This window comes from Pannonibacter carbonis (genome assembly GCF_003012935.1).
Taxonomy (GTDB): domain Bacteria; phylum Pseudomonadota; class Alphaproteobacteria; order Rhizobiales; family Stappiaceae; genus Pannonibacter; species Pannonibacter carbonis.
This window is the reverse complement of record NZ_PUDR01000017.1, coordinates 1-56,300: the sequence shown is the minus strand read 5'-3', so window position 1 is coordinate 56,300 and position 56,300 is coordinate 1. Positions and strand designations below refer to the sequence as shown.

The following is a 56,300-nucleotide window of genomic DNA, read 5'->3' as shown; positions in this document are numbered from 1 at the left end:
CAACGCCGACATCCAGGCCGGCATCAAGATCGTCCTGCGCGCTCTCGAAGCCCCGATCCGTCAGATCGTCGAGAACGCTGGCGTTGAAGGCTCGATCGTCGTCGGCAAGATCCAGGAAAACAGCGATGTCTCCTACGGCTTCGACGCTCAGTCCGAGACCTATGTCAACATGATCGAAGCCGGCATCATCGACCCGACCAAGGTCGTGCGTACCGCGCTGCAGGATGCTGCTTCTGTCGCAGGCCTCTTGATCACCACCGGCGCCATGGTTGCCGAGCTGCCCAAGAAAGACGCTCCGGCCATGCCGGGCGGCGGCATGGGCGGCATGGGCGGCATGGACTTCTAAGAAGTCCATAAAGCCGACCATCAGCTTAAGTCCTGTGCCCGCCAAGCGGGCACGGGGTGCGGCATGGACTTCTAAGAAGTCCATAAAGCCGACCATCAGCTTGAATCCTGTGCCCGCCATGCGGGCACGGGGTGCGGCATGGACTTCGAGCAAGTCCATAAAGCCGACCATAAGCTTTGGTTACGGAAAGGGCGGCCCTCGGGCCGCCCTTTTTGTTTGGTCTGTCCCGTTCAGTGCTTGTCATCCGGCTCGGCGTGGTGGGCGCGGATGCGGCGGACGGTCCACCAGATGGCGAGGACCACCAGGGGCACGGCGCCACCTGCCACGAGACCTGGATCCGGCATGGGCAGGCCAGCTTCCTTCAGGCCCTTTGCAAGGTAACCGACCAGGCCGACGACGTAGTAGCTGACGGCGGCAACCGACAGGCCTTCGACGGTCTGCTGCAGCCGCAACTGCATCCTTGCGCGCCGGTTCATGGAATCGAGCAGATCCCGGTTCTGGCGCTCCATGTCGACATCAATGCGGGTGCGCAAGAGGGTCGTGGCGCGGGCGAGCTTGCGCGACAGGTTGATTTGCCGCTCCTCCACCGACTGGATCGTGCGCATCGCGGGGGCAAGACGACGGGCGAGGAAGGCGGAGGTGGCCAGCAAACCGGCAACCGGCGCCTCGTCGATTGTGCCAAGCCGGGCCTGAACGATATCATGGTAGGCGCGGCTCGCTCCGAAACGATAGGCACTGGAGGCAGCGCCGGCCTCAAGTGCGGCGGCAAGATCCGACAGGCGCTGCAGCAAATCCCGGTTGCCTTCAAGGTCGGTCGCCCCGGCCATGCGATTGGTCAGGGCGACGAGTTCCTCCTCGATCCGGCGTACATCCGGCGACAGGCTGATCGCCATTGGCAGGCCGAGCAGTGCCAGCGTGCGATAGGTCTCCACCTCGATCAGCCGCTGCGCCAGCGCCCCGGTCTGGCTGTCGCCCATGCCGCGATTTATGAGCAGGATGCGGGTGAGGCCGTCGCCGTCCTGACGGAAATCCGTGACCGCAACCGCCTGGCCTTCTTCGGATTGCAGCGCTGTGAGGCTGGCGGCATCGAACCAGCGTGCGAGCGAAGACGGATCGACGGGATCTGAACCAAGTGTCCCGGCCTCGATCACATCCAGCCGGGCGGCCGCAAGCATGGGGCCGGGCGCACGAAAGCTGGCACCGAAGGGATGTCCGGCCGGAACAGGGCCGAAGGGCTGTTCACCGATGGGAGCCGCATCAAACGTGTAGGTGATGAACTCGGCATGCTGTTCCCAGCGCAGCGTGCCGCCGGCAATCGGCAGCACATGCGAGCGGTCGCTTTCCCCCGGTCTGCTCGCTCCGTGGCTAGCACACAGCTCGGCAAACCACAGCCGGTCCTCGCGCGCTGCCGCTGCGTCGACTGTGAAGGCATAATGCAGCATCAGCCGTGGTGAGCTGACGGGCCGGAACGGCCTTGCATGCATTTCCCCCAGCACCGCCGCCCTGAGCGGATGCCGCTCGAAGGCGGGCAGCCGCGTGCCGCCGGTTGCGTCCCAGATTTCGCTCATGTTGCCAGGCCCCCTCGCTTGGTTCCCCAAGGTGACGCAGCGCCCCCCTGCCTGTCATGCAGGAAATCACGATGTTCTGCATCCGCGACACCACGCCCCAGCTGCGGAAGGCTCTGAACGCCTGTGTCGGAACAATACCTCTTGCAATTGGACAAAATTTTTGACCAATTAAGCGGAGGGAGAGCCGCGCATGTTCACGAAGATCAATCATGTCCGAACCGCCGACGCGGTGGTGGATCAGATCGAGGGTCTGATTCTTGCCGGCATCCTGCGCCCGGGGGATCGCCTGCCGGCGGAACGCGAGCTTGGTGGGCTTGTCGATGTCTCCCGCCCGATCCTGCGCGATGCGCTGAAGACGCTCGAGGCCCGGGGCCTGATCGTCAGCCGCCAGGGCGGCGGCACCTTTGTCGCCGATCTCATCGGCACGGTGTTCTCCGAGCCCGTTGTCGCGCTGATTGCCCGCCATCCGGCTGCCATCGAGGACTATCTCGACTTCCGCCGCGACATTGAAGGCCTCGCCGCCGCCCGCGCCGCCGAGCGGGCAACCGAGGCCGACAAGGATATTCTCGCCCGCATCGTCGAGGCCATGGCCGAGGCCTATGCCGCCGGGGACAGCGTCACCGAAGCCCGGCTCGACGTGGAGTTCCACCAGGCCATCGGCGAGGCGGCGCACAACATCGTTCTGCTGCACACGCTGCGTGCCTGCTATCGTCTCCTGGAAACCGGCGTCTATTTCAGCCAGCAGAAGCTGTTTGGCCACCCCGGCGCGCGCGAAGCGCTGCTGGCCCAGCACCGCAGCATCCTTGCCGGCATCCTGGCCGGCGACGCTGTCAGCGCCCGCGCGGCCGCCGAAGCGCATATCGAGTTCGTGCGCCATGCGCTGGCGGAGGCCGGGCGGGACAGCGCCCGTGCCGCCGTCTCCAGCCTGCGCCTGACCCAGCGAATTGAAAGCCTGCCCAAGCCGCGACGGACGCGTGCAAGGACACAGGCCGACCGAAACAGGATGCCGGAGACCCGGTCGTGAGTCCGGGCCTGTCATTCATGAGATACACTATCTGACTGGCAACGGTCATTGCGGGGAGGACAGAGACACATGCCCATCATCACCGAGATCGAAGACCTCAAGCGGCTGTACAAGCGCCGCGTGCCAAAGATGTTCTACGACTACGCGGAAACCGGCAGCTGGACCGAGCAGACGTTCCGCGAGAACTCGTCCGACTTCGACGAGATCCGCCTGCGCCAGCGCGTCGCCGTCGACATGGCCGGCCGCTCCACCGCGTCCAAAATGGTCGGCCAGGACTGCACCATGCCGGTGGCGCTTGCCCCGGTTGGCCTGTGCGGCATGCAGTCGGCAGACGGCGAGATCAAGGCGGCGCGCGCTGCAGAAAAATTCGGCGTGCCCTTCACCCTGTCGACCATGTCGATCTGCTCGATCGAGGATGTGGCCAGTCACACCAGCAAGCCTTTCTGGTTCCAGGTCTATACGCTGAAGGACGATGACTTCATGAAGCGCCTCTTTGCCCGGGCAAAGGACGCGAAGTGCTCCGCACTGGTCATCACGGTTGACCTGCAGGTGCTGGGCCAGCGGCACAAGGACCTGAAGAACGGCCTCAGCGCCCCTCCGAAGCTGACCCCGGCCTCGATCCTCAACCTTGCCACCAAGGTGCCATGGGGCCTTGAAATGCTGCAGACCAAGCGGCGCTTCTTCGGCAACATCGTCGGCCATGCCAAGGGCGTCACCGACCCGTCGTCGCTCGGCAGCTGGACGGCGGAATCCTTCGACCCCTCGCTCGACTGGAACCGCATCCGCGAATTCCGCAGCTGGTGGGACGGCCCGGTCATCCTCAAGGGCATTCTTGACGCCGAAGACGCTAGGCGCGCGCTCGATGTCGGGGCCGATGCCATCGTCGTGTCGAACCACGGCGGCCGCCAGCTCGACGGCGCGCTGAGTTCCATCCGCATGCTGCCGCAGATCATGGATGCCGTCGGCGACAAGATCGAGGTGCATCTGGACAGCGGCATCCGCTCGGGCCAGGACGTGCTGAAGGCGCTGGCCCTCGGCGCCAAGGGCACGATGATCGGCCGCGCCTTTGTCTATGGCCTGGGTGCCATGGGCGAGGCCGGCGTCACCCGGGCGCTGGAAGTGATCCACAAGGAGCTGGACGTCACGATGGCGCTGTGCGGCGAACGCAACGTCGCCGACCTCGGCCGCCACAACGTCCTCCTGCCGGAAAACTTTGCCACGCGTTGGAGCTGAGGAGGCTGGCAGCCAGCTTTTTTCGACCTCTCAGTTCCCCTCCCCCTCGTGGGGAGGGGGTAGGGGTGGGGGGCTCTGGAGAACGTCAGGTTCAGGAATGTCTGGAGTGCCCCGGTTAAGTCCCGTGAGATTTCCCGTGTTTTAAGGCTGCCCCCCCCACCCCCAACCCCTCCCCACAAGGGGGAGGGGAGCAGAGAGGCCACAGAACCTTCGTCGTTCCTGCGCAGGCAGGAGCCCAGTACCCCCGGTCTCTGTGCTGACATGGGGCAGCAGTGCTCACGCACCAGCGCAAGCATCAAAACCCGCTCGCTACAACCGGCCGCCTCGATTACTAGGCTCCTGCCTTCGCAGGAGCGACGAAGGAAAAGGTGTCGGGAACGGGTGCCAAACTACACACCCCTCGTCGTTCCTGCGCAGGCAGGAGCCCAGTACCCCCGGTCTCTGTGCTGACATCGTGCGGCAGTGCCCACGCACCAGCGCAAGCATCGAAACCCGCTCGCTACAACCGGCCGCCTCGATTACTGGGCTCCTGCCTGCGCAGGAGCGACGAAGGATAAGGTGCAGGAGCGACGAAGAAGGAACGCACATACCCTCTTCAGAACAGCGAGCCCTGGTTGCCTTGCGGTCCCGGCTCGGCCTTGGGCCTCACAGCTCTTGCCTTGCGCGGGCTGGCGGTGGCTTCGGGTGCCCTGTCACCGCCATCGCTGACAATGGCGCTGAGGCGGCCGGCGGCCACCTCGATGCTGAGCTCGGAGCCGGCCGGCGCATCCACCGGATCGCGCAAGGGCTGGCCATCGGGTCCGCGCACCAGCGCATAGCCGCGCGCCAAGACATCCTTGTAGGACAGGGACTTCAGCAGCTTTTCCTGGGCTTCCAGCCGCTGCCGGCGATCCTGGTTGGCCTGGGCGGCAGCGCGGGTCAACCGCGAGAAGAGATTGTCCAGCCGCTCGGCGCCAAGCCGGATCTGCCGGGTCAGAGGCTGGGGCGACAGGCGGCTGGCAGTCGCGGTCAGTTTCTGCTTCTGAGCCTGAACGGCAACACTCAGCGCCCGGCTCTGGCGTTCCCCGAGGCCGGTCAGCCTGTCGCGCGCCTGCAGCGTGCGGCGCGACAGGGTTGTCGGCGTGAGCAGCGTCTCGGCCCGCACCAGCCGCGTGCGCAGCGCCCGTGTGTTGACCGTCAGGGCCCGTTCGAGATTGCCGCTGACAAAGTCAAACCTCTGCCGTGGCAAGGCCAGAAGATCGCGCGGCACAGGAAGGGCTGCCGCAGCCGCGCGCAATTCGGTGCGGCGAGCGCCAACCAGCCGCACAAGGCCGGAGTTGAGCCGGCGCGACAGGTCATCGACGGCCGCCATCAGCTCCGCCTTCACCGGCACGGCCAGTTCGGCAGCACCCGTCGGCGTCGGCGCGCGCAGGTCGGCGGCCAGATCGATCAAGGTCCAGTCGGTTTCATGGCCAACGGCCGAGATCAGTGGAATGGCGCTCTCGGCAGCCGCCCGCACCACCTGTTCATCGTTGAAGCCCCACAGATCCTCCAGGCTGCCACCACCGCGCGCCACGATGATGAGATCCGGGCGCGGGATCGCTCCACCGTCCATGAGGGCGTTGAAGCCGCGAATACCATTGGCAACTTCCGCACCGCTCGTCTCGCCCTGCACGCGCACGGGCCAGACCAGCACATGCAGCGGGAACCGGTCGGCAAGGCGGTGCAGGATGTCGCGGATCACGGCACCGGTCGGCGAGGTGACGACGCCGATCACGCGCGGCAGCGCCGGCAGCGGCCGTTTGCGTTCGGCGGCAAACAGCCCTTCAGCGGCCAGCTTGCGCTTGCGCTCTTCCAGGAGGGCCATCAGCGCCCCGGCGCCTGCCGGCTCCAGCGCATCGATGACCATCTGGTATTTCGACTGGCCGGGGAAGGTCGTCACCTTGCCTGTGGCAATCACCTCAAGCCCTTGCTCGGGCTGGATCTTCAGCTTGGAAACCGCGCCCTTCCAGATGACGGCGGCCAGCACCGACCGGTCATCCTTGAGGTCAAGATAGATATGCCCAGAGCCCGGCCGCGAAATCCGCCCCAGCTCGCCCCGCACCCGCACATAGCCAAAGGACTCCTCAAGCGTCCGCTTGATGGAAAACGAGATGTCAGAGACCGAGTATTCGGCAACATTCGAGGGGGCAGTCGGTTCGGCCACGCGTGCGATTCCGGTTCCTGGAAAACCGCGCCAAGGTGACCCGCTCGGCCCCGCCGGTCAAGCCTGGTCCACGTTCCCTACAAGACAGATAGAGGTGCCCCCACAGGCGGCAAGTGAGGTTGCGCGTCCGTCAGAGGGAGCAAAGAGTTGCCCGATCAGCGGCGCAGGATGCAGTCGTCGGTTGGGGAGGGGGTGCAGTTCATCTTGATCTGCGCGCCTTCCATCTCGAGCGTTTCGCGGCGCTGGATGTCGCGGGTGTCGGCCGGCTTGTTGAGCGGCGCGTTGGCGGCCGGCGTCGAATAGGCCACCGGCGGTTCGACGAGATAGCGCCGGACCGGCTGGCCATCTGGGCCGAACAGCTTCGAGGTGTCGATCTGGCCGGCGCCTTCGTGCTGCTGCTTCATTTCGGCAGGGGTCATCAGCTTGCCGCTGGTCAGCTCTTCGTCGCGCTTTTCCGCTGCGATGTCGCGCGGCTTGGACGAACCAAGCTGGATGCCGCGCATCTGCTCCGGCGTCAGAAGGTCGGTGCCGTTGCCCTTGGCATAGAGTGCCTTGAGATCCTGCAGTTCCTGGTTCTGCGGCTTCGGCCAGTTGGCGGCCTGCTCGGGGGTCGCCGTCTCCGGCTTCGGCAGTTCCGTGAGCTTTGCCGGCATGGCGAGCGGCGCGCGGGGCTTGTAGTCGATCGGCTGCTGCTTGGGATCAACCGCACCAAGGCCTTCCATGATCTTGCGCACGGCGGCCTGGTCGACGCCTTCCTCATGGCCGTTCGGGTCGGTCACGCAGCCGGCAAGGGCGATGGCCAGAGCCGCAACGGCAAGGCTGGCGCGACGCGCGGACTTGCTGCCAAGCCGTGAAACACTCTCAATATACATCAAGCGCACGTCGCCATATCCCGTGTTGCTGAAAGGCCAGAAGGCCGCCGGGCGGTCACACCCCAGTCAATCCGTCTTAAAGCCGGATTTTGAGGCATTATTTGGACCGCTAGCAAACCCGTCATACAGGAGACCGACGACGCCGGCAACGATGGCCGCATCGGCCACGTTGAAGACGTACCAGGAAAAGTCTCCCCAATGGAGATGCAGGAAGTCATAGACCGCGCCATAGGCGAAGCGGTCGACGGCGTTGCCGAGCGCCCCGCCAATGAGGAGGCCGAAGGAAATCGCGCCGACCCGCGTCGCCCCGCGGACCGACCAGGCCCACAGGCCAATCGCCGCAACCAGCGTGAAGATTGCCAGCGCCCAGCGGCCGATGTCGGTCTCCTGCTGCATCAGGCCGTAGGAAATCCCACGGTTCCACACCGTTACCAGCTGCAGGAATGGCAAGAGGTCAATCGGCTCGCGGTTCGGCAGGTCATAGACGAACAGCAGCCACAGCTTGCTGGCCTGGTCGAGAACGAAGATCAGGCCGGCGAGCCAGGCGATCGAACGGCTGGCCGGCCCCCAAAGCCACTTCTCACGGAAACCCTGCCCCGCAGTTTCCTGCGGGGGAAGGGGGGATCCATTGACCTTCGGGGGTGCCGGTTCAGACATTGCTTGTTTCCTTGCGGACGCAGGCCTCAGGCCCGGCCGTTGGCCGCGTCCCACTCGCGCAGGGCTGCCGCATCGCGCAGGGTCACGTCCGGATAAGTGGCATCGCTGCCGACCTCCGGCAGGATCTTCCAGGACCTTGCGCATTTCTGCCCTTCGGCCAGCCCCGGCACGACGGCGACGCCCTTGACGTCGTCCAGCGTGAAGGCGCCAGCGGGCGCGGCCGCATCGCTCAAGCTCAGCTGGCTGGTGATCGAGATATCGGCCATGTCGATGCCGGCGAGCGCCGCCATCAGCTCCGCGTCGGTCACATGCACCACCGGATGGGCTTCCAGCGACGAACCGATGCGCTTTTCACGGCGCTCGATTTCCAGCGCGCCGGTGATGACGCGGCGAACCTCGCGCACCTTGTCCCACTTGGCGGCCAGCGCCTCGTCACGCCAGTCGGCCGGCAGTCCCGGGAACTGCTGCAGATGCACCGAGCTGTCCGCGCCCGGATGCCGCGCGATCCAGCTTTCCTCCATGGTGAAGGGCAGCATCGGCGCCATCCACACGACCAGGCAGGTGAACAGTTCCTCGATGACCTGCAACGAGGCCTTGCGGCGCACGGACGAGGCCGGATCGCAGTAGAGCGTGTCCTTGCGGATGTCGAAGTAGAAGGCAGACAGGTCCACCGTCATGAAGGTGAAGAGGTGGTGGAACACCTTCTTGTAGTCGAAGGCGGCGTAGCCCTCGCGCACCAGGGTGTCGAGGTCGGCCAGCCGGTGCAGCATCAGCCGCTCCAACTCGGGCATGTCGGCAAGCGCCACCTTCTCGCCGGTGGCGTGGGCGAGCGAGCCCAGCATCCAGCGCAGGGTGTTGCGCAGCTTGCGATAGCTGTCGACGGAGGTCTTCAGGATTTCCGGTCCGATGCGCTGGTCTTCGGCATAGTCGCCGGAGGCCACCCACAGGCGCAGGATGTCGGCACCATATTGCTTGATGACGTCCTGCGGGAACACCTGGTTGCCCAGCGACTTCGACATCTTGCGGCCGTCCTCGGCCATGGTGAAGCCGTGGGTCAGGACCGCGTCATAGGGCGCATGGCCGCGCGTGCCGCAGCTTTCCAGCAGCGAGGAGTGGAACCAGCCGCGATGCTGGTCCGAGCCTTCCAGATAGAGCACGTAGTCGTTGCCGCCATCGACCTTGCGCTTGGGGCTGAGGTCGGCGCGCTTTTCCAGGCAGAAGGCGTGCGTCGAGCCGCTGTCGAACCAGACGTCGAGGATGTCGTCGATCTTGATCCAGTCACCGGCGGTGTAGCTGTCGCCGAGGAAGCGCTCCTTTGCGCCTTCGGCGAACCACACGTCGGCGCCTTCCGCGCGGAAGGCCTCGGCAATGCGGGCGTTGACCGCCGGGTCCTTCAGGACCTCGGCCGTGTCCTTGTGGATGAACACGGTGATCGGCACGCCCCAGGCCCGCTGGCGCGACAGCACCCAGTCCGGACGGCCGGCGATCATCGAGCGCAGGCGGTTCTGGCCGGTGGCCGGCACGAAGCGGGTGTTTGCAATCGCCATTAGGGCTCGGTTGCGCAGTGTGTCCGGCGTCCGAATTGCATTTCCGCCTTCAAGGGCGAATTCAATCTGGTCAGAAGACAGCTGTTTGTCCATGTAGACGAACCACTGCGGCGTGTTGCGGAAGATCACCGGCTTCTTCGAGCGCCAGGAATGCGGATACTGGTGCTTGAGACGGGCAAGCCCGATCAGCGCGCCGGCTTCCTTCAGCTTCTCGATGTTGGCCTTGTTGGCCGTGCCCTTCTCGCCCTTGTGGGTGATGACCTGGTGGCCGTCAAAGCCCGGCGCATCCTTGGTGTAGAAGCCGTCGTCGGCCACGGTGAAGGGGATCGCCCAACGCTTCAAAGCTGCATCGTATTCTGTAGTGCTGCCGCTCGCTTGGTCGATGATGGCAGCGTCTTCCAGATCGCGCTTTGCATATTCGTTCCAGATCTCGAAGTCGTCCGTTCCGTGGCTCGGCGCGGTGTGGACAAAGCCGGTGCCGGTGTCGTCGGTGACATGGTCGCCGTTGAGCAGCGGCACGTCGAACTGGTAGCCGCCCAGATCCAGGTCGCGGTAGGGATGGGCGCAGGTCAGCGCGCCGAGTTCCTCGGCGGTGACGGTGCGCCGCTTCACGAAATCGGTGATGCGGGCGTTCTTGAACACCTCCTCCGCCAGCTTGTCGGCGAGGATGAGCTTGTCGCCCTTTTTCACCCAGTTGTCGTCGGCCAGACCGTCCTGCGTCACCTCATAGAGGCCGTAGGAGATGGCGGAGGAATAGGAGATCGCGCGGTTGCCCGGGATGGTCCAGGGGGTGGTGGTCCAGATGACCACGGCCGCATCGAGCAGTTCTTCGGCGGCGGCCTCGTCCTGGCCGCCGGCTTCGACAACCGGGAACTTCACCCAGATCATGTCGGACTGATAGTCCTGATACTCGATCTCGGCCTCGGCCAGCGCCGTGTTCTCGACCACGGACCACATCACCGGCTTCGAGCCGCGATAGAGCTGGCCGGACATGGCGAACTTCATCAGCTCCTCGGCGATGACCGCCTCGGCGTCATAGTTCATGGTCAGGTACGGATTGTCCCAGTCGCCCTCGATGCCGAGGCGGCGGAACTCGTCGCGCTGGATCGCCACCCACTTCTCGGCATAGGCGCGGCATTCCTGGCGGAACGCGATCATGGCGACCGAATTCTTCAGGTCCGGCTTCTGCTTGCCCTTGGAGCGATAGTTCTCTTCCTCGATCTTCCACTCGATCGGCAGGCCGTGGCAGTCCCAGCCGGGAACGTAGTTGCTGTCGAAGCCCATCATCTGCATCGAGCGCGTGACGATGTCCTTCAGCGTCTTGTTCAGCGCATGGCCGATGTGGATGTTGCCGTTGGCATAGGGCGGGCCGTCATGCAGCAGGAACTTCGGCCGGCCGTCAGCTGCCTCACGCAGGCGCTTGTAGAGGTCCATCCCCTGCCAGCGGCTGATCAGCTCCGGTTCCTTCTGCGGCAGGCCGGCGCGCATCGGAAAATCGGTGACGGGCAGATAGAGGGTCTCGGAATAGTCGCGGGATGTGGTTTCGCTCATGACGGCAATCCGCAGAAAAGGGGCGCGCACCGCGCCCGTATCGCAAGGAGAAACCCGGCCGGCCAAGTGGCGTCAGCCGGGTAATTTCACGGCAGGTCTCCCGGTCCCTCGGCGCCGCAAGATGCGTCAGCCGAAGGCCGGGCAGCTAATTCGTGAGACACCGGGCCGCACGAAGCGGCCGGTCAGCGCAGGAAAACTCATGCTGGCTCTACTACCAGTCCGGCTGGCCTGAATAAAGCGGCAATTGCGCTCACGGCGCCGCCCGGAGCCGTTCGCGGTGGGCGATGTAGAGGCCGCTGGCGACGATGAGGGCGATGCCGCCCCAGGTCGGCAGATCGGGAAAATCGCGGAAGACGAGATAGCCGAGCAGCGTGGCACTGACGATCTCGAGATAGTTGAACGGGGCCAGCACGGACGCGGGCGCCAGCGCGAAGGCCCGCACGATGAACCCGTGGCTGATGAAGGAGATGAGGCCGATCGAGACCATCATCAGAAGATCAAGGTTATCCGGGATCACCAGTTCGAAACCGCCGATGCCAGTCGTGGCGGCGACCAGAAGCACCACGCCGAGGGTGCCGCCACCGCCGAGCGCTGTCGTGAACTGCATCGACAGCAGGCTGTCTTCGCCGGCCAGTTTGCGGGTGATGATGAGGTAGAACGCGAACAGCGTTGCCGTGACCAGCGGCAGCAGGGCCGAGGCGCCGAAGGCGGCAAAGCTCGGCCGCACGATCAGCATGGCGCCCAGAAGGCCCACGGCAACGGCGGCCCAGCGGCGGAGCCCCACCGTTTCCTTGAGGATCACCGCAGACAGGGCAGTCAGGATCATCGGCTCGACGAAGAAAATGGCGATGGCATCGGCCACCGGCATCACCTTCAAGGCCGTGAAGAAGGCGAGTGTCGCGCCGGACAGAAGAGCCCCGCGCAGGAGATTGACGCCCCAGCGCTGGGGCCGCAGCGTGGAAAGGCTGCGGGTCCAGACCAGGGCGATGATCATCGTGATCAGGGCCTGGAAGAAGAACCGGGCAAAGGAGACCTCAAGCGCCGGGATGTGACCGGCCAGCACCTTGGCCAGGACATCCATCACCGGCACGACGCCCATGCCGGCGATCATGAACAGGATGCCCTGAAAGACCTCCTTCGGCTTGTCTGGACGTGGTTCCTGCGCGCTCACAACGGCACGCTGCCAAGTGCCAGATCAAGCGGGGAAAGGGGCTGCATGGCCGCGAGCGCGGCCCGCGCCTCGGCGCTATCCCGGTCCATCTGCGCGATCAGGGCATCCAGCGACGTGAATTTCTCTTCCGGCCGCAGGTAGGAGACAAAGCTCACCCGCAGTTGCTTGCCATAGAGATCGCCCGAGAAATCGAACAGGAAGACTTCCAGAAGCGGCGCGCCATTGTCGAAGGTGGGACGGCGACCGTAACTGGCGACGCCATCAACGGGTTTGCCATCGACCAGCACTCGCACCGCATAGATGCCGTGGCGAAGGGTGCATTCATCGGCAAGGCGCAGGTTGGCGGTGGGGTAGCCCAGCACGCGGCCACGCTTCTCGCCATGGCGGACCTCGGCCTCGACGAACCAGCGGTAGCCGAGCAGGCCGTTGGCGAGTGAAATGTCACCTTCCGCCAGCGCCTCCCGGATGCGCGAAGAGGAGATCACCTCGCGGCCCTCATCCACTTCCGCCGCGACGATGGTGACGCCGAAACCATGCTCGGAACCGGATGCTTTCAGGAAATCCGGCGTGCCGGCGCGGCCACGGCCAAAGTGGAAGTCGTGTCCTGTCACGGCATGCTGGATGGCGAGCGAATCGATCAGGATCTTGCGGACAAAGTCCGCTGCTTCAAGGCCAGCGAATTCCCGCGAGAAGGGCAGGACCAGCACCCCGTCGAGCCCGAAAGCCTCCAGCACTTCGGCTCTTGCCGGCTGCGGCGTCAGGCGGAAGACGGGCTTGTCCGGATTGAACACCGTGCGCGGATGCGGCTCGAAGGTCATGGCATAGACCGGCGCATCGGCGGCATGGGCGATGTCGATGGCATTCTGCAGCACAACCCGGTGCCCCCGGTGCACCCCGTCGAAATTGCCGATCGCGACCACGCCGCCTTTCAGATGCTGCGGAAACCGGTCGAGGTCTTCGGCATGGGTGAAAGGCAGACGGATATCAGACATGGGCGATGCAAACCTGGCGGGAGCGGATCAGCCTGATTTCGCCACGACTGGCAGCGACATATGACATCAGGCAGCGCGCGGACCCTGCCGGTTTCACGCCTAAAGGTCAAGCACAGGGACGCCAGGCCGCAGTCAGATGCGCAGCGCCTCGTCGTCGCGCGACGGCACCTTGACCATCGCCTCGCCTTCCAGCACGACCGTGTCGCCTACGCTGCAGACGCAGCTCAGTTTCGCCCGGTTGCCGCGCTCCAGCAGCTCGGTGACCGTGACGGTCACGGTGACGTCGTCGCCGATGCGCACGGGTGCCTTGAAGTTGAGCGTCTGTGACAGATAGATCGCGCCGGGTCCGGGAAGGCGCGTTCCCAGCACGGCAGAGATCAGGCTGGCGGTGTAGAGACCATGGGCAATCCGGGTGCGAAACGGCGTGCGTGCCGCAAAATGTTCCGACAGATGGATCGGGTTTCGATCCCCCGAAACCTCGGCAAATCCCACAACATCCGAGGAGCTGACATGTTTGGTCAATGTCTCCGACAAGCCTACCGCAAGGTCTTCGTAACACAGTCGTCGTAATTCGAGCATGTTGGTATGTCCTGTGTCCGGCAAGCCTGTCTGGCAGTATCCGGAACCTAGGCGGGAGATGCGTGCGCTTCAATACGGCTTTCGGCCAAGAAAAAAGCCGCGCGTCATTAACGCTCTTTTCAGGGCCACCGTTTAATTTGACCAGAGTATGGGGAGGCGAGGACACAGGAACGTGTCTCTCTCCTGGTTGGTCAGATCGCGTCAAAGAAGACCTCATGCGGGGTCGCGTATTGACAGTATGGAGTAGACGATGGCCCTTGATCTTCAGATGCCGGTCCTCGTGGTCGATGATTACAAGACTATGATCCGGATTATTCGGAACCTGCTCAAGCAGCTCGGTTTCGAAGATATCGACGATGCTGCGGACGGCACCGAGGCGCTGGAGAAGATGAAGCAGCGCAAGTACGGTCTGGTTATCTCGGACTGGAACATGGAGCCGATGACCGGCTACGAACTGCTCAAGCAGGTTCGTGCCGATGCAAGCCTCTCCAAGACCCCGTTCATCATGGTTACGGCAGAGTCCAAGACCGAGAACGTGATCGCGGCGAAGAAGGCTGGCGTCAACAACTACATCGTGAAGCCGTTCAACGCCCAGACCTTGAAGGGCAAGATCGAAGCGGTTTTCGCGGACTGACGAGTGTTTGCACCCAGGCGGGACGCAATCACGCGCCCGCCCGAGTGCCATATCCGGATTTCGAAGTACACGCAGGCGCCTGCAAGCCGGATGGCACATAACCGGCAGGGCGTCGCACGCGACCTCGTCCAAGGCAGATGGGCTAGGATTTCGGTCTCCGGCATAAACAGGAGGGCTGAACAAATGGCCACAATGACACGTGAGAACGTGGTGCGCGTCATCGAGTTTCTCGAGCAGAACCGTGATCGCGGCGGTGACGTCGGACTTTCTGATGTCATGCAATTGGCGGAAGTGATGACCGGATCGCTGCATGAGTTTCTGCATGCGGTTCAGCCGGCTGTGACCGGCGAGTTGAAGGCCATCGCGATCGAGATCACGCGCATGAAGGAAGAGATCGTCTCCCTTCGCGCCAATGACATGAAGTCGCAGCGGATCCCGGAAGCCGGGCGTGAACTGGATGCCATCGTCGAATCGACCGAATCAGCGACGCACACGATCATGACCGCTGCCGAGGAGATCATGGGGGCCGACACGTCGGATGCGGCCGCCTATCAGGATCTGGTCAACACCAAGATGATCGAGATCTTCGAAGCCTGCGCCTTCCAGGATATCACCGGCCAGCGTATCTCGAAGGTTGTGTCGACGCTGAACTATATCGATCAGCGCGTGACCAATTTCGTCGAGAAGCTGCGCATCATCGAGAACATGGAACCCGAGCTCGAGGAGACCGACGAGGAGCGCCGCAAGCGCGAGCTGATCCTCCACGGTCCGCAGATGGCTGGCGAAGGCGTGTCGCAGTCCGACATCGACGCCATGCTCGGCGACAGTCAGGACGACATCGACAAGCTGTTCGCCTGAGAGTTACCATCATCCGACAAAAAAGCCGGTGCAGTTGCTGCACCGGCCTTTTTGTGTCTGGCGATCGCGGGATCTGTTGTCAGCCAAGGCACCGAAACCTCGTCGCTCCTGCGCAGGCAGGAGCCCAGTAACCGAGGCGGCTGGAATCTTCCAGGCGGAGTATACCCAATCAACTCAGATCGTTACTAGGCTCCTGCCTGCGCAGGAGCGACGACGGGATGCGCTTTGCCGCCGTCGTCCTTACCAGACGAGGCGCGGCAGGGCGGCGCGGGCGGAGAGGCCTTCTTCCGCAAGGCGGCGGCGGATGAGGGCCTCGTCGGGAGCGTCGCTGGCCCCGAAGTCGGCGGCGTGAATGCCGCCCGTCACGAACAGCACGTCGATGCCCTGCGAGTCCGCGCCGCGAATGTCGGTGGGCAGGCCGTCGCCGATGGCCAGCACCCGGTCGCGGGAGTAAGCCGCGCCCTGGATCTCAGCCATGCGCGCAAGGGCCGCGTCATAGATCGGCTTGTGCGGCTTGCCGAGGAGATGCACGGTCCCGCCGAGGTCCTCATACAGCCGGGCCAGCGCGCCGGCGCACCAGATCAGCTTCTCGCCGCGTTCCACGACGATGTCCGGGTTTGCGCAGACCATCGGCAGGCCACGGGCAACAAGCCGGGTGAGCTGGTCACGGTAGTCGTCCGGCGTTTCGACCTCGTCGTCGAAGAGGCCGGTGCAGCTGATGAGGCCAGCGTCTTCCTCGCTCGACAGGACAACGCCCAGCCCGTCATAGATCGGCACATCCCGGTCGGCACCGATATGCAGCACCTTGCCGCCCGGCTTGGCTGCGATCATGGCGCGGGTGACATCACCGGAAGTGACGATGTCGTCATAGGCATCGCGCGGCACGCCATAGTTGGCCAGCTGCTCATGGATCTGTTCGGCCGGGCGCGGTGCGTTGGTGATGAGGATGACGCAGCCGCCGGTTTCTGCGCGGTAGCGCGACAAAGCCTCATGCGCGGCATCGAAGGCCTTCAGGCCGTTGTGCAGGACGCCCCACACATCGCTGAGCACCCCGCTGTAATCCGGCGCAAGCGTGCTGAGGCCTGGGACGAGGAGCGGGGCAATGGCGTTCATCGGGATCTCTCGGGCTGATCTGATATGATGGCGGGGAATCGGCTCTTGTCCGATCCGGATGCGGCGGACCATATACGAAGCCGGCGTCCGGCGGAACCGGGCACAAACCGGCAGCTGCCGCGTCCCTGGGAGGGCGCGGCCTGCAAGCGGAGATTTGGAACGGACATGGCAGTCAGGCAGCTCGGCGAGGCGGTGATCAACCGCATTGCCGCCGGCGAGGTGATCGAACGCCCGGCCAGCGTGATCAAGGAACTGGTCGAGAACGCCGTGGATGCCGGTGCGCGCAACATCGAGATCGTCACGGCGGCCGGCGGCAAGACGCTGATCCGCGTCTCCGATGACGGCGCGGGCATGACCGCGGCCGATCTGGCACTGGCGGTGCGCCGGCACTGCACGTCGAAACTGTCGGACGAAAACCTCTTCGACATTCGCACGCTGGGATTTCGCGGCGAGGCGCTGCCCTCGATTGGCTCCGTCGCCAGGCTGACGATTACCACAAGGCATCGGGACGAAGCCCACGCCTGGCGGATCGAGGTGGCTGGCGGCATCGAGAGCCCGCTGGAGCCAGCTGCCCGCAGTCTCGGCACCCAGGTCGAGGTGCGGGATCTGTTTTTTGCCACGCCCGCCCGGCTGAAATTCCTCAAGACCGACCGCGCCGAGGCAGCGGCGATCACCGAAGTCGTGCGCCGCATTGCGCTGGCCTATCCCGAAGTGGGCTTCAGCCTCGGCGGCTCTGACCGGCAGTCGATCATCTGGCCGGCCGCACGCGGTGAAGACCCGCGCATGGCCCGGCTGGCGCAGGTGGTTGGCGATGACTTCGTCGAGAATGCCATGCGCATCGATGCGGTGCGCGAAGGAGTTCGGTTGACCGGGTTCGCGGGCCTGCCGACCTATCACCGTGGTACGGCGCAGCAGCAGTTCTTCTATGTCAACGGCCGGCCGGTGAAGGACAAGCTGCTCCTGTCCGGCCTGCGCGGCGCCTATGCCGATGTGCTGGCCCGCGACCGGCATCCGGTTGTCGTGCTCTATGTCGATCTCGATCCGGCCTTTGTTGACGTCAACGTGCACCCGGCCAAGGCCGATGTGCGCTTCCGCGACGGGCAGCTGGTGCGCGGATTGCTGGTTGGGGCCATCAAGCATGCGCTGGTCCAGGCCGGGCATCGCTCCTCGACGTCGAATGCAGCCAGCGCCCTCGATGTGCTGCGGGCTGGCGGCGCTGGCGCAGCGGCGGCAAGCGGGCAGGGCTGGTCGCGCGCGCATGGTCCGGTGCAGGACAGGCAGGCCTCGCCCTATCGCCCCTTGCACGAGACGTCCGGTTTTGCGGAAGCCGGCCAGCCGAGGCTCGAAACAGGCGCTGATGCGGGCGGCATGGCGGCCGCTCTGGCCGGCCTGCCGCTGGCCGATCTCGCCCGGCCGTCGGCCGATGCGCGGGCGCATGGTGCGGCCATTTCCGAGGATTTGATGGCGCGTCCTCTCGGGGCTGCCAGGGCACAGGTGCACGAAACCTATATCGTGTCGCAGACGCTGGATGGTGTCGTCATCGTCGACCAGCACGCCGCGCATGAGCGCCTTGTCTATGAACGCCTCAAGGAGGCGCTGGCGCGCCGCGACGTACCGCGCCAGATGCTGCTGATCCCGGAAGTGGTGGAGCTGCCCGAGGAAGATGTCGGCCGTCTGGCCGATCACGCCGAAGCCCTGGAAGGAGCAGGTCTCGTGCTCGAGCCATTCGGCCCCGGTGCAGTGGCCGTGCGCGAGACGCCAGCGCTGCTGAAGGGGCTTGATATCCGCGCGCTGGTCCGGGATCTCGCCGACGAGCTAGCCGAATGGGACAGCGCAACCGGGCTGAAGGAGCGACTGGACCACGTTGCCGCGACCATGGCCTGCCACGGCTCCATTCGCGCCGGACGCCGGTTGCGTGTCGAGGAGATGGATGCCCTTTTGCGCGACATGGAAGCAACGCCCCTGTCTGGCCAGTGCAACCACGGCCGCCCGACCTGGATCGAGCTGAAACTGTCTGACATCGAACGGCTGTTCGGGCGCAAGTGATCGCGCTGCAAGCGGCACTAACAAAAGGCGGCCGAAGCCGCCTTTTGCGTGAGCCCTGCTGGCGAGGGTTCAGAAACTCCGTTCGATCCGGAGCGACGTGTAGACCTCGTTGCGATCCTTTTGGACCGACGAGCGATGGAAATCAAAGTTGCGGTAGGCGACTTCGGTGCCGATGCTGAGGCCGTCAACGGGCTTCCAGACCAGGTTGAGGTTGCCGCCCCACATGTTGAAGTCATTCGTCGAACCGAAGGCATCGGCATTGGCATAGTTGGCTTCGATCGAGCCTTCCAGCTGGTCGGAGAAGTTGTGCAGGAAACCGGCGCCGATGGCCCAGGTCTTCGTGGTGCGGCTCTTGCCGCCCGCAAAGATGGCATCGGTGATCTGCGGTGTCGCGGAGAGATCATCCCAGGTGTCCTGGACATAGCCGGACGCGCCGTCGGCATAGACAGCCTGGAAGGCGATGTTGTCGGTGGCACCGAACACCGGCACGTTGAGCTGAACGCCGGCACCGATGGCAAAGCCGACATCCCCCTTGGTGTTCGCCGCAGCATACCGGACATCATGCAGGGCGCCCATGATCTGGGCGCTGCCCCAGCCCTGCTCGATGCGCAAGTGGGCGATCAGATCCGGGTAGCGGTGGCCGGCATAGGCGTCGCCGCCGCCAACCAGGTTCCAGCGGCGGGTGGTGCCATCTTCGACCGAAAGGGTGGCCGACATGCCGTTGCCGAAAGCCGCCGTGTAGGCTGCGATCCAGTTCTTGTAGTCGGTGTAGACGGTGTGGAAGTTGCCGTAGGAGTAGCCGGTCCAGAAGTCGAACATGGACTGGGTCCGGCCGAAGGTGAAATTGCCGAACTGGATGAACGCCTGGTCAAGGACATAGGACGATCCGCCCGAATCGCGCTGCATATACATGTCGATGTAGGAGCGGACGAGGCCATACTCGCTGTTCGTGCGGGCATCCAGACGCAGGATCCCGCGAGCGCGCGTGGATGTGCCATCGGAAGTGCGATTCCAGTTGTTCGGACGGTCGCCGTAGTTGTTGAAGCGGTATTCCGCGCGGACGCGGCCAGAAATCCGCAGGCAGGTTTCCGTGCCTGGAATGTAGAAAAAGCCGGTGCCGAAAGCATCACAGACCCGGACGTAGTCGACCGGTTCCGGTGCGACTGGCAAATCCGCAGCCACGGCACCTGTTGTACCAACGGATGCGGCGACAACGCCAGAAGCAATCAAAGTCTTGATATTGCGCATCACATGTTCCCCATGCTTGCAAAAAACTTCTTCACTTGCAAATCCCGCAGGGTTGCATTTGTCGACTCACAAGTGAAAACACCCACCACCTGAATAAAAGAGTAGGCGATACATAAATTTTGGCCACTGGGAGAATGCAGCTTAACAGCGAATTCAATCCGGGAGATGCGGGAATGCAACATTCGGGAAATTTACTTAGCCTTACATGCAAAGGGAGTGTGCATTTGCCAAAACAGTGAGCAGCGCCACCGGCTCGAAATGCTGCAGATGCCAAAAGGAGAGGCGTGTCGGGCCGCAGGCTGGGGCGGCAATGCCCTGTCATCTCATTGTCGCGCTTTTGTCGCATGGCTCAGCGCTCAACAGGAGAAATGGAAGTGTGGCGGATCGCGATCTGGTGTGCTGCGACGGTGATGATCGTGCTGGGTCTGCTGACGGTGCTGCTGCCGATCCCGACCGGGGTGCCGCTGCTGGCGGGCGGTGCTATGCTGATCCTGTCGACGAGCCCGAGCGCGGCACGGTGGCTGCGGCGGCGACGGCGCGGGAGCGGATGGCTCAACGGATGGTTCACCTGGCTGGAACAGCGCGCGCCAGTGCGGCTTGCCCGCATCCTCGGGCGGTCGCGGCCTCGGCAAAAGTGAGCGGAGCGGATCCGGGCGAAGCCGGATCCTGAACGCTCAAGGGAGCAGGGTTCAGGCTCTGAGGAACAGCACCTGGCTGTCGCTAGCGCTGCGCTGGTCGATCAGGTCGAAGCCCTGCGGAATGGCAATGACGGCGTTGGCACGCTCTTCCAGAACGCAGATGGCGCCTGCAGCCAGCCAGCCGCCTTCCCGTGCCGAGGCAAGGGCCAGTTCGCCGAGGCCCTTGTCATAAGGGGGGTCGGCAAAGACGAGATCGAAGGGCTCGATGGTGCCGGCAGGGCCGAGCTTCGTTGCATCCCGGCGCAGGATCTTGGCGAGGCCGTTGAGGCCCATGGTTTCCATGTTGCGGCGGATGAGGCCGCGCGGTTCGACAGCCTCCTCCACGAAGGTCACATGCCGTGCCCCGCGGCTGACTGCTTCAAAGCCGAGCGCACCCGTGCCGGCGAACAGGTCCAGCACCCGCACGCCATCCAGATCCACCCCGATGCCATGCGCCAGGATGTTGAAGATTGTCTCGCGCAGCCGGTCGCTGGTCGGACGCGTGGCGTCCGACCTGGGTGTTGCAAGCGCGGTTCCCTTGAACCGTCCGGCGATGATGCGCATTGTCAGCCGCCTGTCTTAGCTGCGGCCGCGCGGGCGGGAGCCGCCATTGCCGCGCGGAGCGCCGCCCTTGGGACCGGCACCACGCGGGCCACCGCGCGGCGCGCCGCCTTTGGACCCTGCACCCTTGGGACCACCGAAGCCACGGCCACCGCCGCCGCCACCACCACCGCCGCCGAAGCCGCGACCTGGCCGGTCGCCGCGATCCGGACGATCGCCCCGGTTCGGGCGATCTGCACGATCCAGGCGGTCGGCTCGGTCCGGACGGCTGAAGTTGCGGTCAGGGCGGGCACCACGGTCGGGACGCTCGCGGCGCTCCGGGCGATCGGCACGGCTGAAGCCGCGCGGGCCTTCGTAGGCGTCATCCCGGCCGCGCGGCGGACCCTTGCGGTCGGCGCCCATGCGGGATTCCTGCTGCTTGTCGGCTACGATGCCGTCCTCGCTCCAGATCCGGCGTTGCGGCTGGGGCCGTGCGGGCCGATCCGACTGCTGTGGCCGGGCATCAGGGCGCGGCTCGCGCGTCAGCCGGAAACGGCTGCGCGGCGAGACTTTCATCGGCCTCTGTGCATCGCCACGTTCTTCGCGCCCGCCATCACGGTTTCTATCGCGATTTCCGCCGCGATACCCGTCTCTGGCGCCGTCACGGCTCCTGTCATCGCGGCCGCCCTCGCGACCACCCTCGCGACCACCGTCACGGGCCGGACGCTTGCGGCCACCGATGGCAGCAGCGCCGTCACGGGCGGTCATCCATTCACCGCGACCCTGCTTCTGCGGCGCCGGGCGGTCCTTTTTCTTCGGCTTGTCGCCCTCTTCACCCGGGATATGGGTGAGGACCGGCGCATCGAAATCGGCGCCGGCGGCAGATGCCAGCTTTTCGCCAAGCTGGTCACGTAGAACGCGGCCACGGATCTCGCGCACTTCGCCTTCCGGCAACTCCATCAACTGGAACGGGCCGAAGGACAGGCGGATCAGCCGGTTCACGGACAGGCCGAGATGCTCAAGGACGCGCTTGACCTCGCGGTTCTTGCCTTCGCGCAGGCCCATGGTGAGCCAGACGTTGTCCCCCTGCACCTTGTCGAGGGTCGCCTCGATGCCGGCATAGAGGACGCCGTCGATGGCGATGCCGTCGGCAAGGCCGTTGAGCTGCTCCTGGGTGACTTCGCCGAAGGCGCGGACCCGGTAGCGGCGCAGCCAGCCGGTGGCCGGCAGTTCCATGACCCGGGCGAGACCGCCGTCATTGGTCAGGAGCAACAGGCCTTCGGTGTTGATGTCGAGACGGCCGACGGAGAGAACGCGCGGCATTTCCTTCGGCAGCGCGTCAAAGACCGTCGGGCGGCCTTCCGGATCATGGTTGGTCGTCACCAGGCCGCGCGGCTTGTGGTAGAGCCACAGGCGGGTGCGTTCCTTCTGCGGCATCGGCTGGCCGTCGACGAGGATCGTGTCGTCCTCGGTGACGGTAAAGGCCGGCGTCGTCAGCACGGTGCCATTGACGCTGACGCGCCCGGCTTCGATCCAGACTTCCGCATCCCGGCGAGAACACAGTCCGGCGCGGGCCATCACCTTGGCGATGCGCTCGGCTTCGCCGGCGAAGGAAATGGACGACGGCGTTTCGGACGGAACGCCTGTGCCCTTGGCCGGGCGGTCTGCCGGTGCCTTGCGCGGGAAGGGCTTGCCCCCGGGACGGTCGCCGCTGCGCGGGCCGCGAGCCGGACGGGCATCATCGAAGCGGCCACCGGAGGACTTGCCACCATAGGGCTTTGCTCCGAAGGGCTTGTCGGCGCGGGGTCCACGCGGCGCATCGCCACGGTTGGGGCGGTCGCCAAAACTGCGCTGTGGACGGCCTTCGCCGCCGTCGCTGCGGCCACCAAAGCCGCGGTTCGGACGGCCTTCGCCGCGATCAGGACGGTCGCCAAAGCTGCGCTGCGGACGGCCCTCACCGCCGTCGCTGCGGGCGTCAAAGCCGCGCTGCGGCCGATCGGCGCCGCTGGGCGCGCCGGGTTTGCGGGGGGAACGGGACGCGCCATCAGAAGCGCCCGTACGACGGGACGGTCCGCCGGGCTTGCCGCCGCGGGGCCGGGAAGGGATTTTCTTGTCGGTCATTCCAGCCTCATAGCAGAGGTTTCCCACTTTAGGAATCGGACATTTGCGGCCTTTGCGCAAAATGCATGCCTGATCTGTCAAATGGTTTATAACGCGGGCGTCATTTGCTCCGGATCCCGCCTCCCGGACCGGATCAAACCAGCCGCAAGAGGATGCCGCTGCCAGCATGAGTGCCACCCCTTCGGGGTCGGAGGAAACCGACCCTCCATCGACCTTTTCCAGCTTCATGGATCTGGCGCTTGCAGAAGCGCGGGCGGCAGCCTTGCGGGGGGAGGTTCCCGTTGGTGCAGTGGTCGTGCGCGATGGCAAGGTGCTTGCCTGCGCGGGAAATCGAACGCTCGAACTCAATGACCCGACGGCGCACGCAGAAGTGCTGGCGATCCGCATGGCCTGTGACGCGGTGCAATCCCAGCGGCTCACCGGCTGTGACCTTTACGTGACGCTGGAGCCTTGCCCGATGTGTGCCGGAGCAATCTCGTTTGCCCGTATTCGCCGGCTGTACTACGGCGCTGATGATCCAAAGGGCGGAGCGGTCGACAATGGCGTGCGGCTGTTTGGCCAGCCGACCTGTCATCATGCGCCGGATGTCTATTCGGGATTTTCCGGGACAGAAGCCGCCGGCCTGTTGCGGGATTTCTTCCGCGAGCGTCGCGAGGACCGCTGAGGGGCTGGGTCTGCGGAGGAGCGCCGAGCGCGGGATGCGGGAGATCTGGAAAAAATTGGCGCCGCCCCGGAGAAGACATGGGAGAACGAACGGGGCGGCGCCAGTCGGGGGCAGGTGGGAGGAGAACCTACCCCTTGATGCTGCAAAGCGTGACCGGCCGGCGATGCGTCCGGGCGGCCAGATAGGGTTCAACGCCAGTGCTGGATGACACCGCGCGGGATTGCTGGAACAGGAGTTCGCCCGCATGGCCGGCCTCTTCGACGAGGGCGCGGCGGCTGCAACTGGCAGCAATGGCAAAACCGAGCTGCCGTAAATGCGCCTTGCGGTAACAGAAGACCGCGAGCCGGGCGCGCTGGTCTTCCGGCAGGCTGTGAGCGACGGACGCGGCTGATGTTGCATTCTGCCGCATCAAGACTTGGAAGGTCTCTTCAGAGACCGGGCAAATATCCTCGTTCAAGGATTCTGGGGCCACGCGGTTCATCCGCTTTCTCCTTCTGGATATAGCCCAATTCTCTGGTGTATCGGTTAATCTAAAGTTAAAATGCTGTATAAGTTAAAAAACTGACGAAAAGAATAGCATAATTACATAGCGTCACTGTCACAACTAACAGGGTAAAAATCTTTATCTATCGGGAAAGTTGCTTATCGAGTGCATCTGCAAGTTGCCGTTTGACATCTTCTCGCAACGGGGCCGCCGCATCCAGCACGCCGCGTGTTTTCATGAAGTCGAGCACACGAATGTTGCCGACATCCGGCCGCACGAGAATATGCGGCATCCTTTGCTTGACCTTTTCGGCCGTGATCGAGCGCATCAGGATCTGTGAGGCACCAAAAAGGGCGTCGAGCGTCGTTGGGAAATGCTTGCCCGGGCGCGGCACGGGTGTCCCGACAACATCCACCGCCACGACGATATCGCAGTCTTGCGGAAGGGCGTCGAAGGGCAGGGGATTGGCGACGCCGCCATCGATCAGCACCTTGCCTTGCAGGCGGACTGGACGGAAGACGGCGGGAATTGCAAAGGATGCGGCAATGGCAGGGGCGAGCGGGCCGCTGCGAATGTCCACCTCGGCGCAGCCGTAGAAGTCGGTCGCCAGTACGGTCAGCGGGATCGAGAGCTCCTCGAAGGTTTCCGGCAAATGCGATCCGGCAAAGAGGTGCAGCACCTTCAGCGGGTCGAACTGGGCGAGGCCACTGCCAAAGACGTCGGCGAGGCGGCGCGGCCGTAGCTGCCATAGCTTCGCCAGCAGGGCGTTGCGGTTGCGGAAGGTCTCGACGGCGAGATCATGCAGGTCCTGACCGGACAGGCCGGCAGCATAGCCGGCGCCGAGCAGCGCGCCGATCGAGGAACCGGCGATGAAGTCCGGCTTGATACCCAGATCATCAAAAGCCTGCAGCACCGGGATATGCGACATGCCGCGCGCACCGCCGCCGCCAAGGGCGAGGCCTATGGTGGCACCGGTCCGCGGGGCAGGTATCCTGGCGGGCCTGCTTGCTATCTCACCTGCCGGCGGTTCTGTCCGCAGGTCCGTCTTTGGAACTGGCGGGTGAGCGGTCCGGGACCTTGGCATTTTTGCGTTCTCCTGATGACCGGCTGGACTGTTGCGGATCAGCTTAGGCAGTCAGGAAAGGAAGTAGCGCAGAAAGGGTTTCAGTGGGGTTTTCTTCGACAAGGAAGTGGCCGCCATCAATTGCCTTGCCCTGAACATCACTGGCCCAGTTGCGCCAGACGTCCAGTGGCGTGCCTGCGCCGGGCGCAATTCCGTGTCCGCCCCAGAGCGCCAGCAGGGGCGCCGAAATGCGTCGTCCTGTGGCCAGATCAGCTGCATCGTCGGCGAAATCGGCCGTTGCGCCGGCACGGTAGTCCTGGCAGGCGGCATGCACGCGTCCAGTTGCGGCAAAGGCGGCCCGATAGGCGGCAAGGGCCGCCGGATGAAACGCGCTCAAGTTCTTGCGGGCGGTCCAACTGGCCATCGTGTGGTCAAGGTAAAAGCCGGGGTCTCCGCCGATCAGCCGCTCTGGCAGCGGTTCAGGCTGGGCGAGGAAGGCCCAATGGTAGACCTTCAGGGCAAAGGCCTTGTCCATGCGCTGCCAGTAATCATGGGTCGGCAGGATGTCGAGCACCGCCAGACGGCTGACCCTGGCCGGGTGGTCAAGGGCCAGCCGGTAGGCAACCCGCCCGCCGCGATCATGGCCACAGACGGCAAATCTGCCATGCCCAAACGCGTCCATCAGGGTGCATATGTCCATGGCCAATTGCCGCTTGCTCATCGCTTCCACGGGCTCGCCCGGCAGGTCGCTGTCGCCATAGCCGGGCAGATCGGGAAGGATGAGAGAAAAATGCGCGGCAAGCGCGCCGGCCAGCGGGTGCCACATGACATGGGTCTGCGGATAGCCATGCAGCAGCAGCAACGCCGGACCCGACCCGCCCCGGCGCCCGCAGATGCGACCGCGCGGGCCTTGAAACTCAAAGCGTTCAAAGGTTTGAGGAAAGAGGTCGGCAGCGGTGACGGGATGAGTAGAGGGCAAGCCTCAAGGCTCCGGGAACGGCGAAATCTGGCGGACAGCTTGCGATGTCCGCCAGATCGGCGCAAGCCGGAATTACATTCCGTAAAGGAAGTTGTTGCACGGACGGCAAGTCGGCGCATCATGGAGGAAATGAAGCGGGGGCTTCACCGTGATCCCTGACCTGTCACCGGCCGCGCGCGATGGCCTGCCAGCCAATGTCCCGACGGCAGAACCCTTCCGGCCAGTCGATCCGGTCAACGGCTTCATAGGCGCGCGCCTGCGCTTCGGCCACCGTATGGCCAAGGGCCGTGACATTGAGAACGCGGCCGCCATTGGCGAGGGTCCGGCCGTCCTCGCTCCGGGTGCCGGCATGGAAGACCTTGACGCCCTCCAGGGCATTTGCGGAAGCAATGCCCCTGATCTCGCTGCCGCGCGCATAGTCGCCGGGGTAGCCGTTGGCGGCCAGGACCACGGTCAGCGCGACCTCATCGCGCCAGCGTGGCGTCATCCGGTCGAGCGTGCCGTCGATGGTGGCGAGCAAAAGGGGGACGATGTCGTCGACGAGGCGCATCATCAGCACCTGACACTCCGGATCACCGAAACGGGTGTTGTATTCGATGAGCTTCGGACCGGCGTCGGTGATCATCAGCCCGGCGAACAGCACACCCTTGAACGGCGTCCCACGTCGCGCCATCGTTTCGATGGTCGGCCGGATGATCTCGGCCATGGTGCGGGCAATCATGGCCTCGTCCATGACGGGGGCGGGAGAATAGGCGCCCATGCCGCCGGTGTTCGGTCCCTTGTCGCCATCGAAGACCCGCTTGTGGTCCTGCGCGGTGGCAAGAGCAAGGCCGGTGCGGCCATCGGAGAGGACGAAAAAGCTTGCCTCCTCGCCGGTCATGAACTCCTCGACAACGACCTCGGCCCCGGCAGCGCCGAAACTGCCGTCGAAACAGGCGCGGACGGCCTCTTCGGCCTCCTCAAGCGACATGGCGACGACCACGCCCTTGCCGGCTGCAATGCCATCCGCCTTGACCACGATCGGTGCGCCGACCTGTTGCACATAGGCGAGAGCTGCATCCTTGTCGGTGAAACGGCCATAGGCAGCGGTCGGAATCCCGGCTTCGGTGCACAGGTCCTTGGTGAAGCCCTTGGAGCCTTCCAGTTGGGCTGCGGCCTGGTTCGGCCCGAAGGCGCGGATGCCCGCAGCGGTCAGGTGATCGACAATCCCGGCCACCAGCGGGCCTTCCGGGCCGACAACCACAAGGTCAATCGCCTTTTCCTTGCAGAACGCGATCACGGCCGGTGCATCTGTGACGTCTACCTGGACGGTCTCGGCCTCTTCCGCGATGCCGGCATTGCCCGGTGCTGCATAGAGGCGGGTGGTCAGCGGCGAGGCGGCGATGGCACAGGCGAGGGCGTGTTCGCGGCCGCCGGATCCGATGAGGAAGATGTTCATGGGCAAAGTCTCGGCCGTTCGGGGGACGGGAACCGGCAGAAGCCGATGCTCCTGCCTTGCGATGGCTGGGCTCTAGCATGGCAGCGCCCCTCACGGCAATCACGGCCGGGCCAGGCGACAACAGGGGAGACAGGATGAGCAGGGCAGGTGGCTTTTCGCTGCTGTTGGGCGGACCGGGAACCAGCGAGACGATCACACTTCTGGCCCGTCAGTTCTGGTCGGAGGCAGGGGAGGTGTTCTCGCGCCGCCAGGAAGACGCCATGCGCACCCTGATGGTCGACGCCAGCCTTGGCCGGGCCTGGCTTGCCCAGTATCGCAATGAGCCGGTCGGCTTTGCCGTGGCGCTGTATCGTCACTCGATCGGGTATGGCGGACGTGTTGCCTTGCTGGACGATCTTTATCTGGTCGAACGCATGCGCGGGCGCGGGCTTGGCCGGCGCATGCTGCGGGCGGTCAGCGAGGATCTGGAAGCCTTCGGCTTGTTGCAAATGCATGCCCTTGCGCCGCGCAACTCGGTCGCCGCAGGCCTTTATGCCAGCGAGGGATTTATGCCAGCGCAGATGCAGCTTTTCGAAAGGCCCTTCGATCCCGAGCCTCAGGCCTGAGACCGGAGGGGGAGTTCCAGGCTGAATCCGCTAGGATAGTTTCACGCGGCTGCAACGTTTTGCGGTTTTGGCAAAAGTTAACTTGTTTTGTTGGGTGTGCAGGTTACGAAAGCAGCCATGGCCGTCTCCAATTCGCTGCTGCTTGTCGCACAGGCAGCCCTCTATTTTGTCGTGATGATGACCCTGCTGCACCGGCGCAAGAGCATCGGGCTGGGTGTTTTCATGTGCGCGCTGGGCGTCATGCATTTCCTGGAGACGTATCTGGCCAGCGTTTTCTATGTGCAACTGCCGCACGGCATTATTTCGCCTGGGTCGACGGTGCTGTTTTCCGGCAAGTTGCTGATGATCCTCCTTCTTTATGTGAAGGAAGATGCGGCAACGGTGCGCCAGCCGATCCACGGCCTGCTGTTCGGCAATTTCTTGATCGTCGGCCTGGTGATGATCCTGCGCAATCACGAGACGGTTCAGGTTGTCGCCGGGCGCGAGCCGGACATCGCCTTTGTCGACGAGATGGGCTTGTTGATGGTCTGGGGCACGGTCCTGCTCTATATCGACAGTCTCGCGATCATCCTGCTGTATGAGCGCCTGGGGCGCTGGCTGGGGCGGCATTTCGTGTTGCGCGTGCTGATCTGCGGCGCACTGGTGCTGACGTTTGACCAGCTCGGGTTCTATATCGCCCTCCATCTGGTCTCCGATGCGCCCTTGTCGGTGCTCTACGGCGGCTGGGTCGCCAAGATGCTGGCGACTGTGGTCTACGCCCTATTCTTCATGGCCTATCTTGCCTTGTTCCCGGCTGGAGAACAGAAGGCAGGACCGCGCCGGTTTCGGGACCTGTTTGACGTCCTGACCTACCGCGAGCGCTACGAGGACCTCTTGAAGACCTCGCATCTCGACTTTTTGACCAAGGTCTCCCATCGCAGCCAGTTCGACACGACCGCCCAGGATCTGATCGATGTTTCGACTGCCAATGGCCACAGCGCCAGCCTGATCCTGATCGACATCGACCACTTCAAGGCCGTCAATGACACCTACGGGCATCAGGCGGGCGACGAGGTCCTGGCCACGGTGGCGCGGGTCCTGCGCGACAACCAGCGCTCGGACGACCACATCTTCCGCTATGGCGGCGAGGAATTTGTCATCGTGAGCCAGCGGATGGGGGCGGAGGCGGCGCAGAGCTTCTCCGACCGATTGCGCCGGGCCATCGAGGACGTGACCCGGGATGCCTTCCTTGAACCGGTGACCGTGAGCATCGGCATTGCCGCCGCACCCCTGGAAGGGCGTGATCTGGCCACCTTGTTCGAGATCGCGGACCGGCGGCTTTATGCAGCCAAGGCAAGCGGGCGTAATCGGGTGGTGGGTCCCTTGAACGAACCTGTCCCTGTCCCGGTCTGAGATGCCGCAGCATGCGCCCGGGGGGCTCGTCAGGCGTGCCGCCTCATGCTAACCAGACCGCATGAGCTTCAAGATCTTCGGCACACAGGACACCGGCCCCGTTGCAGACGCGGTCAAACGCCACTGGGTGGACACCCGTCTGCCGCCCTGGGCGCGGCCCTATGCGCGTCTGGCGCGCTGGGAGCGGCCGATCGGCTGGTGGCTGCTGCTGTGGCCGTGCTGGTGGTCGGCAGCGTTGGCCGCGATTGCTGCCGGGTCCCCTTGGCCCAACCCCTGGCATCTGGCACTGTTCCTGATCGGGGCCGTGGCGATGCGCGGCGCTGGCTGCACGTTCAATGATCTGGTCGACGAGGACATTGACGCCAGGGTCGAGCGCACCCGGTCGCGTCCGATCCCCGCCGGTCAGGTCAGCCGGGGGCAGGCGAAGCTGTTCATGGCACTGCAGGCACTGGTGGGCGCTGCTGTGCTGGTCCAGTTCAACCTGTTCACGATCCTTCTCGGCCTCGCCTCGCTGCTGGTCGTGGCGATCTACCCGTTCATGAAGCGGTTCACCAACTGGCCGCAGCTGTTCCTCGGCTTTGCCTTCTCCTGGGGCGCGCTGATGGGCTGGGCGGCGGCTTTCGGCCGCCTCGACTGGGCGCCGATCCTGCTCTATGCCGGCGGCATCGCCTGGACCATCGGCTATGACACGATCTACGCGCATCAGGACAAGGAGGACGACGCAATGGTCGGCGTGCGCTCCACGGCGCGTCTGTTCGGGGCCTGGACTAAGCCGGCGCTTGCCCTGCTCTACGGACTTGCGACTGTGCTGTTCATGCTGGCGGCAGCACTTGTGGATGCCGGGCCATTCGCCTTTGCCGGGTTGGCGCTCGGTGCCGTGCATCTTCTGTGGCAGATCGTGGTCCTCGATATCGATGACCCGGACCAGTGCCTGCGGCTATTCCGCTCCAACACCACCTATGGCTGGATCGTCTTCATCGGGCTTTGCGCGGAAGCGGTGATTTCGGCGGTCTGACCGAAGCAAGCCCGAACGAGGAGCAGAAGATCATCACCGCTCGGCCGGTTTCAGCTGCCAACGCGGCGGCGTTGATCCTGTGGCCGATCCAGATCCAGCGAGTGGTCATAGGCCTGTGCTGCTGCGGAAGGTGTATTGGCCGTCGATCCCTGCCAGTCCGGATCGGCGTGTGTTCCCAAGCCGGCTGTTTTGCTCAGAACCACTTTATTGCGACCGCTGCGCTTGGCTGTATAGAGCGCGGCATCGGCCTGGGCGATTGCAACTTCCAGCGTGCCGGTCGGCGCCCGCCCGGCATAGACGCCGGCGCTGGTGGTGGTGATCAGGATGCCGCCTGTGCGGGCGCGCACCTGGTTGGCAAATCGCTGGCGCAGCCGGTCGGCAAAGGCAAAGGCGAAAGCTTCGTCGGCATCGGGCAGGAAGACGACGAACTCCTCTCCCCCAAGCCGGCCCGTGATGTCCCCGGGGCGACGCATCTGAGTGCAGCAGTCCGCGAAGACGAGCAGCATCTCGTCGCCCATGGCATGCCCGAAGCGGTCATTCACTGACTTGAACTCGTCCAGATCAAACAGCGCAACCGCGAACTGGCCAGTCCGATGCGCGGCGTTTTCCAGCCACAGCCCGGCATTTTCAAAGAAGTCGCGGCGATTGGCGAGGCCGGTCAGGGGATCGCGCCTTGCCTGTTCGCGCAAAAGCCGCTCTTCCTGTTCGATGACCATGGCAAAGGCGCAGATGATCGTCGCCATCACTGCCATGATCATCCAGAGGATATAGGCTGCGAAAAACGGCGAAGTCAGCGCCTGTTTGAAGTCGGTCATGCCGCTGGTGTAGACGCCGACAAACAGAACACATTGCATCAGCAGCTCAAGCACCATGACCCAGCTGAGCCAACGCGCCGCGCGAATGCGCTCGGTGTTGAGACGGAAGCTCAGGTAGATGGCGGCCACAGCCGTCAGCGTCAGGGACAGGTGCTGGTAGATCGAGCGGGCGAGGTAACTGTCGTAGAACGCGGGATAGAGGCACAGCACGAGCCAGCCAAGGGTTGGCAGCGCCGCCGCGAGATTATAGCGGTCGATCCGCCAGAAAGCCGCGATCGCGGCGATCCGCATGCCCATGCCGCCCAGCACAAGTGCGTTGCCGACGACGATGCTGATCACATCCGGGATCTGCCCACGCAGGGCCAGCAGAAGCATGCCGAAGCCAACCATCATCAGGGCAATCGACCACAGGCGGATCGAGTCCTTCTGCGCCCCGCTCTTGTGCATGGAAAACCGCCATACGAAGAACAGCATGCCGGCACCGACCATTTGCATGACGGTGAGAGCTGCGTTCAAGGTGACGACGTCCAGCCGCATGGGTCACTCGTGTTGGGGGGGCAACTTCTCGGGGCATTGATAAAATCCTGCCCGTTAATTTTTCCAGTATGCGGGCGAATAAAAAGGGCCGTATTGCAACGGCCCTGGGAGCATCTTCAGGTTCTGGCGATGATCTCGCGCTCTCCGCGATGCACCGCCGGGGCCGTGCCCCTGGCGCCAGTCTTGCGCCGGTTGAGAAAACGCGGGCGACGCGCGGTCAGGGCATAGACCCGGCGACGCTGCGGGGCAAAGGTCGAGCCTGGTGCCTCGCTAATCGTGGAAATGCTGCCGTCCGGCTCGCACATCTGCAAGGGCAGTTTCAGGCTCTCACCCCACATTGCCCAGTCGTCTGCCAGATCCTCGGCATTGTCCGCTTCACGCAAGGTGACGCAGAGCGCGGGATCGGCATGGCGCAGGAACAGGCGGGCGTTCAGGGTGCCCGGCAGCGCGCCGGGAGCGATTTCAACCGCCACGCCAAGGAAGACATGGATCGGGACCACAAGGGTCAGGGGCAGGCCGGCGAGCGGCCGATTGATGATGGCCGTGTCCCGGTCGAGATAGACCCGGGCGGTGACGCGGGCCGCGCCACCGGAAGGCGGGGCGCTCATGGTGGTGTCGAATTTGACCGGCAGGGAGGCCGGGTCGAGCCGCTTCGCGCTGCCCGACCCGGTTCCATGTGCTCCGTCAATGGCTGTCTGACGTCCCAAGTGCCTCTCCATCGGGCCCATGGTTTTTTGGGTTGGGCCTCGTGATGACTTCACCTTAAGGGGCGACCTCTCCCGGTCCGCTTAACAGGCACGGTTAAAAAAGCTTGATTTCAAAGAGGGTTACGAAAGGCTTGCCCGAATTGGTCAACGGAGTGGAAACGTCTTTTGCCCCAAGGCGGCCCTTGTTCGACGCCCCCGGCACGCCTAAACAGGGAACACCACATCAAGACGGGATTCCGCGATGACTGAAGCGATCGACAAGAGCGAACTCGAAACCCGGGCGGCGAGGCTTGTCGAGGCGGCGTTGAAGGCGGGAGCCGATGCCTGCGATGCGGTTGCTGTCACCGGTGTGTCCCTGTCGGTCGAAGTGCGCGAGGGCAAGGTCGAGGAGACCGACCGGGCCGAGGGCGACGATGTCACCTTGCGGGTCTTCATCGGACGCCGCAGCGCGTCGGTCTCGGCCAACACCATGGACGACCCCAAGGCCCTGGCTGAACGGGCGGTAGCCATGGCGCGGGTGACACCGGAGGACCCGTTCGCTGGGCTTGCCGATCCGGATCTGCTCCTGAAGCAGATCCCGGCGCTGGACCTGCTTGACGCGACCGAAATGTCGGCCGCCCAGCTCAAGGATCTGGCTCTGGCCGCGGAAGCAGCCGGGCTCGAGGTTGCCGGCGTCTCGAAGTCCGGCGGGGCCAGCGCCTCGTGGCGGCTCGGCGGCATGGTGCTGGCCACCAGCCACGGTTTCACCGGCTCCTACACCACGTCGCGCCATGGCTTGTCGATGACGGCTGTCGCCGGTGAGGGCACCGGGATGGAGCGGGATTACGACTACGATTATCAGACCTTCTTCGAGGACATGGAGGATCCGGCCCTGATCGGCCGCCGGGCCGGCGAGCGGGCCGTGCGCCGGCTGAAACCGCAGAAACTCTCGACCCGCACGGCGACGGTGTTCTATGAGGCGCGGGCCGCGCGCAGCTTCCTCGGCCATCTGGCCGGGGCCGTCAACGGCGCGGCGATTGCCCGCGGCACCAGCTTCCTCAAGGACCGGATGAACCAGCCGGTGTTTGCAGCCGGCATACGCGTAACCGATGATCCGCTGAAGCCGCGCGGCGCGGCCACGCGGCCTTTTGATGGCGAGGGGACAGCTGCAGCCGCTTTCGACCTCATTGACGCCGGCGTGTTGCGGCACTGGTTCCTGGACAGCGCGACCGCACGGGAACTGAAGCTTGCCCCCAATGGCCGGGCGCATCGCGGCGGCTCGGGAACGTCGCCTGGTGCGACCAACCTGACCCTGCATCCGGGCCATGAAAGCCTGGAGGAGATGATGCGTGCAGCCGGCTCCGGCCTGCTGGTGACCGATCTGATCGGTCATGGCGTCAACGGCATCACCGGGGATTATTCCCGTGGGGCTTCGGGCTTCTGGTTCGAGAACGGCGAGATTGTCACGCCGGTGAGCGAGATCACCATTGCCGGCAATCTCAAGGACATGTTTGCGCGCCTGCGTCCGGCATCCGACCTCGACGCCCGGTATTCGACTGCCACGCCGAGTGTTGCCATCGAGGGGTTGACCATTGCCGGTGCCTGATCCTGTCCATACCGATGATCTGGCCCTGCTCGAGACTGCGGCCCGCAAGGCTGGCGAGATCGCGCTCGGATATTTCGGCAAGGGGCCGAAGACCTGGATGAAGGACGGCGCCTCGCCTGTCTCCGAAGCCGACATGGCCGTCGATGCCTGGCTGAAGGACACGTTGGGCAAGGCCCGGCCGCAATATGGCTGGCTGTCGGAGGAAACCGCCGACACGCCCGACCGGCTCGGCCGGCGGCGATTGTTCATTGTTGACCCCATTGACGGGACCCGGGCGTTTCTCGCCGGCAAGGATGAATGGACCGTCTCGCTCGCCATGGTCGAGGAGGGCAGGCCGCGCGCGGCTGCCCTGTTCAACCCGGTGCGCGGCGAGATGTACCTGGCCGTCGAGGGCGGCGGCACACGGCTCAACGGGCGCCTGATCCAGACTGGCGAGCGCCAGATGCTGGACGGCGCGCGTGCCTATGGCCCGCCTGCCATGCTGGCAGCTGCGGCCGCAGCCGGGATCATCGCGGCAGGCACCATCGGCTCGCTGGCCTATCGTATTGCCCTGGTTGCCAAGGCAGATGTGGACGTGGCCGTTGCCCGCGCCCGTGCGCATGACTGGGATCTTGCGGCTGCCGATCTTTTGGTGCAGGAAGCGGGCGGCAGACTGACCGACCTGAGCGGTACGACCCTGCGCTACAATCGCGAGATCCTGCGGCATCCGGAGCTGGTTGCCGCCGGAGACGCCCTGATCGAGCCGGCAACCCGTCTGTTCGCCGGTCTTGCCGACCGGCAGGGCTGAGAGCGGGCAGGCGACAGATCCGGACGGACCCGGTCCCGCCGACCGGCCTAGAGGAGCAAGACCCGACGATGAGCACCGATACCGAGCCCAAACAGCTTCTGCATCTCGTGTTTGGCGGTGAGCTGGAAGATCCGGCCGGCCTGACGTTCCGCGATCTCGACAAGCTCGATATCGTCGGCATCTATCCGAACTACGCGACCGCCTTTGTGGCCTGGAAAGCCAAGGCCCAGGCCAGTGTCGACAACGCGCATATGCGCTATTTCATCGTGCATATGCACCGCCTGCTGGACCCGCATACGCAGGGCTGACCCGGTGACTGAGTGGGTCGCAGGCGCGGCGGAAGGATCTCCATGCTGAAGAAGATTGGCCGGCATCCGGTGCTGCTCAAGGCTGTTGGCGTGACGCTGGCGGCCTGGCTGCGCTTTGTCCGGCGCACCAACAGCATGGTGATCGATCCGCCAGGCATTTACGAGCGGCTGGGGCCTGACCTGCCGGTCATTGTTGCCATGTGGCATGGCCAGCATTTCATGATGCCCTTCGCCAAGCCCGCCGACTTGCCGGCCTATGTCATGATCTCGCGCTCCGCCGATGGCGAGATCAACGCCATTGCGGCCGAAAGGCTGGGTCTTGGCCTGATCCGGGCTTCGGGCAGCCAGAAGGCGCACCAGATTGCCAAACGGGGCGGCTTGCGCGGCTTCATCGAGGCCATGCGGGTCCTGCGCGAGGGCAGCAGCATGGCCCTGACCGCCGATGTGCCGAAAGGCCCAGCCCGGGTCTCCGGCCCCGGCATCGTCCAGCTTGCCCGTCATTCGGGCCGGCCGATTGTCCCGGTTGCCGTCGCAACAAGCCGGTCCATCGAGCTGAATTCCTGGGATAAGGCCAGCATCAACCTGCCCTTCGGCCGCGCCGCTGTTGCCATTGGTGACCTCATTCACGTAGCCGCAGATGCGAGCGACGAGGAGATGGAACAGGCGCGGCTTACGGTCGAGGCCGGATTGAATGCGGTGACTCGCCGGGCTTACGAGCTGGTCGGGCGCAGCGATGGCTGATCGGGACAAGGTCGCCCGCTCCCTGACCTTGCGCGTCTGGCGCGCGCTTGCCAGTCTCGCCATGCCCGGCCTGAAACTGGTGCATGCCTCGCGGCTGAAGTCCGGCAAGGATGATCCTCAGCGCGGCGGCGAACGCTTCGGACAGGCAAGCCTGCCGCGTCCGGCGGGCCGGCTCGTCTGGGTCCACGCGGCCAGCGTCGGCGAGACCAATTCCATCCTGCCCTTGATTGAACGCCTGACGGGCGACGGGCACGCGGTGCTGCTGACCACGGTCACGCGCACATCGGCTGAAGTGGCCGCGCAGCGCCTGCCAGCTGGAGCAATCCACCAGTATGCCCCCTTTGATGCGCCGCAACTGGTCAACCGGTTTCTGGATCATTGGCGGCCGGATCTGGCGCTCGTTGTTGAATCCGAACTGTGGCCGTCGACATTCTCCCTTTTGGCCCTGCGCGGTGTGCCGCTGGTGATCGTCAATGGCCGCATGTCGGCGCGCTCCTTTGCCGGGTGGCGCAAGGCCGGGCGTGTGGCGCGGGCGCTGTTTTCCTGCGTTGACATGTGCCTGGCACAGAGCAATGCAGATGCCGCCCGCTACCGCAGCCTGGGCATCGGGCATGTCCGTTCACCCGGCAACCTGAAATATGATGCCGAACCGCCTTCAACTGATGTGGCCGTGCTTGCGGACCTGCAGGCAGGCCTCGCCGGTCGCCCCGTCTGGCTTGCGGCCTCGACGCATCCGGGCGAGGAAGAGATTGCGCTGAAGGCGCATGCGGAGTTGCTGGCCCAATACCCGGAGCTGATGCTGCTGCTCATGCCGCGCCATCCGGCCCGTGGCGATGAGGTTGCCGCGCTTCTCGCCAGCCGGTCCGAGCGCTTTGCCCGGCGCTCCGCAGGGGATTTGCTCCAGCCTGGCCAGTCTGTCTACCTGATGGATACGCTCGGCGAGATGGGCCTGGCGCTGCGTCTGGCCCATGTGGTGTTTCTCGGCGGTTCCTTTGTCCAGGTTGGCGGTCACAATCCAGTCGAGCCGGCGCAACTTGCCGTGCCGCTGGTGACGGGTCCGCATGTCGCCAATGCCCGGGCGATCTACCGCGATCTTTGGGAAAACAAGGCTTCGCTGCGTGTCAGCGAGCCTGAGCGCTTGGCTGAGGCCGTAGGCACCCTGCTGGCTGATCCCGAGACGGCCAGGACAATGGCCGAACGGGCAAGGGCCGTTGCCGGTGATGGAGCAGGGGCCTTGCAGCGGACATTGGACGCGCTTGCCCCCTTGCTTTACCCTGCTGCAACAGACGCGCAGCCCGGAGACAGGTGATGAAGACCCCGCCATCCTTCTGGTGGCAACCGGGCCTCAGCCCCAAGGCGCTTCTGCTCGCTCCGATTTCCCTCATCTATGGTTTCATCGCGGCCCGGCGCATGCGGGCTGCGGCCGCCTATCAGAGCCGCCTGCCTGTCATCTGCATCGGGAATTTCACCGTCGGTGGCACCGGCAAGACGCCCTTTGCGCTGAAACTTGCCGATCTCCTGAAGGCGGCCGGGCACAGGCCGGTGTTCCTGCTGCGCGGATATGGGGGCACGGAACGGGGACCATTGCTGGTGGACCCTGGGCACCACACCAGCGGCCAGATCGGTGACGAGGCATTCCTGCTGGCCGCTTCAGCCCCGACCATCGTGTCGGCGGACCGCGCCGGCGGGGCAAGGCTGGCCGAAACGCTCGACGCCGATCTGATCCTGATGGATGACGGGTTCCAGAACCCGGCCCTTGCCAAGGATCTGACGCTGGCGCTGGTGGATGCGGCTGTCGGTGTGGGCAACGGCTTCGTCCTGCCCGCCGGCCCCTTGCGGGCGCCGCTTTCGGTGCAGATCCGCCGGGCCGATGCCCTGGTCCTTGTCGGCGAGGGGGACAGGGCCGATGCGGTTATTCACCTTGCCGCGCGGCGGGCGTTGCCGGTGCTGGAGGCGCGGATCGCGCCGGAGGATACAGGCAGATTCGCCGGGCAGCGCGTTTTCGCCTATGCCGGCATTGGTCGCCCGCAGAAGTTCTTCGACACCCTGCGTGATCTGGGCGCGGACGTCCGCGAGACGATGTCCTTTGCCGATCATCACAGTTTCACGCCGGCTGAGGCTCAGGATCTTATCACCCGGGCGGAGGCGGCGGACCTGCAACTGGTCACCACCTCGAAGGACATGGCCCGCATTGCCGCCAGTGAGGGAGAGATTTTTCACTGGCTTGCGCGGGAAAGCGACGTGCTGGATGTGTCCATGGAGATCAAGCCGGAGGAGCGGCTCATGACCCTCATCACCGACGCCTTGCGCCGGCGCGCATTCCGGGCCTGAGGCGCATCAGCCGGCCTTGCCTTCAAACTGCATGAAGCGGTTGTAGGCCGCTTCCGCGTCGACATAGGCTTCCTGGCGTTCGACGCTCCAGTATTTCAGTTCATCCAGAGGGATGGCCTGACCGGTCACGGCGCAGCGCACGAAGGTGCCTGGCGCTTCGACCTGGTAGTCGCCGTCAAGGTAACGGATGCGGGCCTCGCCCGGCACGCGCGGCGTTTCATAGCGGTTCATCGGCGTCTCTCGCAGTCTGACAGCGTGTAGTTCGCCGGTTATGGGCGAGGCGGGGCCTGCGGTCAATTGGTTGGCCTTGCAAGGGGCAGGAAGTGCGCAAACGGGATCCGATGTCCTGCCGGGGATGAAATCACCGGCGAAGTGGTTATGTTAGGGACATGATGCGCGGGAGTCGCCGCGCCAACCTGTTTGACCGCCCTCTCGAAAGGCCACCGATGAGCGAGATCCTGTCCTCTGTTCCAGACCTCCTGGACGCCTCAGGCCTTGGCCTTGAAACCGCCCGCCGCATCACCGCCGAGGCCCTGTCCGGCGCCGATGACGGGGAACTTTTCGTCGAGTACCGTCAGTCGGAAGGGCTGGTGTTCGACAACGGTCGTCTGAAGTCCGCCAGCTATGACACGGCGCAGGGTTTCGGCCTGCGGGCGGTTGTGGGCGAGGCAGCCGGCTATGCCCATTCGGGTGATATTTCCGAGGCAGCGCTCAAGCGGGCCGCCGATGCGGTGGCAGCCGTGAAGTCCGGCCATGCCGGCAGCTATGCTGCGGCCCCTGCGCGCACCAACACGCGCCTCTATGCCGACATCAACCCGCTGGCCAGCCCGAGCTTCGAGGACAAGGTGAAGCTGCTGCAGGAGATCGACGCCTATGCCCGTGCGCGTGACCCGCGCGTGCGGCAGGTCACCGCGTCGGTCGCCGGTTCCTGGCAGGTGGTCGACATCCTGCGCGCCGATGGCCACCGGGTGCGCGACATCCGCCCGATGGTGCGGCTGTCCATTTCCGTTGTCGCCGCCTCCGGCGACCGGATGGAGTCCGGCTCCTATGGCTGCGGCGGCCGCGAGGGCTTTGCCCGCTTCATCACTCCGGAAACCTGGCAGGCCGGCGTGGACGAGGCCTTGCGTCAGGCCCTGGTGAATCTCGAGGCGGTTCCTGCACCGGCTGGCACGTTTGATGTGGTGATGGGACCGGGCTGGCCCGGCATCCTGCTGCATGAGGCTGTCGGCCATGGCCTTGAGGGTGATTTCAACCGTAAGAAGACCTCGGCCTTTGCCGGCCTGATGGGCCAGCGCGTCGCCGCTCCCGGCGTCACCATCGTTGATGACGGCACCATTGCCGACCGGCGCGGCTCGCTGACGGTCGACGATGAAGGCACCCCGACCAACCGCACCACGCTGATCGAGGACGGCATCCTGGTCGGCTACATGCAGGACCGGCAGAACGCCCGACTGATGGGCATGGCACCCACCGGCAACGGCCGCCGCCAGTCCTATGCCCATATCCCCATGCCGCGCATGACCAACACGGTGATGCTGGGCGGTGACAAGGATCCGGCGGAAATCCTCGCCTCGGTCAAGAACGGCATCTTCGCCGTTTCCTTCGGCGGCGGGCAGGTCGACATCACCTCCGGCAAGTTCGTGTTCTCCTGCACCGAGGCCTACCGCATCGAGGACGGCAAGATCGGCGCGCCGGTGAAGGGCGCGATGCTGATCGGCAACGGGCCGGACGCCCTGACTCGCGTCAGCATGATCGGCAACGACATGAAGCTTGATCCAGGTCTCGGCACCTGCGGCAAGCAGGGGCAGGGCGTTCCGGTCGGCGTCGGCCAGCCGTCGATGCGCATCAACGCCCTGACGGTTGGCGGGACGGCGGTCTGACCATGCCCTTGATCCGCGATGCCAAGGCCGTCACCTTCGTCGTCTTCGACATGGACGATGTGCTCTACGACTTTGACCACGAGCTCCGCATCGCCGCGCTGGAGCGGCTGACGGGCCGGGGGCGCGAGACGTTCGAACACGCCATCTGGGACTCGGGCTGGGAAACCGCAGCCGAAGCCCGGGACCCGGCAACGCCGGAGGCCTATCTCGCCGGCTTTGCCGAACGGCTCGGCTATCCCATCGATGCCCCGACCTGGATGTCGATCCGCGCCGCCATGATGCGGCCAAGACCGGCTGCCCTGGTGCTGGCCAATGCGGCGGCGGAACAGGCCGATGCGGCGCTCCTGACCAACAACGGCATGATGCTGAAACAGGCGCTGCCGGTCTGCGCCCCGGAGATGCTCGATATCTTCGGCGAGAAAGCACACGTCTCGGCGGAGTTCGGCGCCCGCAAACCCGACCCGGCCGTCTTCCTGCGCCTGTGCGAGCGCTACGGCCACGATCCGCGCCAGACCTTCTTCGTCGATGACCGGCCGGAGAACATCGAGGGCGCCGAGGCCGCAGGCCTCATCGCCCATCTCTACGAGACCCCGGACGGCCTGCGAAAGGCCATGCGCGCGCTGGACTTTGAGGTGTGAGCAGGGCGCTGCCCGCTTTACCGGCCGGTTACAAGCGCCGGCCAATCGGCCAGCAGCGCATCGCGCGTTCGCAGGCCGGCCGATCCTGTGACCGGCCCTTCGTCCTGCGTCAGGTGCGCGAAAGCCAGCTTTCGCCCGTCCTTCTCGGCAAGGCCGACGAACCAGCCCCAGCCCCGGTTGCGGTCAAAGCTGCCATCGGCCTTGCGGGGAAAAGCGCTGCCGGTCTTGCCTGAGATCGTCCAGCCGTCAGCCTTAAAGCGCTCCAGCAGATCGATTGCAGCCGCCATGGCCTCCGGCTTGACGGGCAGCGTGCCGCGTTGCAAGGCACTGAGAAAGGCGACCTGTTCGTCCGGGGAAACTTTCAGTGACGAGGCGATCCAGGCACGTTCAAGCCCGTTGCCCTTGCCCGGGTCGCCTGCGAAATCGGCGTTGCCATAGTGAAACCGCTGGCCATAGTCGGTGAGCCGCTGCGGTCCGAGGCTGGCTGCAATGCGCTGTGAGTACCAGACGACCGAATGCTTCATCCAGCTTCTGGGCGTCGTCGGTTGCTTCCAGGCCTTGCCACCCCAGTCCGGTTCACCTTTTCGCCACGACAGTTCGGGCAGAATGCCAGACTGAAGCACGCCAGACTCAAAACCCATGACAGCGAGCGGGATCTTGAAAGTCGAGGCAGGCGTCACGCGGCGTTCGCAGTCGCCTTGCCGCAGCAGGATCTGTGCGCTCGACACATCGGCGATGACGGTGCAAACGGGTTCAGCCTGGGCGTGAAATGGTGTCAGAGCGGGCAAAATGGCCGTGAGAACAACAAGCAGGACCGGACGGAGCATGGCTGGATGAGTTCCGTTTTTAAAGGACAGACAGGGCCAATGCGCCGGGCGATTGCGGCAGGGCCAAGGCGGAGGGCGATCCTCGTCACGGCCCTCTGTGTTGCGCTTGGCTTTGTTGTGATCAGGCGCGCGGATGCGACTGATACAGGTGCCGCCGACTGGACGCTTGAGAAATGCCGACGCTACCGCGATGCTGCGCAGGAAGCCTTGCAGCGATTTGGCAGCACTGGGCTGTCAGACGGGTTCCTGTCGCGGCACCAGGCGTTTCTAGATCGCGATTGTACTGATCCGCGTGACGTGTGTCCGCGCAGCCCGGAGGAACTGGCTTTTGCCGACCGGCTGATCATCCGGGCGATGAATGCGGGAACGGCAAGCACCTTCCCGCCTTTCGGCTGCCGAAACTGACCCGAAATTGAGGAAATTGCCCGCCATGGCAGCTGCATCCGTCCCGCCGCTCTTCTCCGAAGCCCTGATCTTTCTGGGCGCGACAGTGATCGCCGTGCCGCTGGCCAAGCGGTTCGGGCTCGGGTCGGTGGTCGGCTACCTGGCGGCAGGGCTGGCCATCGGTCCCTATGGGCTGAATGCTTTCGGCTCGGCTGGCAACATCCTGCCGGTGGCAGAACTCGGGGTGGTGCTGCTGCTGTTCGTTATCGGCCTCGAACTGGATGCGGCCCGGCTGTGGCGCATGCGGCGCGATATTCTCGGGCTCGGTGCGGCACAGGTGTTGCTGACGGGCGCCGGCCTCTTTGCCCTGTTGTGGCTCGCCGGAATGCAACTGGCTGCGGCTCTTGTCGCGGGGCTGGGGCTCGCCTTGTCCTCGACGGCCTTTGCCTTGCAGATCCTGCAGGAACGCGGGCAGCTTGCAGCGCCCTATGGCCAGCGCGCCTTTGCGATCCTGCTGTTCCAGGACATTGCTATCGTCCCGTTGCTGGCGCTTGTGGCGATCCTGTCGCCGGTCACGGACGGCTCGGGCGGTGGGTCGGCGCTGACCGAGATTGCCGTCACGCTTCTGGCTGTTGTCGCGGTGATCGTCATCGGCCGCTATCTGGTCTCGCCCGTGTTCCTGTTCCTGGCCCGAACCAAGGCGCGCGAGGTCATGCTGGCTGCCGCCCTTCTGGTGGCGCTCGGCAGTGCCGGCGTGATGCACATGGTTGGGTTGTCGATGGCTCTTGGGGCGTTCCTTGCCGGTGTGCTGCTCGCCGAATCCAGTTTTCGCCACACGCTGGAGGCAGATATCGAGCCGTTCCGGTCGCTGCTGATGGGGCTGTTCTTCGTTGCGGTCGGCATGTCGCTGGACCTCGGGCTGATCGGGCGCCTGTGGTATCTCGTTGCCATTGCCGTGCCGGTCCTTATGCTGGTCAAGGGCGGGCTGCTATGGGGTCTTGCGCGGGCTTTCGGATCATCCAATGCAGACGCCTTGCGCGTTGCCGTGACCTTGCCGCAAGGCGGTGAGTTCGCATTTGTGTTGTTTGCTGCGGCCGTGTCGCAAGGCGTTTTGCCGGTTGAAACTGCCAACCTTTTGACGGCAGCCGTGATTCTGTCGATGCTGTTTACCCCGCTGGCCTGTCTGGCGCTCGACTGGCTGGCCGCGCGGTTGAAAGCCAGTGGCGCTGCACACCCGGCTGTCGAGAGCTTCGAGGCGGCGACACCGGTGGTGCTGATCGTCGGCTTTGGCCGGTTCGGCCGAACGGTGGCCCAGGTCCTGACATCGGAAGGCCTGGAGATCACCGCCATCGACAATCATCCGGACCGGCTCGCCTATGCCCGCCAGCTTGGCTATCGGGTCTATTATGGTGACGCCACCCGCGCGGATGTTCTGGCCGCTGCCGGTGCAGCCGACGCGGCGCTCGTTGCGCTTTGCGTGGAGAACGAGGCCGTGATGGAAAAGGCCATCGCCGCTGTGCGCAGCCTCAACCTATCAGCCCGGCTTTACTGCCGCGCCACCAATCGTAGCCACGCCCTGGCGCTGACCCGGCTGCAGGTCGACTACCAGATCCGCGAGACTTTCGAATCGGGGCTGGCGTTCGGACGCGCCGCGCTCAGCGGGCTTGGCCTGGCGCCGGAGCGCGTTGCACAGATCGAGGAAGACGTGCGGCGGCGCGATGAGGAACGGATGCTGCTTCAGCTGGAGCAGGGCGAGGCAGCGGGCAATGACCGGCTGCATGCGGTCACGCCGCGCGGCCCGGCAAGGCAAGCCGGTACCGATCAGGAGCCCTGAAACAAAGAGCCTCGCCGGAGCGGGGCATCAGCTTCAGTCAGTTGCCGTCATTCCGGGCAAGGTGAGCGTTAGCGAACCGTAGATCCGGAGCTTGTCCCGGGCCTGACCCGGGATCCAGCACGTCTGTGCGAGCTGTGCGAGCTCAAAAACAAATCGACACGAAACGGGTTCCACCGGATCAACTGTGTCGCGCTTCGCGCGGCTGACTTCTGGATCCCGGCTCGGCGCTTCGCTGAACGCTCAGCTTGGCCGGGATGACAACAGAGCGTTTGTCAGCTGTCTGCTCCCTCGTGCTGCGAGCCTTACGGCAGGGCGTCGAAGCCGGCCGAGAAGCCGTTGAGCGAGATCGGGATGCCGATGCCCTCTTCCGGCGTCTGGAAGATGATGAAGGTGGCCTGCTTGCCGCCCTTGAGCTTGCCGACCAGATCATCCTGCAGGATCACTTCGGCGATGCAGCCATTGGGTAGGCAGCGGACAAAGCCGGCGCGGCCGATGTCCGCATCATCGACGCGAAGGCCAAGGCCGGACGGCAGCAACACGCCGAGCGGCGCCAGCACGCGCAGGATTCGCGCCTGCTTGTCAGCGGTCTTCAGCACGATCACCGACAGGCCGACATTTTCGCGATCTTCGGCGGTCACGTTCTGGATCAGCGCGCATTGTTCGCTGGCAGCACCCGGAGGCGTGTCGCAACGCATCTGCCAGTCGCCATGCACGGCCTTGACCTCGCCTTGAGCCCGCGCGGAGCCCGCGATGGTCAGGCTCGCGATGCCGGCGGCCACGCCGATAAGGATCCGGGAAAGGGTGCGCGCAGGGGAGCTAGGCAAGGAGTGTCCTCCGGACATAAGGGTCAGGGCCGCGGCCCGAGCTCGAATCAGGATCAGAACTGGCGCAGAGAATAGCCGCAGGCAGCCCGCCCGTTCCAGTCCACAATCCGCTTTCTCCCTGTCTTTCCCGGCAGGAATGTGACCTTCACCGAAAAGTTTCTGCGATACGCCGATCCATTCGGCGGTCGTTGATCAGGATCAAACGACAAAATTGACGAGGATCAATTCGAAGGATGGGGGCGGCACGGGCTGCAGGGCATAAACCCGTTGCAGGACAAGGATTCTTGTGGTTTCTGTGCGCTGCCCGCCGCTGCGGTGCCCACTGCGGCAGAACGTCGCTGTACGATGGGCCTCGTCGCGATATATTCGGGTTTGTGCGTAAAATGCACGCAACAGGACGCGACAGACCAGCTCCCCTGTGGCGCATCGGCAGATGCAGCCCGGGTTCATAGAGCTGCTTCGAGCGTCCATTTGCAGTTTTTCCCGGTGACAGATGACCGGGACGGAAATGAACCGGCAACCTATGGCCGGTTCGGCAGTTTCGTGTTGGAGGCAGGATTGGCCACCAGCGCGTGGACGTGGTGAGAGAGCCGCCGCAGGCGGACTAGGGAAGGGAGCGCAGACGTGAAGGCAATCTTCAAGCGTCTCATGGCGGCGGCTGCAGGCGCCGCCGTTCTGGCCGGAACGGCCGGGTCGGTCATGGCCCAGGATGCAGCTGGTGGCATGTCGCCCTGGCAGCTGGGGTTCCAGGCCTCGGCCTCCGGGGTCATGGATGATATTCACTGGTTCAACAACATGACCTTGGGCATCATCACGGTCATCACGCTGTTCGTGCTGGCGCTTCTGATCATCGTCATGGTGCGCTTCAATGCCCGCGCCAACCCGACGCCGTCGCGCACCTCGCACAACACGATGATCGAGGTGGTTTGGACGGTTGCGCCGATCCTGATCCTTGTCGTCATCGCCGTGCCGTCCTTCCGGCTGCTGTACAAGCAGCTCGAGATCCCGGCTTATGACATGACCATCAAGGCTACTGGTTACCAGTGGTACTGGGGCTACGAATACACCGACGAGTCCCTGGCCGGCATCTCGTTCGACAGCCTGATGCTCAAGGATGATGAACGTGCCGCCGTGGCCGAGGCGCGCGGCGTGCCGCTGGCCGACGTGCCGCGTCTCCTGGCGACCGACTATGACGTCGTGGTTCCGGTCGGCAAGACGGTGCGCGTCCAGGTGACTGCCGCTGACGTGCTGCATGCCTTCGCCATGCCGGCCTTCGGCGTGAAGATCGACGCCGTCCCCGGCCGCCTGAACGAAACCTGGTTCAAGGCCGAGAAGACTGGCGTCTACTACGGCCAGTGTTCGGAACTTTGCGGCAAGGATCACGCCTTCATGCCGATCACGGTTCGCGTTGTCACCCAGGAGCAGTTCGATGCCTGGAGCGAAGCGGCCAAGTCGGATCTGGATGACGCCAACAAGGCGCTGATGGCCTCGCTCGCCGCCGAACGCAAGGTGGCTGATGCCGCCCTGCCGGCGCAGGTGACCGCGCGCTGAGCTTGTGATGCTTGCTGTTGCCGGTGCGCCGGCCGCAGGACTGGGAATTGGGGGCGATGCGCGCCAGTGAGGCGCCCGCCGGTTTGACATTACTCGAGGGAGCACGACCATGGCTGCGACCGCTGCACATGCCGCGCATGACCATCCGACTGGATGGCGCCGGTGGGTCTATTCGACCAACCACAAGGACATTGGCATCCTGTATCTGATCTTCGCGATCATTGCAGGCATCATCGGCGGCGCGCTCAGCGTCGGGATCCGGATGGAACTGCAAGAGCCCGGCATGCAGTACTTTGCCGATCCGCATTACTTCAACGTCTTCACGACGGCGCATGGCCTGATCATGATCTTCTTCATGGTGATGCCAGCCCTGATCGGCGGTTTCGCCAACTACTTCGTACCGATCATGATCGGCGCGCCGGACATGGCGTTCCCGCGCATGAACAACATCTCCTTCTGGCTGCTGCCGCCGTCCTTCGCGCTGCTGCTGCTGTCGCTGTTCGTCGAAGGCCCGTCGGGTGCAACCGGCGTCGGTGGTGGCTGGACGATCTATCCGCCGCTGTCGACCTCCGGCCAGCCTGGACCGGCCGTTGACCTTGCGATCCTGGCGCTGCACGTCTCGGGCGCGTCCTCGATTCTTGGTGCAATCAACTTCATCACCACGATCTTCAACATGCGCGCGCCTGGCATGACCATGCACAAGATGCCGCTGTTTGCCTGGTCTGTGCTGATCACCGCGTTCCTGCTGCTGCTGTCCCTGCCGGTTCTGGCGGGTGCCATCACCATGCTGCTGACGGACCGCAACTTCGGCACCACCTTCTTCGATCCGGCCGGTGGCGGTGACCCGATCCTGTACCAGCACCTGTTCTGGTTCTTCGGTCACCCGGAAGTGTACATCCTGATCCTGCCCGCCTTCGGCATCATCAGCCACATCATTTCCACCTTCTCGCGCAAGCCGATCTTCGGCTACCTCGGCATGGCCTATGCCATGGTCGCCATCGGCGTCGTCGGCTTCATCGTGTGGGCACACCACATGTACACGGTCGGCATGTCGGTCGAGACGCAGGCCTACTTCGTCGCCGCGACCATGGTGATCGCGGTTCCGACGGGTGTGAAGATCTTCTCCTGGATTGCCACGATGTGGGGCGGCTCGATCGAATTCCGCACGCCGATGGTCTGGGCGATCGGCTTCATCTTCCTGTTCACCGTCGGTGGCGTTACGGGCGTTCAGCTCGCCAACGCCGGCCTCGACCGTGCGCTGCATGACACTTACTACGTGGTGGCGCACTTCCACTACGTTCTGTCGCTTGGCGCCGTGTTCGGCATCTTTGCGGGCTGGTACTACTGGTTCCCGAAGATGTTCGGCTACATGTACAACGAGACCATCGGCAAGGCCCATTTCTGGATCACCTTCATCGGCGTGAACCTGGTGTTCTTCCCGCAGCACTTCCTGGGTCTCAACGGCATGCCGCGCCGCTATGCCGACTACCCGGATGCGCTGGCCGGCTGGAACTACGTCTCCTCGATCGGCTCCTACATTTCTGCCTTCGCGGTGCTCGTGTTCCTCTATGGCATCGTCGAAGCCTTCGCCAAAAAGCGCGTCGCCGGCAACAACCCCTGGGGTGCCGGTGCGACAACGCTGGAATGGACGCTGACCTCGCCGCCGCCGTTCCACCAGTTCGAGACCCTGCCGCGCATCAAGTAAGCGGCGGAGCCTCACGAGACCTGACCACCGCGCTGACAGCGCGGTGGTTCACAATAAGAGAGACACCACCCGGTAGGGTCAGGGTGTCTCCGCCCCAGGGACCCGGATAAAGCCGGGAACACAGCATGAAGGGTAGGGCCTGATGTCGCTCGCCGAGCGCCCGGACACCATGATGAGCGACCCCGTCACCTGGGATGGTGGCATGGGGTCGGTTGGCGATTATTTCGCGCTCCTCAAGCCGCGAGTGATGTCGCTTGTCATCTTCACCGCCTTTGTCGGCATGATGCTGGCACCTGGAAGCATCCATCCGGTGCTGGCCGGCGTGGCGCTTCTGTGCATCGCCATCGGCGCGGGCGCGTCGGGCGCCCTCAACATGTGGTATGACGCCGACATCGACCGCTTGATGTCACGTACTGCCAAGCGGCCGATCCCGGCTGGCAAGATCACCCCGAGCGAAGCGCTCGCCTTCGGCATGACCCTGTCCGTCGGCTCCGTTGTGCTGCTCGGGCTGCTGGTCAACTGGTTCGCCGGCGCCTTCCTTGCCTTCACGATCTTCTTCTATGCCGTCGTCTACACGATGTGGCTGAAGCGCTCGACACCGCAGAACATCGTCATCGGCGGCGCGGCCGGGGCATTTCCGCCGATGATCGGCTGGGCTGCAGTCACGGGTGGGGTGAGCCTCGAGAGCTTCATCCTGTTCCTGATCATCTTCATGTGGACACCGCCGCATTTCTGGGCCCTGGCCCTGTTCAAGAGCAGCGATTACCGCGCCGCCGGCGTGCCAATGATGCCGATCGTTGCCGGTGAAGACGCAACCCGGACCCAGATTCTTGCCTATTCGCTGGTCCTCGTTCCCATCGCCGTCAGCCCATGGTTTCTCGGCTTTGCCGGTCTGACCTATGGCGTGGTCTCTGCTGTGCTGGGCGCCGGTTTCATCGGGCTCGCCTGGCAGGTCTACCGGGTTCGAGATGGCGAGGCAGCCCGCAAGGCTTCCGTACGCCTGTTCAGCTACTCGATCCTGTATCTGTTCCTGCTTTTCGCCCTTCTTCTGGGTGAAAGCCTCGTAGCCCGGATGATCTGATGATGAGTGAGGATGGCATCCGACTGACACCGGAACAGCGGCGCCTGCGCAAGGCGCGGTCGATTGCGATTGCGCTGACCCTGGCAGGGATGGTTGCCCTGATCTACTGGGTCACCATCGTCCGCCTTGGTGCCAATGTTCTCAATCGTCCGCTCTAGGAGACGTCCATGACCGACGACTGCAAGGAAAGCCCGGACAAGGCCATGTCGCGCAGCAATCGCCGCGTCGCACTGATCTGCGGCGGCGTTTTCTTCGGCATGGTTGGTATGTCCTATGCGGCCGTGCCCTTGTACAACCTCCTGTGCCAGGTCACCGGGTTTGGCGGCACCACCCAGCGTGCCGAACAGGCCTCCGAAGAGATCATCGCCCGCAAGATTACGGTTCGTTTTGATGGCAATGTGACCCCAGGCCTCGGCTGGGACTTCAAGCCGGAGCATCGCTCGGTCACGCTGAATATGGGCGAAACCGGTCAGATCGCCTATGTCGCGACCAACAAGGGCGCGGCGCCTTCGGTCGGTACGTCCGTGTTCAACGTGACGCCCTTCGAGGCGGGCATTTATTTCAACAAGCTCGAATGCTTCTGCTTCACCGAACAGCCCCTGGCCGTCGGCGAAAGCGTGAACATGCCGGTTGTGTTCTTCGTGGACCCGGCTATGGACAAGGATCCCGAACTCAAGCACGTGCGGGAGATCACCCTGTCCTATACTTTCTACCCGGTGGACAAGCCGGTCAAACCGATCGCGGCAAAGTCGGAAGACAGCGCTACGGCAAACAGGCTCTGAGCGCAGGGCGGATGACCGCCGGCCTTTGATGCCCGCATATGATGACTGATATTGGAACTTTGGGGAGCACGCCCATGGCTGAGGCACATAGCAAGAACCACGATTACCACCTGGTTGATCCCAGTCCGTGGCCCTTCCTGGCATCGATCGGTGCCTTCTTGATGGCGATTGGTGGCATCGGCTTCATGCGCTATGCCGCAGGCAAGGATTTTGAGCTGTTCGGCGCCAATCTGGCCGGCTGGGGCATCTTTGCCGTGGGCCTTGTGATTGTGCTTTATGTGATGTTCGGTTGGTGGCGCGACACCATCAAGGAATCGCAGCAGGGCCATCACACCCGCGTGGTCAGCCTGCACCTGCGCTACGGCATGATCCTGTTCATCGCCTCGGAAGTGATGTTCTTCGTTGCCTGGTTCTGGGCATTCTTCGACGCTTCGCTGTTCGTCGGCGAAGCCATCCAGTACCAGCGGGTTGAAGCGACCGGCGGCGTTTGGCCTCCGCATGGCATCGAAGTGTTTGACCCCTGGCACCTGCCGCTGCTCAACACCCTGATCCTTCTGACCTCCGGCACGACCGTGACCTGGGCCCATCATGCCCTGCTGCACAATGACCGCGAGGGCCTGAAGTGGGGCCTGATCCTGACTGTCGGCCTCGGCGTGATTTTCACGATCTGCCAGATCTATGAATACGGTCATGCCGCCTTCGATTTCTCCGGCAACATCTACGGCGCGACATTCTACATGGCGACAGGCTTCCACGGCTTCCATGTGTTCGTCGGCACCGTGTTCCTGCTGGTTTGTCTGATCCGCGCCATGGCCGGGCAGATGAGCCCGGAGAAGCACTTCGGTTTCGAAGCCGCAGCCTGGTACTGGCACTTCGTCGACGTGGTTTGGCTGTTCCTGTTTGCCACCATCTATATCTGGGGCAGCTGGGGCGTTGTGCCTCACTGAGTGAGGCAACGCCGCCTGTTACACTGCCAAGCCCGGTCCGGACATCTGGACCGGGCTTTGCTTTGGCAGCCAGGCCGCCGCAGGAGGACATGATGCAGGATCAAGCCCATTACCCGACGCAGGATCCGTTCCGCACTGGTCTTGCCGGTTGCTGTCCACGCTGTGGCCAGGGGAGGCTGTTCAAAGGCTTCCTGGCGACACGCCCGGCCTGCAGCAATTGCGGCCTTGATTTCGAGTTTGCCGACAGCGGCGACGGTCCGGCGGTGTTTGTCATCATGCTGGTCGGCTTCGTCATCGTCGGCCTCGTGCTGTGGGTCGAACTGGCCTTTACGCCGCCGATCTGGTTGCATCTGGTTATCTGGCTGCCGCTGACGGTGATCCTCGCCTTGTCAATCCTGCGCCCCCTGAAGGGCCTGATGATTGCCCTGCAGTATCGTAACCGTGCAGCAGAAGGACGGCTTGAGAGCGATGACTGATCCGCTGGATGTGAGCCAAGGCGAAAGCCGCCTCCCGGTCTGGAGGCGCTTGCTTGTACCCGGGATCTTTGCAGTCGTGGGCCTGGCCATCCTGTTGCGGCTGGGCTTCTGGCAGGTTGACCGGCTCGCCTGGAAGGAAGATCTGATCCGCCAGGTCGAACAGAGCCTGACGCTGCCCGCCGCACCGGCCCCTGCGCCTGCAGACTGGGCTGCGACCACGGCGCCGGGGGCGGACTACCGCAAGGTGGAGATCCGGGGAAGGTTCCTGCCCGGAGAGGTCTATTACTACAACGCTCTCACCAGCCCGAAAGGCCCCTATGGCGGCCCCGGGTACTTTGTCCATGCCCCGCTGCAAACGGCGGATGGCTGGGTGGTGATGGTCAATCGCGGCTTCGTGCCGGATCTGTATCTCGATCCGGCGAAACGGCCGGGCAGTGAACCGCCAGTCGAAGAAGTGACGGTTTCCGGCATTCTGCGCCAGGGCGAGACACCGAATGCGCTGACGCCCGCGCCCGACCAGTCCAAGCGGATCTGGTTCGCCCGCGATCCGCAAGCCATGGCCAGGGGACTTGAGGTTTCAGCCCCCGTCGCGCCTTATGTGATCGATGCCGACGCTACACTGACGCCGCCGTCGGGCCTGCCGCAAGCCGGGGAGACGGTGGTCCGCTTCAAGAACGATCACCTTGGCTACGCTCTCACCTGGTTCGGCCTCGCCGCAACGCTGGCCGGGGTTTACTTCGCCTATGCCGTATCCGTCTTGCGAAGTAGAGCGAGCAAAAAGCCGGAGGCGTGAGCCCCCGGCTGATCGTGAATTCGAAAAGGAGTTGAGACCGAATCAGAGGGTCTCGAGCAGGGCCGCAGCGCCGGAGACGGTGGCCTGACCCGGAGCATCCTCGACGTTCAGCTGGGTCACGACGCCATCCTTGGCGATGAGGGCAAAGCGCTTCGAGCGGATGCCCATGCCGAAGCCCGATGCATCCAGTTCCAGCCCGAGCGCCTTGACGAAGTCGGCGCTGCCATCGGCCAGGAACACGATCTTGTCGCCAGCTCCGGTAGCCTTTTTCCAGGCATCCATGACGAACATGTCATTCACGGACAGGACGGCGATGGTGTCGACACCCTTGGCCTTGAAGGCGTCGTGATGCTCGACGAAGCCCGGCAGGTGGTTCATGTGGCAGGTCGGGGTGAAGGCGCCCGGAACGCCGAACAGCACGACGGTCTTGCCGGCAAGCAGCTCGGCCGACTTCATTTCAACCGGGCCGTCAGCGCCGATGACCTTGAATACGCCGTCCGGCAGGCGGTCGCCAATAGTGATGCTCATCGTGAAATCTCCGCGTCGGAAAACCTGTGCAGCCGCAGGACCATCGTCAGCCCGCCGCCCTTCTCGAGATAGAGTGCCGGAGCCGCCGCGTCGAGCCCTCGCTTCAGGTTTTATACGGATGCCAGAACCGAACAGCCGCCGCGCAGCCGCCGTACGCCAGCAGGGTCAGCGCGCCCTGGCAGGATGGATCTCGGTAACTGCGCCAGAAGAGCGGTTGATCTCGAATTTCTGCTCGACGGCATGGCGTCCGGCAACAAGGACAAGCCGCAAGGGCAGCACGACAAGGTCTTCTGGCAGGCCCCCGAGGGACAGCACCCAGTCGCCGGTCGCCTGCTTCCATTCCGGCTTTGTCCGGCGGGGTACGCCGACGGACAGGTCCTGCGGGACTGAAGCAAAGATCTCGATGTCGTCCATGTTCGTTCCTGCCGGGACGGTAAGGCTGAGGTCCAGCTTTTCCTTCTTGCCATCCTTGCGCAGGAACAGGCGCGAGACGACCGGATCCGTGGCCTGCGCCGGCATTGGAACGTCGGCCCTCGCCCGGGCGATGGCCCGGTGACTGGTCCGGTCCTCGGCTTCCGAGGGATCCAGCGTCATCGACAGGCGTGCGGAAGCCGGTACACAGACGTCCTTGCAGTTGCCAAAGGCCAGATCGATCTCGAGTTGCACAGGGTGTTCTGGCCGGTCCGGACGCAGCGCCAGCGGCAGGACGATGCCGTCCTTGTAGACATTGGAAACGCTGAAGCCGTCGTCATACCGTTCCGGATAGGGGAACTGCAGCCGGGCATCCGCAAGGTTCCCGGAAGCGGCCCAGTCGACCTGCGGCGGGATGCCGGCTTCCCCGGCGTTTTCCCAATAGGTGTGCCAGCCCGGATCAAGCACGAATTCGATGCCCGCGTCATAGCGGCCGTCCGCGAGGGGACCGCTCGATATCAGACGGACCGCGCCGCCCTCAAACCGTGCCCAGTCGGATGTACCGCTGATTGCAGTGGGCGCGAACAGGACCAGTTGCGCCAGCGCAAGGGCCAGCGCCGGCAGGGGCGGAAACAGGGGGAGGCGGAAGCGGCGCAACGTCTGCATATCCATGCAATAGCTGATTTTTGCCGGCAAGTCGTGTTTCCGGTCGTCACGAACGGGTCATAAACACGTGAGCCACGCACAAAGCCTGCCGCACCTGCGAACAATCCGTTAACAAAGTGAATTTCTGCGTCTAAGCTCTGATTCCGTGTAACGGCCCCATGAGGAGATGATGGCTCAAAGGCTGCAAGAGGAGTGGCTGGACGGCAAGTTCCTCATCGCCATGCCCAACATGGCCGATGGTCGTTTTGCCCATTCGGTGATTTACGTCTGCGCGCATTCGTCCGAAGGGGCGATGGGGCTTGTGCTCAATCACCCCACTCATTCATTTAGATCCCGCAGGATCACGCTCAAACACATTGAAACACTAGAAAATCCCTCAATTTTTAGCATTGCGTAGTGGGGACGGTTTTGGCAAATTGGGGGTGGTTGAAGGGATAGAAAACGGCTTTCCGCTCCCAGTAAACGATCCCCGTTTCTCCTCGACCGATCCCAGTTTCAGGCAAGGAGGAACGCATGCCAGCCCTGACCGACACCGCGATCCGACACGCGCTGAAGCGCGTTGAGATCAGCCGCAAGCAAGAGAACCTCGCCGATGGCGACGGGCGAGGCACCGGCCGACTCGTCCTCGTTCTCAAGCCCATGCCGAAGCGCGTCACGGCCGACTGGATGGCGCAACAATGGCGTGACGGCAAACGTACCAAGAAGAAGATCGGCGCTTACCCCTCGATGTCGCTCGCCCAGGCCCGCGAGGTTTTCAAGCGCGACTATGCCGACGTGATCCAGAAAGGTCGCAGCATCAAGATCGCAAGCGACACCCGCCCCGGCACTGTAGCGGACCTCTTCGAGGGGTACGTCGCTTCACTAAAGGCCGCCAGCAAGCCCTCCTGGAAGGAGACGGAGAAGGGCCTTAACAAGATCGCCGACACTCTTGGGCGGAACCGCCTAGCCCGCGAGATCGAGGCCGAGGAAATCGTCGAACTGATCCGCCCGATCTATGAGCGCGGCGCCAAGTCGATGGCAGACCATGTGCGTTCCTACATGCACGCGGCTTTTGGCTGGGGCATGAAGTCCGACAACGACTATCGGCAACAATCGGCTCGCCGCTTTCGCATCCCCTTCAATCCAGCGACAGGTATTCCGACCGAACCGAAGGTCAAAGGCACCCGCTGGCTCGACGAGGACGAATTCGTACAGCTTTATCGTTGGCTGGAATGTCCCGACACGCCGGTTCATCCGCCCTATACCCGTGCCGTCAGGATCATCATGCTGACCGGCCAGCGCGTCCAGGAGATCGCCAGCCTTCACATCGACCAGTGGGACGCCAAGGAAAAGATCATCGACTGGTCGAAGACCAAGAACGACCAGCCCCATGCTGTTCCGGTGCCGGAACTGGCCGCAGAGCTACTCGCGTCCATCAACGTCAACGAATACGGCTGGTTCTTCCCGTCTGCCACGGACCCGTCCAAGCCTGTCAGCCACGGCACGCTTTACTCGTTCATGTGGCGCCAGAGGGACCGCGGCGTGATCCCCTATGTGACGAACCGCGACCTGCGCCGGACCTTCAAGACGCTTACCGGCAAGGCGGGGATCTCGAAGGAGATCCGCGACCGCCTCCAGAACCATGCGTTGCAGGACGTCAGTTCCAAGCACTACGACCGCTGGCACTACATGGTGGAAAAGCGTGCCGGCATGGCGAAATGGGACAAGTTCGTCCGCGCCATGCTCGCAAAAAAGCGACTGAAAGCGGCAGCATGAGCCTCGGGTGCCCCATAAGGCGGAAGTGAGAACAAAACGATGCGTATCGTAATCAGCTTGGCGGACGCTCCATCGGAGATATTCTAAGAACAGCCGGAAATGTCGGGGCGACGGATACGATCAAACAAGTAGCATTATACGGCTTTTACCCGTTTTACGGTTTCAACGACAACGCCCTCGCCCGTTCGCTCACGATGAAGCACCGCTGGAGCTGACTGCTGGGTGTGGCGGCACTCAGGAAATTGATTGCAGCCGAAAAAGCTGGTGTCGTTCCGCCCTTTGCGCTCAACCAGCTCCCCCACCAAGCAACTGGGGCATTGATCGAGTTCCCTCCCATCGATGGTTTCAAACCGGACTTCGTTGCCGGCGATCTCGCAAAGCTCGCGAATGTAGCGTGAAGGCTTGCGTCTATTACAGAGGATAAACGTCCCTCTGCTGGCGCGGGTCATTGCGACATAGAAAAGTCGGCGCTCCTCCGCATAGGCAAACCTCTCCGGACGCGGGATAACGAGATTTAGCAGCTCGTCATCTTCGATCCGGCTGGGGACGCCATAGTCGCCCTCGCTGACATCGAGCAGGATCGTGTAGTCGGCCTCCAGGCCCTTCGACCGATGAAACGACATGCCGGCGACCTCGATCGCCGAAAATTCGGGGTGGCGACCGTGAAATGGATCTAACTGTAGCGGCTTGCCAACATAAGCGCCTCTGCTCGCAAACATCGGCATTTTCTGCTCGAATTATCTGACAATGGAGCGGGCGTCGTGCTCACGCTCTTTGCCAATGTGCTCGCAAACATCCGGGTCTG

The 56,300-nt window shown here is 64.1% G+C and carries 54 protein-coding genes and 1 pseudogene (1 of these 55 running past the window's edge); 31 read left to right on the top strand and 24 right to left on the bottom strand.

Annotation, left to right across the window (positions count from 1 at the left end; genetic code table 11):
- Positions 1-346, top strand: the 3' end of a protein-coding gene (groL, locus tag C8348_RS19250; protein ID WP_106754928.1) for a chaperonin GroEL. 1,295 nt of this gene lie to the left of the window's left edge; only the last 346 of its 1,641 coding nucleotides appear in the window; its start codon lies beyond the left edge, outside the window; it ends in the stop codon at positions 344-346.
- Between the two features lie 230 nt (positions 347-576).
- Here groL and C8348_RS19245 read toward each other — a convergent pair whose 3' ends face one another.
- On the bottom strand, positions 577-1,914 hold the full coding sequence (locus C8348_RS19245; protein ID WP_106754927.1) for a DUF3422 family protein: 1,338 nt from the start codon (positions 1,912-1,914) through the stop codon (positions 577-579).
- A 190-nt stretch (positions 1,915-2,104) separates the two neighbouring features.
- Between C8348_RS19245 and C8348_RS19240 the strand changes: the two genes are divergently transcribed.
- Positions 2,105-2,938 (top strand): FCD domain-containing protein, encoded by an 834-nt coding sequence (locus C8348_RS19240; protein ID WP_106754926.1) that lies wholly within the window; start codon positions 2,105-2,107, stop codon positions 2,936-2,938.
- A gap of 69 nt (positions 2,939-3,007) precedes the next feature.
- Positions 3,008-4,171 (top strand): alpha-hydroxy acid oxidase, encoded by a 1,164-nt coding sequence (locus tag C8348_RS19235; RefSeq protein WP_106754925.1) that lies wholly within the window; start codon positions 3,008-3,010, stop codon positions 4,169-4,171.
- Positions 4,172-4,766: 595 nt separating this feature from the next.
- Here C8348_RS19235 and xseA read toward each other — a convergent pair.
- The 7 genes from xseA to C8348_RS19200 form a co-directional block, all read right to left on the bottom strand.
- Entirely contained in the window at positions 4,767-6,356 is a 1,590-nt protein-coding gene (xseA, locus tag C8348_RS19230) for an exodeoxyribonuclease VII large subunit (protein WP_106754924.1), read from the bottom strand.
- 155 nt (positions 6,357-6,511) lie between these two features.
- Entirely contained in the window at positions 6,512-7,228 is a 717-nt protein-coding gene (locus C8348_RS19225) for a hypothetical protein (protein ID WP_208983827.1), read from the bottom strand.
- Between the two features lie 66 nt (positions 7,229-7,294).
- Entirely contained in the window at positions 7,295-7,885 is a 591-nt protein-coding gene (lspA, locus tag C8348_RS19220; protein ID WP_106754923.1) for a signal peptidase II, read from the bottom strand.
- Positions 7,886-7,911: 26 nt separating this feature from the next.
- Complete coding sequence (ileS, locus tag C8348_RS19215) at positions 7,912-10,983, bottom strand: isoleucine--tRNA ligase (protein ID WP_106754922.1); 3,072 nt, start codon at positions 10,981-10,983, stop codon at positions 7,912-7,914.
- 250 nt (positions 10,984-11,233) lie between these two features.
- Positions 11,234-12,154, bottom strand: a complete 921-nt coding sequence (locus tag C8348_RS19210; RefSeq protein ID WP_244294065.1) for a DMT family transporter — start codon at positions 12,152-12,154, stop codon at positions 11,234-11,236.
- The gene (locus C8348_RS19205; protein ID WP_106754921.1) at positions 12,151-13,146 is read right to left on the bottom strand and encodes a bifunctional riboflavin kinase/FAD synthetase; all 996 of its coding nucleotides are present in this window, start codon (positions 13,144-13,146) and stop codon (positions 12,151-12,153) included. The genes C8348_RS19210 and C8348_RS19205 overlap by 4 nt, the downstream gene beginning before the upstream one ends.
- Before the next feature lie 132 nt (positions 13,147-13,278).
- Positions 13,279-13,725, bottom strand: a complete 447-nt coding sequence (locus C8348_RS19200) for a MaoC family dehydratase (RefSeq protein ID WP_106754920.1) — start codon at positions 13,723-13,725, stop codon at positions 13,279-13,281.
- 250 nt (positions 13,726-13,975) lie between these two features.
- On the opposite strand from C8348_RS19200, the gene C8348_RS19195 reads away from it, so the two are divergent.
- Positions 13,976-14,359 carry a response regulator gene (locus C8348_RS19195; protein ID WP_106754919.1) on the top strand — a complete coding sequence of 128 codons (384 nt, stop codon included), beginning with the start codon at positions 13,976-13,978 and terminating at the stop codon, positions 14,357-14,359.
- Between the two features lie 183 nt (positions 14,360-14,542).
- On the top strand, positions 14,543-15,217 hold the full coding sequence (locus C8348_RS19190; protein WP_208983826.1) for a protein phosphatase CheZ: 675 nt from the start codon (positions 14,543-14,545) through the stop codon (positions 15,215-15,217).
- 240 nt (positions 15,218-15,457) lie between these two features.
- Here C8348_RS19190 and C8348_RS19185 read toward each other — a convergent pair whose 3' ends face one another.
- Entirely contained in the window at positions 15,458-16,330 is an 873-nt protein-coding gene (locus C8348_RS19185; RefSeq protein WP_106754918.1) for a TIGR01459 family HAD-type hydrolase, read from the bottom strand.
- Positions 16,331-16,495: 165 nt separating this feature from the next.
- Between C8348_RS19185 and mutL the strand changes: the two genes are divergently transcribed.
- The gene (mutL, locus tag C8348_RS19180) at positions 16,496-18,376 is read left to right on the top strand and encodes a DNA mismatch repair endonuclease MutL (RefSeq protein WP_106754917.1); all 1,881 of its coding nucleotides are present in this window, start codon (positions 16,496-16,498) and stop codon (positions 18,374-18,376) included.
- Positions 18,377-18,445: 69 nt separating this feature from the next.
- Here the strand turns inward: mutL and C8348_RS19175 are convergent, their stop codons facing one another.
- Complete coding sequence (locus C8348_RS19175; protein ID WP_106754916.1) at positions 18,446-19,624, bottom strand: porin; 1,179 nt, start codon at positions 19,622-19,624, stop codon at positions 18,446-18,448.
- Positions 19,625-19,968: 344 nt separating this feature from the next.
- Between C8348_RS19175 and C8348_RS19170 the strand changes: the two genes are divergently transcribed.
- A complete protein-coding gene (locus tag C8348_RS19170; protein ID WP_208983825.1) occupies positions 19,969-20,262 on the top strand; it encodes a hypothetical protein in 294 nt (97 codons plus the stop codon).
- Between the two features lie 51 nt (positions 20,263-20,313).
- On the opposite strand, the gene rsmD is transcribed toward C8348_RS19170, so the two are convergent.
- Both rsmD and C8348_RS19160 read right to left on the bottom strand, forming a co-directional pair.
- Complete coding sequence (gene rsmD / locus C8348_RS19165; protein ID WP_106754914.1) at positions 20,314-20,865, bottom strand: 16S rRNA (guanine(966)-N(2))-methyltransferase RsmD; 552 nt, start codon at positions 20,863-20,865, stop codon at positions 20,314-20,316.
- Positions 20,866-20,880: 15 nt separating this feature from the next.
- A complete protein-coding gene (locus C8348_RS19160; RefSeq protein ID WP_106754913.1) occupies positions 20,881-22,962 on the bottom strand; it encodes a pseudouridine synthase in 2,082 nt (693 codons plus the stop codon).
- Between the two features lie 166 nt (positions 22,963-23,128).
- Here C8348_RS19160 and C8348_RS19155 point away from each other — a divergent pair, with 166 nt between their 5' ends.
- Positions 23,129-23,626, top strand: a complete 498-nt coding sequence (locus C8348_RS19155; protein ID WP_106754912.1) for a nucleoside deaminase — start codon at positions 23,129-23,131, stop codon at positions 23,624-23,626.
- 127 nt (positions 23,627-23,753) lie between these two features.
- On the opposite strand, the gene C8348_RS19150 is transcribed toward C8348_RS19155, so the two are convergent.
- From C8348_RS19150 to purD, 4 genes are all read right to left on the bottom strand, one after another.
- A complete protein-coding gene (locus C8348_RS19150; protein ID WP_106754911.1) occupies positions 23,754-24,107 on the bottom strand; it encodes a hypothetical protein in 354 nt (117 codons plus the stop codon).
- Positions 24,108-24,252: 145 nt separating this feature from the next.
- A complete protein-coding gene (locus C8348_RS19145; RefSeq protein ID WP_341871597.1) occupies positions 24,253-25,074 on the bottom strand; it encodes a patatin-like phospholipase family protein in 822 nt (273 codons plus the stop codon).
- A gap of 163 nt (positions 25,075-25,237) precedes the next feature.
- Positions 25,238-26,152: an alpha/beta fold hydrolase gene (locus tag C8348_RS19140; RefSeq protein ID WP_425270836.1), complete on the bottom strand. Its 915-nt coding sequence runs from the start codon at positions 26,150-26,152 to the stop codon at positions 25,238-25,240.
- A 163-nt stretch (positions 26,153-26,315) separates the two neighbouring features.
- The gene (gene purD / locus C8348_RS19135; protein WP_106754909.1) at positions 26,316-27,590 is read right to left on the bottom strand and encodes a phosphoribosylamine--glycine ligase; all 1,275 of its coding nucleotides are present in this window, start codon (positions 27,588-27,590) and stop codon (positions 26,316-26,318) included.
- A gap of 134 nt (positions 27,591-27,724) precedes the next feature.
- Between purD and C8348_RS19130 the strand changes: the two genes are divergently transcribed.
- The 3 genes from C8348_RS19130 to ubiA all read left to right on the top strand — a co-directional run bounded on the left by C8348_RS19130 (position 27,725) and on the right by ubiA (position 30,602).
- Positions 27,725-28,195, top strand: a complete 471-nt coding sequence (locus C8348_RS19130; protein WP_106754908.1) for a GNAT family N-acetyltransferase — start codon at positions 27,725-27,727, stop codon at positions 28,193-28,195.
- 117 nt (positions 28,196-28,312) lie between these two features.
- On the top strand, positions 28,313-29,587 hold the full coding sequence (locus tag C8348_RS19125) for a GGDEF domain-containing protein (RefSeq protein WP_106754907.1): 1,275 nt from the start codon (positions 28,313-28,315) through the stop codon (positions 29,585-29,587).
- 61 nt (positions 29,588-29,648) lie between these two features.
- A complete protein-coding gene (ubiA, locus tag C8348_RS19120) occupies positions 29,649-30,602 on the top strand; it encodes a 4-hydroxybenzoate octaprenyltransferase (protein ID WP_106754906.1) in 954 nt (317 codons plus the stop codon).
- A 50-nt stretch (positions 30,603-30,652) separates the two neighbouring features.
- On the opposite strand, the gene C8348_RS19115 is transcribed toward ubiA, so the two are convergent.
- Both C8348_RS19115 and C8348_RS19110 read right to left on the bottom strand, forming a co-directional pair.
- A complete protein-coding gene (locus tag C8348_RS19115; RefSeq protein ID WP_106754905.1) occupies positions 30,653-31,954 on the bottom strand; it encodes a GGDEF domain-containing protein in 1,302 nt (433 codons plus the stop codon).
- Positions 31,955-32,070: 116 nt separating this feature from the next.
- The gene (locus C8348_RS19110) at positions 32,071-32,661 is read right to left on the bottom strand and encodes a DUF6101 family protein (RefSeq protein ID WP_208983824.1); all 591 of its coding nucleotides are present in this window, start codon (positions 32,659-32,661) and stop codon (positions 32,071-32,073) included.
- A gap of 241 nt (positions 32,662-32,902) precedes the next feature.
- On the opposite strand from C8348_RS19110, the gene C8348_RS19105 reads away from it, so the two are divergent.
- From C8348_RS19105 to lpxK, 6 genes are all read left to right on the top strand, one after another.
- Positions 32,903-34,246, top strand: coding sequence for a TldD/PmbA family protein (locus C8348_RS19105; RefSeq protein ID WP_106754904.1), 1,344 nt, complete (start codon positions 32,903-32,905; stop codon positions 34,244-34,246).
- A complete protein-coding gene (locus tag C8348_RS19100) occupies positions 34,233-35,033 on the top strand; it encodes a 3'(2'),5'-bisphosphate nucleotidase CysQ (protein WP_198647145.1) in 801 nt (266 codons plus the stop codon). Before C8348_RS19105 ends, C8348_RS19100 begins: the two co-directional genes overlap by 14 nt.
- A 68-nt stretch (positions 35,034-35,101) precedes the next feature.
- On the top strand, positions 35,102-35,341 hold the full coding sequence (locus C8348_RS19095) for a DUF4170 domain-containing protein (protein ID WP_106754903.1): 240 nt from the start codon (positions 35,102-35,104) through the stop codon (positions 35,339-35,341).
- 42 nt (positions 35,342-35,383) lie between these two features.
- Entirely contained in the window at positions 35,384-36,082 is a 699-nt protein-coding gene (locus C8348_RS19090; RefSeq protein ID WP_106754902.1) for a lysophospholipid acyltransferase family protein, read from the top strand.
- A complete protein-coding gene (locus tag C8348_RS19085) occupies positions 36,075-37,391 on the top strand; it encodes a 3-deoxy-D-manno-octulosonic acid transferase (protein WP_106754901.1) in 1,317 nt (438 codons plus the stop codon). The genes C8348_RS19090 and C8348_RS19085 overlap by 8 nt, the downstream gene beginning before the upstream one ends.
- On the top strand, positions 37,391-38,413 hold the full coding sequence (gene lpxK / locus C8348_RS19080; RefSeq protein ID WP_106754900.1) for a tetraacyldisaccharide 4'-kinase: 1,023 nt from the start codon (positions 37,391-37,393) through the stop codon (positions 38,411-38,413). The genes C8348_RS19085 and lpxK overlap by 1 nt, the downstream gene beginning before the upstream one ends.
- A 6-nt stretch (positions 38,414-38,419) precedes the next feature.
- Here lpxK and C8348_RS19075 read toward each other — a convergent pair whose 3' ends face one another.
- A complete protein-coding gene (locus C8348_RS19075) occupies positions 38,420-38,644 on the bottom strand; it encodes a DUF2093 domain-containing protein (RefSeq protein ID WP_106754899.1) in 225 nt (74 codons plus the stop codon).
- Positions 38,645-38,859: 215 nt separating this feature from the next.
- Here C8348_RS19075 and tldD point away from each other — a divergent pair, with 215 nt between their 5' ends.
- Both tldD and C8348_RS19065 read left to right on the top strand, forming a co-directional pair.
- Complete coding sequence (gene tldD, locus C8348_RS19070) at positions 38,860-40,293, top strand: metalloprotease TldD (protein WP_198647149.1); 1,434 nt, start codon at positions 38,860-38,862, stop codon at positions 40,291-40,293.
- A gap of 2 nt (positions 40,294-40,295) precedes the next feature.
- Positions 40,296-40,931: an HAD-IA family hydrolase gene (locus tag C8348_RS19065; protein ID WP_106754898.1), complete on the top strand. Its 636-nt coding sequence runs from the start codon at positions 40,296-40,298 to the stop codon at positions 40,929-40,931.
- 17 nt (positions 40,932-40,948) lie between these two features.
- On the opposite strand, the gene blaOXA is transcribed toward C8348_RS19065, so the two are convergent.
- Positions 40,949-41,758, bottom strand: a complete 810-nt coding sequence (blaOXA, locus tag C8348_RS19060; protein ID WP_106754897.1) for a class D beta-lactamase — start codon at positions 41,756-41,758, stop codon at positions 40,949-40,951.
- A 6-nt stretch (positions 41,759-41,764) separates the two neighbouring features.
- Between blaOXA and C8348_RS19055 the strand changes: the two genes are divergently transcribed.
- Both C8348_RS19055 and C8348_RS19050 read left to right on the top strand, forming a co-directional pair.
- Positions 41,765-42,163 (top strand): hypothetical protein, encoded by a 399-nt coding sequence (locus tag C8348_RS19055; protein ID WP_157950474.1) that lies wholly within the window; start codon positions 41,765-41,767, stop codon positions 42,161-42,163.
- A gap of 25 nt (positions 42,164-42,188) precedes the next feature.
- Positions 42,189-43,976: a monovalent cation:proton antiporter-2 (CPA2) family protein gene (locus C8348_RS19050; RefSeq protein ID WP_106754895.1), complete on the top strand. Its 1,788-nt coding sequence runs from the start codon at positions 42,189-42,191 to the stop codon at positions 43,974-43,976.
- A gap of 302 nt (positions 43,977-44,278) precedes the next feature.
- Here C8348_RS19050 and C8348_RS19045 read toward each other — a convergent pair whose 3' ends face one another.
- Positions 44,279-44,800: an invasion associated locus B family protein gene (locus tag C8348_RS19045; protein ID WP_425270835.1), complete on the bottom strand. Its 522-nt coding sequence runs from the start codon at positions 44,798-44,800 to the stop codon at positions 44,279-44,281.
- A gap of 648 nt (positions 44,801-45,448) precedes the next feature.
- On the opposite strand from C8348_RS19045, the gene coxB reads away from it, so the two are divergent.
- From coxB to C8348_RS19010, 8 genes are all read left to right on the top strand, one after another.
- Entirely contained in the window at positions 45,449-46,351 is a 903-nt protein-coding gene (gene coxB, locus C8348_RS19040; RefSeq protein WP_198647148.1) for a cytochrome c oxidase subunit II, read from the top strand.
- Positions 46,352-46,460: 109 nt separating this feature from the next.
- Positions 46,461-48,056: a cytochrome c oxidase subunit I gene (gene ctaD, locus C8348_RS19035; protein WP_106754893.1), complete on the top strand. Its 1,596-nt coding sequence runs from the start codon at positions 46,461-46,463 to the stop codon at positions 48,054-48,056.
- Between the two features lie 142 nt (positions 48,057-48,198).
- A complete protein-coding gene (locus C8348_RS19030; RefSeq protein ID WP_106754892.1) occupies positions 48,199-49,137 on the top strand; it encodes a heme o synthase in 939 nt (312 codons plus the stop codon).
- Entirely contained in the window at positions 49,137-49,295 is a 159-nt protein-coding gene (locus C8348_RS22050; protein WP_157950473.1) for a hypothetical protein, read from the top strand. The genes C8348_RS19030 and C8348_RS22050 overlap by 1 nt, the downstream gene beginning before the upstream one ends.
- 9 nt (positions 49,296-49,304) lie before the next feature.
- Complete coding sequence (locus C8348_RS19025; RefSeq protein ID WP_106754891.1) at positions 49,305-49,919, top strand: cytochrome c oxidase assembly protein; 615 nt, start codon at positions 49,305-49,307, stop codon at positions 49,917-49,919.
- Positions 49,920-49,993: 74 nt separating this feature from the next.
- Positions 49,994-50,866, top strand: coding sequence for a cytochrome c oxidase subunit 3 (locus C8348_RS19020; RefSeq protein WP_106754890.1), 873 nt, complete (start codon positions 49,994-49,996; stop codon positions 50,864-50,866).
- A gap of 89 nt (positions 50,867-50,955) precedes the next feature.
- On the top strand, positions 50,956-51,342 hold the full coding sequence (locus C8348_RS19015) for a DUF983 domain-containing protein (RefSeq protein ID WP_106754889.1): 387 nt from the start codon (positions 50,956-50,958) through the stop codon (positions 51,340-51,342).
- A gap of 76 nt (positions 51,343-51,418) precedes the next feature.
- Positions 51,419-52,135 carry an SURF1 family protein gene (locus tag C8348_RS19010; protein WP_244294061.1) on the top strand — a complete coding sequence of 239 codons (717 nt, stop codon included), beginning with the start codon at positions 51,419-51,421 and terminating at the stop codon, positions 52,133-52,135.
- Between the two features lie 42 nt (positions 52,136-52,177).
- Here the strand turns inward: C8348_RS19010 and C8348_RS19005 are convergent, their stop codons facing one another.
- Positions 52,178-52,663: a peroxiredoxin gene (locus C8348_RS19005; protein ID WP_106754887.1), complete on the bottom strand. Its 486-nt coding sequence runs from the start codon at positions 52,661-52,663 to the stop codon at positions 52,178-52,180.
- 165 nt (positions 52,664-52,828) lie between these two features.
- Complete coding sequence (locus tag C8348_RS19000; RefSeq protein ID WP_106754886.1) at positions 52,829-53,746, bottom strand: protein-disulfide reductase DsbD domain-containing protein; 918 nt, start codon at positions 53,744-53,746, stop codon at positions 52,829-52,831.
- 160 nt (positions 53,747-53,906) lie between these two features.
- On the opposite strand from C8348_RS19000, the pseudogene C8348_RS22475 reads away from it, so the two are divergent.
- Both C8348_RS22475 and C8348_RS18990 read left to right on the top strand, forming a co-directional pair.
- Positions 53,907-54,056, top strand: a pseudogene (locus tag C8348_RS22475) (YqgE/AlgH family protein); the annotation flags it as partial.
- Positions 54,057-54,253: 197 nt separating this feature from the next.
- Positions 54,254-55,495, top strand: coding sequence for a tyrosine-type recombinase/integrase (locus C8348_RS18990; protein WP_038146412.1), 1,242 nt, complete (start codon positions 54,254-54,256; stop codon positions 55,493-55,495).
- A 134-nt stretch (positions 55,496-55,629) separates the two neighbouring features.
- Here the strand turns inward: C8348_RS18990 and C8348_RS18985 are convergent, their stop codons facing one another.
- Positions 55,630-56,220, bottom strand: a complete 591-nt coding sequence (locus tag C8348_RS18985) for a topoisomerase DNA-binding C4 zinc finger domain-containing protein (RefSeq protein ID WP_106754884.1) — start codon at positions 56,218-56,220, stop codon at positions 55,630-55,632.
- Positions 56,221-56,300 lie beyond the last annotated feature (80 nt).

Excerpts from the sequence above, each read along its gene's own strand:
- C8348_RS19190 (WP_208983826.1), top strand. The coding sequence starts at position 14,543 with ATGGCCACAATGACACGTGAGAACGTGGTGCGCGTCATCGAGTTTCTC.
- C8348_RS18990 (WP_038146412.1), top strand. The coding sequence starts at position 54,254 with ATGCCAGCCCTGACCGACACCGCGATCCGACACGCGCTGAAGCGCGTT.
- C8348_RS19130 (WP_106754908.1), top strand. The coding sequence starts at position 27,725 with ATGAGCAGGGCAGGTGGCTTTTCGCTGCTGTTGGGCGGACCGGGAACC.
- C8348_RS18985 (WP_106754884.1), bottom strand. The coding sequence starts at position 56,220 with ATGCCGATGTTTGCGAGCAGAGGCGCTTATGTTGGCAAGCCGCTACAG.
- ubiA (WP_106754906.1), top strand. The coding sequence starts at position 29,649 with ATGAGCTTCAAGATCTTCGGCACACAGGACACCGGCCCCGTTGCAGAC.
- C8348_RS19240 (WP_106754926.1), top strand. The coding sequence starts at position 2,105 with ATGTTCACGAAGATCAATCATGTCCGAACCGCCGACGCGGTGGTGGAT.
- C8348_RS19235 (WP_106754925.1), top strand. The coding sequence starts at position 3,008 with ATGCCCATCATCACCGAGATCGAAGACCTCAAGCGGCTGTACAAGCGC.
- C8348_RS22050 (WP_157950473.1), top strand. The coding sequence starts at position 49,137 with ATGATGAGTGAGGATGGCATCCGACTGACACCGGAACAGCGGCGCCTG.
- C8348_RS19025 (WP_106754891.1), top strand. The coding sequence starts at position 49,305 with ATGACCGACGACTGCAAGGAAAGCCCGGACAAGGCCATGTCGCGCAGC.
- tldD (WP_198647149.1), top strand. The coding sequence starts at position 38,860 with ATGAGCGAGATCCTGTCCTCTGTTCCAGACCTCCTGGACGCCTCAGGC.
- C8348_RS19020 (WP_106754890.1), top strand. The coding sequence starts at position 49,994 with ATGGCTGAGGCACATAGCAAGAACCACGATTACCACCTGGTTGATCCC.
- rsmD (WP_106754914.1), bottom strand. The coding sequence starts at position 20,865 with ATGCGCATCATCGCCGGACGGTTCAAGGGAACCGCGCTTGCAACACCC.
- C8348_RS19175 (WP_106754916.1), bottom strand. The coding sequence starts at position 19,624 with ATGCGCAATATCAAGACTTTGATTGCTTCTGGCGTTGTCGCCGCATCC.
- C8348_RS19170 (WP_208983825.1), top strand. The coding sequence starts at position 19,969 with ATGGCTCAGCGCTCAACAGGAGAAATGGAAGTGTGGCGGATCGCGATC.
- C8348_RS19075 (WP_106754899.1), bottom strand. The coding sequence starts at position 38,644 with ATGAACCGCTATGAAACGCCGCGCGTGCCGGGCGAGGCCCGCATCCGT.
- C8348_RS19055 (WP_157950474.1), top strand. The coding sequence starts at position 41,765 with ATGAGTTCCGTTTTTAAAGGACAGACAGGGCCAATGCGCCGGGCGATT.
- C8348_RS19015 (WP_106754889.1), top strand. The coding sequence starts at position 50,956 with ATGATGCAGGATCAAGCCCATTACCCGACGCAGGATCCGTTCCGCACT.
- C8348_RS19150 (WP_106754911.1), bottom strand. The coding sequence starts at position 24,107 with ATGAACCGCGTGGCCCCAGAATCCTTGAACGAGGATATTTGCCCGGTC.
- C8348_RS19225 (WP_208983827.1), bottom strand. The coding sequence starts at position 7,228 with ATGTATATTGAGAGTGTTTCACGGCTTGGCAGCAAGTCCGCGCGTCGC.
- C8348_RS19245 (WP_106754927.1), bottom strand. The coding sequence starts at position 1,914 with ATGAGCGAAATCTGGGACGCAACCGGCGGCACGCGGCTGCCCGCCTTC.
- ctaD (WP_106754893.1), top strand. The coding sequence starts at position 46,461 with ATGGCTGCGACCGCTGCACATGCCGCGCATGACCATCCGACTGGATGG.
- blaOXA (WP_106754897.1), bottom strand. The coding sequence starts at position 41,758 with ATGCTCCGTCCGGTCCTGCTTGTTGTTCTCACGGCCATTTTGCCCGCT.
- C8348_RS19205 (WP_106754921.1), bottom strand. The coding sequence starts at position 13,146 with ATGTCTGATATCCGTCTGCCTTTCACCCATGCCGAAGACCTCGACCGG.
- C8348_RS19095 (WP_106754903.1), top strand. The coding sequence starts at position 35,102 with ATGAGCACCGATACCGAGCCCAAACAGCTTCTGCATCTCGTGTTTGGC.
- C8348_RS19105 (WP_106754904.1), top strand. The coding sequence starts at position 32,903 with ATGACTGAAGCGATCGACAAGAGCGAACTCGAAACCCGGGCGGCGAGG.
- mutL (WP_106754917.1), top strand. The coding sequence starts at position 16,496 with ATGGCAGTCAGGCAGCTCGGCGAGGCGGTGATCAACCGCATTGCCGCC.
- C8348_RS19160 (WP_106754913.1), bottom strand. The coding sequence starts at position 22,962 with ATGACCGACAAGAAAATCCCTTCCCGGCCCCGCGGCGGCAAGCCCGGC.
- C8348_RS19185 (WP_106754918.1), bottom strand. The coding sequence starts at position 16,330 with ATGAACGCCATTGCCCCGCTCCTCGTCCCAGGCCTCAGCACGCTTGCG.
- C8348_RS19065 (WP_106754898.1), top strand. The coding sequence starts at position 40,296 with ATGCCCTTGATCCGCGATGCCAAGGCCGTCACCTTCGTCGTCTTCGAC.
- C8348_RS19005 (WP_106754887.1), bottom strand. The coding sequence starts at position 52,663 with ATGAGCATCACTATTGGCGACCGCCTGCCGGACGGCGTATTCAAGGTC.
- ileS (WP_106754922.1), bottom strand. The coding sequence starts at position 10,983 with ATGAGCGAAACCACATCCCGCGACTATTCCGAGACCCTCTATCTGCCC.
- C8348_RS19090 (WP_106754902.1), top strand. The coding sequence starts at position 35,384 with ATGCTGAAGAAGATTGGCCGGCATCCGGTGCTGCTCAAGGCTGTTGGC.
- C8348_RS19200 (WP_106754920.1), bottom strand. The coding sequence starts at position 13,725 with ATGCTCGAATTACGACGACTGTGTTACGAAGACCTTGCGGTAGGCTTG.
- C8348_RS19115 (WP_106754905.1), bottom strand. The coding sequence starts at position 31,954 with ATGCGGCTGGACGTCGTCACCTTGAACGCAGCTCTCACCGTCATGCAA.
- lpxK (WP_106754900.1), top strand. The coding sequence starts at position 37,391 with ATGAAGACCCCGCCATCCTTCTGGTGGCAACCGGGCCTCAGCCCCAAG.
- C8348_RS19085 (WP_106754901.1), top strand. The coding sequence starts at position 36,075 with ATGGCTGATCGGGACAAGGTCGCCCGCTCCCTGACCTTGCGCGTCTGG.
- C8348_RS19125 (WP_106754907.1), top strand. The coding sequence starts at position 28,313 with ATGGCCGTCTCCAATTCGCTGCTGCTTGTCGCACAGGCAGCCCTCTAT.
- C8348_RS19050 (WP_106754895.1), top strand. The coding sequence starts at position 42,189 with ATGGCAGCTGCATCCGTCCCGCCGCTCTTCTCCGAAGCCCTGATCTTT.
- C8348_RS19155 (WP_106754912.1), top strand. The coding sequence starts at position 23,129 with ATGAGTGCCACCCCTTCGGGGTCGGAGGAAACCGACCCTCCATCGACC.
- purD (WP_106754909.1), bottom strand. The coding sequence starts at position 27,590 with ATGAACATCTTCCTCATCGGATCCGGCGGCCGCGAACACGCCCTCGCC.
- C8348_RS19000 (WP_106754886.1), bottom strand. The coding sequence starts at position 53,746 with ATGGATATGCAGACGTTGCGCCGCTTCCGCCTCCCCCTGTTTCCGCCC.
- lspA (WP_106754923.1), bottom strand. The coding sequence starts at position 7,885 with ATGTCTGAACCGGCACCCCCGAAGGTCAATGGATCCCCCCTTCCCCCG.
- coxB (WP_198647148.1), top strand. The coding sequence starts at position 45,449 with ATGGCGGCGGCTGCAGGCGCCGCCGTTCTGGCCGGAACGGCCGGGTCG.
- C8348_RS19030 (WP_106754892.1), top strand. The coding sequence starts at position 48,199 with ATGTCGCTCGCCGAGCGCCCGGACACCATGATGAGCGACCCCGTCACC.
- C8348_RS19195 (WP_106754919.1), top strand. The coding sequence starts at position 13,976 with ATGGCCCTTGATCTTCAGATGCCGGTCCTCGTGGTCGATGATTACAAG.